The organism is Actinoplanes sp. NPDC051405, assembly GCF_055586185.1.
Genome location: NZ_JBVJIR010000003.1, coordinates 1 through 57,671 on the forward strand (window position 1 = coordinate 1; position 57,671 = coordinate 57,671).

Consider the following 57,671-nt stretch of genomic DNA (forward strand, 5'->3'; position numbering starts at 1 on the left):
CAGCTGACCGAGGAGACGCACCGTGCGCTGCCTTGGTTCCTGGCCTCCGCAGGCCGGCCCCGCCCCCCCCCCCCCCCCTCCCACCCCCCCCCCCACCCCCCCCCCCCCCACCCCCCCCCCCACCCCCCCCCCCCCCCCCCCCCCCCCCCGCGTTTCTACCCGGACCCTGCAGGACGGCGTCAAGCGCACTGTCCTGCCCTCTGGTCTGCGCATCATCACCGAGGCGATCCCCACCACCCGCAGCGCCGCTCTCGGCGTCTGGGTCGGGGTCGGCTCCCGTGACGAGACCCCGGCGATGTCGGGTGCCTCGCACTTCCTCGAGCACCTGCTGTTCAAGGGCACCGAGAAGCGCACCGCGCTGGAGATCTCGGCGGAGATCGAGGCGGTCGGCGGCGAGACCAACGCCTTCACCACGAAGGAGTACACCTGCTACTACGCGCGGGTGCTGGACGCCGATCTGCCGCTCGCCGTGGACGTGCTGTGTGACGCGGTCGCGGGCTCGATCCTCGACCCGGCGGACGTGGAGACCGAGCGCGGCGTGATCCTCGAGGAGATCGCCATGCACGACGACGAGCCCGGCGACGAGGTGCACGACGTCTTCACCGAGGCGATCTTCGGCGCCGACACGCCGCTGGGCCGGCTGATCTCGGGCACCGAGCAGACCATCTCGCCGATGACCCGCACCCAGATCAACCGCTTCTACCGGGCCCGTTACAAGGCGCCGCAGATCGTGATCACGGCGGCGGGCAACCTCGAGCACGCCAAGGTCGTCAAGCTGGTCCGGGCCGCCCTGGCCGGCAGCCCGCTCGACGGCGACATCGCCGAGCCCGCGCCCAAGCGTGGCTCGTCCGGGGCCGCCCGCGCGCGCAAGCCGGTCACCCTGGTCCGGCACCGCGACACCGAGCAGGCGCACATCGTGCTCGGCTGCGCCGGCATCAACCGGGCCGACGAGCGCCGGTTCGCGCTCGGCGTGCTCAACAACGTGCTCGGCGGTGGCATGTCCAGCCGGCTCTTCCAGGAGATCCGGGAGAAGCGGGGGCTGGCCTACTCGGTCTACTCGTACGGCAGCCAGTACGCCGACGCCGGCCTGTTCGCGGTCTACGCCGGCTGCGCCCCGGGCAAGGCCGAGGAGGTGCTCTCGCTGATCCGCGCGGAGCTCGCCACGGTCGCGGCCGACGGCATCAGCGCCGGCGAGCTGGCCCGTGGCAAGGGCATGGTCAAGGGCTCGTACGTGCTCGGCCTGGAGGACACCGGCTCGCGGATGAGCCGGCTGGCCAAGTCGGAGCTGCTGCACGGCGACCTGATGGCCGTCGACGAGATGCTGGCCCGGGTCGATGCCGTCACCCTCGACGAGGTCAACGAGCTGGCCGCCGAGCTGCTGGCGAAGCCCATGTCGCTGGCCGTCGTCGGGCCCTTCGACGAGAACGCGTTTTCGAACGCCCGCTAACCTGGGACGCCGTGACCATCCTCAGCCCTCCGCCCGTACAAGAAGAAGCGACGCCGGACCGGCGCAGACGCCGGATCATCGGCATGCTGATCTGGGCGGTCCTGTTCGCGGTCGGCACGTACTTCATCGGCGTGCCGACCAGCGACCCGCTGATCGCCTTCGGCTGGCTGTGGCTGGCCACCATCGCCTGGCGCAGCGACCTGCCGTGGCGGCAGCACCTGCTGTTCCTGCGGGACTGGCTGCCCATCGCGTTGCTGCTGGTCGTCTACAACATCTCCCGCGGGTACGCCGACGACCTCTTCCAGCCGCACGTCACCGAGCTGATCGACGCGGACGAGGCGATGTTCGGCCGGCTCACCGGCGGTCAGGTCCCGACCACCTGGCTGCAGCAGCACCTGTACCAGCCCGGCGTGGTGCAGTGGTGGGAGGTCGTGGTCACCCTGATCTACGTCTCGCACTTCCTGACCGTGCCGACGGTCGCGGTGATCCTCTGGGTGCGGTCCCGCGCGCAGTGGGCCCGCTTCGTCCGCCGCTGGTTCACCCTCTGCGTCTTCGGCCTGATCACCTACTTCGTCTATCCGGCGGCACCGCCCTGGTGGGCCTACGAGGAGGGCTACCTGCCTGAGCACGTCGAGCGGATCTCCACGAACGGGTGGGATGCCATCGGCCTGCACGGCGCCGGCAACACTCTGAACGCCTTGCAGGTGGAGGCGTCCAACCCGGTGGCCGCGATGCCATCGCTGCACACCGCCTGGGCCATGATGGCCGTCGCCTTCTTCCTGCCGGTGGTGCGCCGGCGCTGGTGGCCGCTGCTGCTCGCGTACCCGCTCGCGATGACGTTCACCCTGGTCTACACCGGGGAGCACTACGTGATCGACGTGCTGGTCGGCTGGGCCTACGTCGCCGGCGTCTTCCTGGTCGTGGGGCTGGCCGAGCGCTGGTGGCGCAACCGGCACCCGGCTCCCGACGAGGCGGCGACCGGCGTTAAATTGACCGGGTGACAGACGAGCAGCAACCGATCCGCGTCGGCGTACTCGGTGCCCGGGGCCGCATGGGCCTCGAAGTGTGCAAAGCGGTCGACGCGGCCGACGACCTCGAGCTGGTGGCGATGGTCGACCAGGGCGACTGGCTGTTCAACGCCTCGGACGCCGGCGCCCAGGTGCTCGTCGACTTCACCACCCCCGACGTGGTCATGGACAACCTGCACTGGGCCGTGGACCAGGGCATCAGCATGGTTGTCGGCACGACCGGCTTCACCGAGCAGCGCCTGGAGCGGGTGCGTTCCTGGCTGTCGCACAAGCCCGAGGTCGGCGTGCTGATCGCGCCCAACTTCGGCATCGGCGCGGTGCTGATGATGCAGTTCGCGGCCCGCGCGGCCCGCTACTTTGAGTCGGCCGAGATCATCGAGCAGCACCACCCGCGCAAGCTGGACGCCCCGAGCGGCACGGCCACCCACACGGCCAAGCTGATCGCGGCGGCCCGGGCCGAGGCCGGCCTGGGCGCGATGCCGGACGCGACCAAGGAGGAGGTGTCCGGCGCCCGCGGCGCGGACATCGACGGCGTGCGGGTGCACGCGGTGCGGGCGGCGGGCCTGGTCGCCCACCAGGAGGTCCTCTTCGGTACGCACGGCGAGACGCTGACCATCCGGCACGACAGCCTGGACCGGGCCTCCTTCATGCCGGGTGTGCTGCTGGGGATCCGCTCGATCGTGACCCGCCCGGGCCTGACGATCGGCCTCGACTCCCTCCTCGACTGAGGGCCCTCCTCGACCGGGGGTTCAGCCCAGCGTCAGTCCGGCGGGGAGGCCCCTGACACTCGCCTCGCCGTCGGCGTCGACCTGCACGTCCACCGTCGCACCGGCGATGCTGAGGCCACGCACCTCGACCGGGCCGAAGGGTGCGCCGGCGAGCGGCCGGAGGCGTACCCGGCCGCCGGGCACGTCCGGCTCAAGCCCGATCACGGCCTGGGTCATGAGCACTGCCGCGGCCGCCGACCACGCCTGGGGCCGGCAAGCCGCCGGGTACGGCATCGGCCGGCTCAGCGCCCCGCGGGCGTCCCCGGCGTGCAGCTCGGGCAGCCGGTAGCCGAACGCCTCCGCCGCGGTCAGCAACCCGTCGATCAGCACGGCCGCCTCGGCACCGAACCCGGCCCGGGCCAGCCCGGCCGCCACGATCGCGGTGTCGTGCGTCCACACCGAGCCGCAGTGGTACGACAGCGGCGCGTACCCGCCGTCGACGGCGGACATCGTGCGCAGCCCGTACGCGCCGGACATCGCCTCGCCGCCGAGCGCCGTCGCCACCGCCCGTTCCTCGGCCGCGTCGAGCAGGCCGGTGCCCAGCAGGTGGCCGATGTTGCTGGTCAGCGAGTCGACCAGGCGCCCGTCGCGGTCCAGCGCCAGCGCCGGGTAGCCGGCGTCGAGCCAGAACTCCGCCCGGAAGCGCTCGGCCAGCTTGGCTGCGTACTGCCGCCACCGGTCGCCGCCGGGCCGGCCGAACGCGTCCAGCAGCGCCGCGCCGTCCAGCGCCGCCCGGTGGGCGTAGCCCTGCACCTCGGCCAGGGCGATGGGCGGCTCGGCCTGCCGTCCGTCGTGGAAGCGCACGGCGTCCCCGGAGTCCTTCCAGCCCTGGTTGGCCAGGCCGTGCCCGGTGGTGTCGCGGTACGCCAGGAAGTCGTCGCCGTGCCCGGCCAGCCAGCCCAGCGCCGCCTCCAGGTGCGGCAGCAGCTCGCCGACCTGCGCCTCCGGCAGCCCCCAGCGCCAGGCGTCGTGCAGCAGGCTGATCCACAGCGGCGTGGCGTCGATGGTCCCGTAGTAGGCGGCGGGCAGCCGCAGGCCGTCCGCCAGCACGAATTCCTGCCGGCGCAGCTCGTGCAGGATCTTGCCGGGTGCCTCGGCCGCGGCCGGGTCGACCCGGGTGCCCTGCCGGCGGGCCAGCACGCGGAGCGTTCCGGCGGCGGGGCCGGTGCCCACCGGGAGCAGCATCCGGGCGGCCCAGATGCTGTCCCGGCCGAACAGCGTCAGGAACCACGGCACGCCGGCGGCGAGGTAGACATCGTCGCCGTCGGTCAGCCGCAGTCCGTGCAGGTCGTCGAGCGAGCGGGCCACCAGCCGGCCCAGGCGCTGGTCGCCGGAGTGGACCCGAGCCCGGTTCCAGTCGCGGGAGCGAGTGGGGGCGTGCACCGCCGCGGAGGGGTCGTCCACCCGTACGGTGAAGGCCAGGGTCGTGTCCGTGCCCGGCGCGAGCGTGACCGCCCAGCGCAGCCGCCCGCGGTCGTCGATCTCGGCCCGGTCCGCGCCGACCGTGACGGTGACGCCGTCCTGGGCCCAGGTCAGGCCGCCGTCGGCGGACCGGCCGGCGGCCACCGGGGTGGTCGGGCCGCCGGACCTGACGGCCTCGATCGGCGCTAGGTCGGCCGCCGGCTCGACCGTGACCACCGTGCTGACCGGCTCCGGCGCGGCCGAGCTCAGCCGGATCTGCTCGTCGACCCGCCCCGGAGTCACAGTGCGGGTCCGGTCGATGCGCAGCCGCGGATCGATCCGGCGGGCCAGCGCGACGAAGTGGACCGTGCCGGCCCCCGCTTCGGCGTGGCCGATCGGCTCGGGCTCGTGGTCGTCGAGCAGCAGCACGGCTGCGGAGAGCACGCGGACGTCCGCGTGGAACACGCCCTGCACCCCGGCCGCGCGGATCTGTCCGTCCGGCCCGGCCAGCGCCATGGTCGGCGCCGCCACGGTGGTGACGAGCTCGTGCAGAAGCGGCTGGAGTCGCGGCATGCCGGCCCGGTCAGGAAGCCTCGGGCGGCTGCGGGTCGACGGCGACGTGCAGCCGCAGCTGGGGGACCAGCATGTCGTCCACGTCCAGCGCGCGGCCGGCGCCGTCCGGCTCCCAGCCCGTGGAGACCAGGAACTTCTTCATCGCCTCGTCCGCGTCGTAGGCCCAGGCCACGGCCGCTTTGAACGCGTCCTCGCGCCACAGGTCGACGGTGGCCGCGAGCAACCGGCTGCCGTGCCCGCGGCGGCCCCAGCGGGGCTCGACCAGCAGGTCGGTGATCGCCGCCACGTCGTCGGGCAGCGGCGGCTCCTCGGGGACGAGCGCCTGCTCGTCGGCCGGCCCGGAGGCCGCGAAGCCCACCACGTGCGACGCCGCCTCGCCCTGCTCGACCGCGATCAGCACCCGGTGCCGCGGTGAGGGCGGGGCCTCGATCGCCTCGGCCCAGCCCCGGGCCAGGTAGGCCTCGTCCAGGTTGGCCAGGACGTGCGCCGGGAACATCCGCCGGTATGCGGTCCGCCAGGTCGTCAGCTGGATGCGGGCGATCTCGCCGGCGTCGGTGGGACGGGCGGGACGGACGAAGCCGAGTGCCATGCCCGGCAGCCTACAGACGGCTTTGTCGTACCCCTCGGCTAGCGTCCTGCTCTGTGGCCGTACCCGAATCTCTCTCCGTCGCCCAGGCCCGCCGCATCACGCTCGCCGCGCAGGGTTTCACCGACCCCCGGCCGGGCGGCGCCACCGACATGCGGCACCTGCGCCGGGTGCTGCGCCGCCTGCACCTGATCCAGATGGACTCGGTCAACGTCCTGCAGCGGGCCCACTTCATGCCGCTCTACAGCCGCCTCGGGCCCTACCCGCCGGCGCTGCTCGACCGGGCCGCCTACCGCAGACCCCGGCTGCTGTTCGAGTTCTGGGGCCACGAGGCGTCGCTGATCGACGTCGAGCTCCAGCCGCTGTTCCGCTGGCGCATGGCCCGCGCGCAGGACTACGCCTGGGGCAACATGCGGCGCATCGTGGCCGAGCAGCCCGAGCTGGTCGCCTGGGTGCTCGACGAGGTCCGGCAGCGCGGCCCGCTGACCGCCGCCGAGATCGAGCACGACGCCCCGCGCAGCAAGGACCACTGGGGCTGGAACTGGTCGGTCGTCAAGCAGGCCCTCGAGTGGCTGTTCTACAGCGGCGAGGTGACCGCCGCCGAGCGCACCACCTCGTTCGCCCGGCGTTACGACCTGCCCGAGCGGGTCCTGCCCCGGCACGTGCTGGAGGCGCCGACCCCGTCGCCGGAGGATTCGTTCCGGGCCCTGGTCGAGCTCTCCGCCCGGACCCTGGGCGTGGCCGCGGAGCCGGAGCTGCGCGACTATTTCCGGCTGCCGGTGGCCGGCTTCAAGCAGGCCCTGGCCGAGCTGATCGAGGACAAGGTGCTGCTCCCGGTCTCCGTGCACGGCTGGAAGGGCCCGGCCTACCTGCACCACGAGGCCCGGCTGCCGCGCCGGGTGCGGGCGGCGACGCTGGTCAGCCCGTTCGACCCGCTGATCTGGGAGCGCGGGCGCACCGAGCGGCTCTTCGACCTCAACTACCGCATCGAGATCTACGTCCCCGCCGCCCAGCGGCTGTACGGCTACTACGTGCTGCCGTTCCTGCTCGGCGAGGAGTTCGCCGCCCGCCTCGACCTCAAGGCCGACCGCAAGAGCGGTGTGCTGCAGATCCCGGCCGCCTGGATCGAGCCCGCCGCCGACCCGGAGGAGACCGCCGCCGCGCTGGTGCCCGAGCTGCACCGGCTGGCCGGCTGGCTGGGCCTGCACACGGTCGCGGCACCGCAGCGCGGAGACCTGGCCGGCCCGCTCACGGCCGCGCTGAAGCTTGCCTCCGCGGGTGTACCGTGACGCCCATGAGCAGTGCGACCGACCCCGTCGCAGTCCACCCGCAGGTCGACGGGCCGGTGCACGGCCCGTACCCGCCGCCGCCGTACTTCGAGCCCGCCCAGCCCGACCGGGTCACGCGGTTCGTGCAGCGCAAGTGGCGCGAGTCGCCGATCTGGGTCGCCCCGGCCGCGATGCTGGTCTGCATGGCCGGCGCGGTGGGCTACACCCTGGCCACCCACCCCACCGAGGCGAACGCCGGTGCGGCCCCGAGCTGCCTGCTCAAATACACGACCGGCTTCATCTGCCCGGGCTGCGGCGGCACCCGCGCGGCGTGGTATCTGCTGCACGGCGACATCCCGGCGGCGGCCCGGCACCACGCCCTGTTCGTCTTCGTCGTCCCGTTCCTGCTCTACATGTACGTCGCCTGGGCCGGCCGCCGCCTCTTCGGCTGGCGGCTCCCGCAGCTCAACCTCAGCCCGGGCGTGATCGGTGGCTTCATCGCCGTCTGGGGTGTCTGGAGCGTTCTGCGCAACCTGCCGTGGGCGCCGTTCACCGCCTTCTACGTCTAGGACAGGCCCCAGCCCGGGGCCCGGGCCCACCGGCGACGGGGAAACCCCTCCGGCCGTCCGATAAGTTGTCGGTATGACGCACGACCACCCGCGGCCCTTCGGCCGGCTGCTCTCGGCCATGGTGACCCCGTTCACGGCGGACGGCTCGCTCGATGTCGACGGCGCGGCCAGGCTGGCCACATGGCTGGTGGACGAGCAGGGACACGACGCCCTGGTGATCAGCGGCACCGGCGGTGAGTCACCGACGACCACCGACGCCGAGAAGGAGACCCTGCTGCGCGTCGTCGTCGAGGCGGTGGGCGACCGGGCCCGGATCGTGGCGGGCGTCGGCACCAACAACACGGCCCACACGGTCGAGCTGTCCCGGGCCGCGGAGAAGGCGGGCGCGCACGGCCTGCTGGTCGTCACGCCGTACTACAACAAGCCCCCGCAGGCCGGCCTGATCAGGCACTTCACCACCGTCGCGGACGCTGTCGGCCTGCCGGTGATGCTCTACGACATCCCGCACCGCTCCGGCGTGCCGATCGCCACCGAGACGCTGCTCCGCCTGGCCGAGCACTCCAACATCGTGGCGGTCAAGGACGCCAAGGGCGACCTGGCCGGCAGCGCCGACGTGCTGCGCCGCACGGACCTCGCCTACTACTCCGGCGAGGACGCGGCCATCCTGCCGCTGCTGTCGATCGGCGCGGTCGGCGTGGTCGGCACCTCCACGCACTTCATCGGCCCGCAGACCAAGGCCATGATCGAGGCGTACGAGCGCGGCGACACCGCCGGGGCGCTCGCGCTGCACCGGCAGCTGCTGCCGCTGTTCACCGGCATCTTCCGAACCCAGGGCACCATCCTCGTCAAGGCCGGCCTGCGCGCCCTCGGGCTGCCCGCCGGACCCGTGCGCTCACCGCTGGTCGACGCCACCGAGGCCGAAACGAACCAACTGCTCGAGGACGCCGCCGCGGCGGGACTGCACCTCGGCACCAATTAGAGAGGCCTCGCACTTGAGCCAGGCACACGTCGAGCTGGAACCACCACCCCCGCTGCCGGAGGGCGCCTTGCGCGTCATCCCGCTCGGAGGTCTCGGGGCCATCGGCCGCAACATGACGATTTTCGAGTTCGACGGCAAGCTGCTGGTCGTCGACTGCGGAGTGCTCTTCCCGGACGTGGAGCAACCCGGCGTCGACCTGATCCTGCCCGACTTCGACCCGATCCGGGAACGGCTGGAGGACGTCCAGGCGATCGTGCTGACCCACGGGCACGAGGACCACATCGGCGCGGTGCCGTACCTGCTCGCCCTCAAGCCGGACATCCCGCTGGTCGGCTCGGAGTTCACCCTGGCGCTGGTCGAGGCCAAGCTGGCCGAGCGGCGGCTGGACCCGTACACGCTGACCGTGCGCGAGGGGCAGACCGAGCGGCTGGGCCCGTTCGAGTGCGAGTTCTTCGCGGTCAACCACTCGATCCCGGACGCGCTGGCGGTGGCCGTACGCACGCCGGCCGGCCTGGTGCTGCACACCGGCGACTTCAAGATGGACCAGGTCCCGCTGGACGGGCGGATCACCGACCTGGCCGGGTTCGCCCGGCTCGGCGCCGAGGGTGTCGACCTGCTGCTGTCCGACTCGACCAACGCCGAGATCCCCGGCTTCGTCACCCCGGAACGCGACATCGGCCCGGTGCTCGGCGCCATCTTCGCCAAGGCCCGTGGCCGGATCATCGTGGCGAGCTTCGCCTCCCACGTGCACCGCGTCCAGCAGGTGATGGACGCCGCCTACGAGTACGAGCGCAAGGTCGCCCTGATCGGCCGCTCGATGGTCCGCAACATGGGCATCGCCCGGGACCTGGGCCTGCTGCGCATCCCGGACGGCCTGCTGGTCAGCCTGGACGAGGCGGCCCAGATGCCGCACGACGAGATCGTGTTCATGTCCACCGGTTCGCAGGGTGAGCCGATGAGCGCGCTGGGCCGGATGTCCACCGGCGACCACCGGCACATCACCATCGAGTCCGGCGACACCGTCGTGCTGGCCAGCTCGCTGGTGCCGGGCAACGAGACCTCGGTCTACCGGGTGATCAACCAGCTGGCCCGGGCCGGCGCCACGGTCGTGCACAAGGACACCGCCAAGGTGCACGTCTCGGGGCACGCCCCGGCCGGCGAGCTGCTCTACCTGCTCAACGTCGTACGCCCGAGCAACCTGATGCCTGTGCACGGCGAGTGGCGGCACCTGCGCGCCCACGCCCAGCTCGGCATCGAGTCCGGGGTCGCCCCGGACCGGGTCGTGCTCTGCGAGGACGGCGACGTGGTCGACCTGGTCGAGGGGCACGCCCGGCACGTGGGCCGGGTCAAGAACCGCTACGTGTACGTCGACGGCCTCGCCGTGGGCGACGTCAGCGAGTCGCTGCTGACCGAGCGGCGCATCCTCGGCGACGGCGGCTTCATCTCGGCCACCGTGGTGATCGACTCGGTGACCGGCAAGGTGGTCGGCGAGCCGAGCATCTCGGCCAAGGGCTTCTCCGAGGACCCGCAGGCCTTCAACCCGGTCATCCCGCTGCTGACCGCCGCCCTGCACCGCTCGGCCGAGGACGGCATCACCGACACCCACCAGCTCCAGCAGGTGGTCCGGCGCACCGTCGGACGCTGGGTGAACGACGCCTACCGGCGCCGGCCGATGATCGTGCCGACCGTTGTGGAAGTGTGATCGACAGCCATAGTTTTCTGTGAATACCGGATTTATTGATCCGGCCGCGACCCCCTTGCGTATCTGAGGGCACGGTGCCGCCCCCACGGCACTCGATGCGAGGGGAGTTTCGGATGCAGCGGAGAACGGTCGTCGCGCTTGCGGCGACGGTGACGGCAGCGGGAGCGGCGGTGGCGTTCACGCTGCCGTCCATGGCGGGCACGAACGCCGGCCGCGGCCCTGCGTCGCAGGTGAGCGGCGGAGTGGCCCCCCAGCTGCTCGCCGCGATGCAACGGGACCTCGGCGTCAGCGCCGACCAGGCCGGCGCCCGGGTGAAGCGGGCCGCGTGGGCCAGCGGCGTGGCAGCCCAGCTGCGCAGCGCGTCCGGTGACTCCTACGCGGGTTCCTGGCTCGGCCAGGACGGCACGACGCTGAACATCGGCATCACCGACGCCGGCCTGGCCGACGAGGTCCGCGCGGCCGGGGCCACGCCGAAGCTCGTCGAGCGCAGCGTGGCCCAGCTGGACCGGGCCAAGAAGGCGCTGGACGCCGAGGCCACCAAGGCCGACCGGGAGCTGCCCGGCTGGTACGTCGACGTCGCGGCCAACCAGGTCGTGATCCAGGCGCTGCCCGGCGACACCGACCGCGCCGAGGACCTGGCCTCCGACGCCGGGATCCCCGCCGAGGCGGTGAAGGTGGTCGTCACCAAGGCCGCCCCGAAGACCTTCGCGGACGTGGTCGGCGCCGAGCCGTACTTCGTCAACCTCGGCGGCGGCCAGGCCCGCTGCTCGATCGGCTTCGCGGTCGAGGGCGGCTTCCTGACCGCCGGCCACTGCGGCGCCGAGGGCACGGAGACCACCGACAAGGACAACCTGGACCAGGGTGTCGTCGTCGGCTCGATCTTCCCGGGTACCGCGGACATCGGTCTGGTGCAGACCAACGCGGGCGTGGGCCTGCAGCCGTTCGTCAACGACTTCGACGGCAACGCGCTGCCGGTCGGTGGCAGCACCGAGGCGCCCGTCGGCGCGGCGGTCTGCCGCTCCGGCTCCACCACCGGCACGTTCTGCGGTACCATCCTGGCCAAGAACCAGACGGTGAACTACCCCGAGGGCGCGGTCACCGGCCTGACCCGTACGGACGTCTGTGCCGAGGGCGGTGACTCCGGCGGTCCGTGGCTCGTCGGTGACCAGGCCCAGGGCGTGACCTCCGGCGGCTCCGGGGACTGCACCGTGGGCGGCGAGACGTTCTTCCAGCCGATCGCCGGGATCATCGAGGCCAACGACCTCACCCTGCTCACCACGGGCACCGGCACGCTGTCCGGCGACACCGAGCGGAACCTGCCGCGACGGATGCGTTCCGGCAACTGACGCACCACCTGTAGACGTGCTGCCCGCGCAGGCCATCCTCCGTCCTGCGCGGGCAGCGCTGCGTCGCCTACCGTTGCAGGGTGGTCTACCGGATCCTGATCGCCGCGGCCGTGGGCGCGCACTTCGCGTTCCTGGCCTTCGGCATCTTCGGCGGCTTCCTCGCCTGGCGCTGGCGCCGGCTCATCTGGCTGCAGATCGTCAGCGCCGCCTGGCTCCTGATCATCGTGGTCGCGCGGCTGTCGTGCCCGCTGACCTGGCTGGAGGACCGCGGCCGGGCCGGCGCGGGCCTGCCGCTGCGCGAGGGCGGCTTCCTGGACAACCACGTGGCGGGCGTCTTCTACCCGCACGGCTACGAGTGGGCGGCGCGGATCACGGTCGCCGCGCTCATCCTCACCTCGTGGATCGGCTTCGCGGTGCGCTCAAAGCTCCGCGACCGCGTCGGCTAGCTCGCAGCCCGTCGCGATCCCGCAGATCATCACCTGGTCGAGCTGCTCCGGGGTGACACCGCGCTCCCAGTCGCCGACGACCTCACCGACCACCCGCACCGCGCCGTCGTCGGCCGTGTGCACGTACGCCTTGGGCCAGAGCCGGTCGTGGTTCCAGGCGTTGCAGAAGGCGTACAGGCGGGGGACGTCGTCGGTGCTGAAGACCGTCCGGGTCAGCGTGCGGACCTGCAGGACCTCCTCGTCCTTGCCGAGCCGGAAGAAGTAGATCAGGCAGCCCTGCCAGTTGCCGCCGATGTCACCGTCGTCGTCGACGAAGTGGGCGAACGCGCGGGCGTTCAGCGCGTCGATGATCATGTCGTGGCTGAGCGGTTGCGGCGCGGACATGCTGTTGATCCTAAACGGGGGAAAAAGCGAAACCCGGTCACGGTGCGGCGCGCGTACTCGCGAGAGTGATCCCGTTACGGTAGTGCCATGGCGGGCCGTACTCCTCCGGCGAGCCGGGGCCGCGCCGCGTCCACCACGCGCGGTGCCGCGACGTCGCGCGCCCGGCAACCAGCGGCTCGCAAGACACCCGCGCGCAAGGCCCCGGCGAAAAAGGCAGTGCCGCGCGCCCGGGCGAGAAGCGCCACCCGGGCCCGGCCCGGAGTCGGATCTGTGCTCGCGACCGGGGTCGGCCGCGGCGTGGGCGCCCTCTGGATGGGCGTCGCGCACAGCGTCGGCTGGGTCGCCCGCGGCGTCGGCCGGCAGGCCGCGACCGCCAAGGAGATCGATCCCGAGCACCGTCGCGACGGCGCCGGCCTGCTCATGCTCGGCCTGGCCATCCTGGTCGGGGTGGCGGTCTGGGCGGGTTCCGCCGGCCCGGTCGGCGCCCGGCTCAACGACGCCATGCGGCTGTTCTTCGGCGGCCTGGCGGTGCTCCTGCCGCTGCTGCTGCTCTACGGCGCGGTCCGCTTCATGCGCAAGCCCGCCGATCCCGAGCACCGCGGCCGGTCCGTCGTCGGCTGGAGCGCGCTGGTCGTCTCCACCGCCAGCCTGCTGCACGTGTCCCAGCGCCCGGCCGACGACGTCGAGATGAACAGCTCCGGCGGGCTCATCGGCTACGGCGTCGGCTCCCTGCTGGAGAACGCGGTGACGGCCTGGGTGGCCGTACCCCTGCTCGTGCTGCTGTTGATCTTCGGTCTGCTGGTCATCACCGCGACCCCGATCAACAAGATCCCCGAACGGCTGATGCTGCTCGCCGACGTGTTGCTCGGCCGCTCGTCGGCCCGGGCCCCGCTGCCCGACCCGGACCTGCCGGACCTCGACGAGCCCGGCGACGAGGAGACCAAGCGGCGCGGCCCGGCCCGCCGCCGGCAGGGCTCGCTGGCCGACATCGGGCTCGCCCCGGACCCCGACGACCTCGACGTGGACGACGACCCGATCGTGCACGACACCGTGCTGGTGCCCCGCGGCAAGAAGGTGCCGGCCAGCCGCAAGGCGCCCGAGCCGCCGGAGCACTCGCCGTTGCCCACCCGCGCCGAGCAGCTCGACATCTCGGCGGTCGAGGGCGACTACCGGCTGCCCCCGCCGAGCCTGCTGGGCAAGGGCGCGGCGCCGAAGTCCCGCAGCAAGGCCAACGACGAGATCATGACCGCGCTGACCGGGGTCTTCGACCAGTTCAACCTGGACGCGCAGGTCACCGGCTTCACCCGGGGCCCGACGGTCACCCGCTACGAGGTCGAGGTCGGCCCCGGCGTCAAGGTCGAGCGGATCACCCAGCTCTCCCGCAACATCGCCTACGCGGTCAAGTCGCCCGACGTGCGCATCCTGAGCCCGATCCCGGGCAAGAGCGCGGTCGGCGTGGAGATCCCGAACACCGATCCGGAGAACGTCTCGCTCGGCGACGTACTGCGCTCGCACGCGGCCACCGCCGACCACCACCCGATGCTGGTGGCGCTGGGCAAGGACATCGAGGGCCGCTTCGTGGTGGCCAACCTGGCCAAGATGCCGCACATCCTGATCGCCGGCGCGACCGGGGCGGGCAAGAGCTCCTGCCTCAACTCGCTGCTGGTCTCGATCCTGACCCGGGCCACCCCGGACGAGGTGCGGCTGCTGCTGGTCGACCCCAAGCGGGTCGAGATGACCGCCTACGAGGGCATCCCGCACCTGGTCACGCCGATCGTCACCAACGCCAAGAAGGCCGCCGACGCCCTGGAATGGGTCGTCCGCGAGATGGACATGCGCTACGACGACCTCGCCGCCAACGGGGTACGCCACATCGACGACTTCAACCGCAAGGTCCGCAGCGGCGAGATCACGGCACCGCCCGGAGTCGACCGGGTGATGAAGCCGTACCCGTACCTGCTGGTGATCGTCGACGAGCTGGCCGACCTGATGATGGTCGCCCCGCGCGACGTCGAGGACTCGGTGGTCCGGATCACCCAGCTGGCCCGCGCCGCCGGCATCCACCTGGTGCTGGCCACCCAGCGCCCCTCGGTCGACGTGGTCACCGGCCTGATCAAAGCCAACGTCCCGTCCCGGCTGGCCTTCGCCACCAGCTCGCTGGCCGACTCCCGGGTCATCCTCGACCAGCCCGGTGCGGAGAAGCTGCTGGGCCGCGGTGACGGCCTGTTCCTGCCGATGGGCGCGTCCAAGCCGGCCCGCTTCCAGGGCGCCTGGGTCGACGAGAAGGAAATCGCCGACGTCGTCAAGTTCTGCAAGGACCAGCGCGAGCCGGAGTTCCGCCCGGACGTGACGGCGCCGCCGGAGAGCAAGAAGAAGCAGATCGACGAGGAGGTCGGCGACGACCTCGAGGTGCTGATCCAGGCGATCGAGCTGGTGGTCACCTCGCAGTTCGGCTCGACCTCGATGCTGCAGCGCAAGCTGCGGGTCGGCTTCGCCAAGGCGGGCCGGCTGATGGACCTGATGGAGACCCGCGGCATCGTGGGCCCGTCCGAGGGCTCCAAGGCCCGCGAAGTGTTGATCAAGCCCGATGAGCTCGAAGAGACCCTCGCCACGCTGAGGGTCGACTAGACAGCCGAAGGCAGGGCAACCGGCGACCGGTAGCCTTGTCGGAGTGTCGGTAACCCCTGCCCCCCGCCGTGTCGCCCTGCTCACCCTGGGCTGTGCCCGTAACGAGGTCGACTCCGAGGAGTTGGCCGCCCGTCTCGACGCCGGTGGCTGGCAGGTCAGCACGGACGCCGACGGCGCCGACGTGGTCCTCGTCAACACCTGCGGCTTTGTCGAGAAGGCCAAGCAGGACTCCATCGAGACCCTGCTCGCGGCGGCTGACACCGGCGCCAAGGTGGTCGCGGCCGGCTGCATGGCCGAGCGGTACGGCAAGGAGCTCGCCGAGAGCCTCCCCGAGGCGCAGGCCGTGCTCGGCTTCGACGACTACACCGACATCGCCGCCCGCCTCGACGGCGTGCTCGCCGGTGAGCGCTTCGACGCGCACACCCCGCGGGACCGCCGGGAGCTGCTGCCGCTGACCCCGGTCGCCCGGCAGGCGGCCAAGGTCGTCGTCCCCGGGCACGCCACCGTCGACGAGCACACCCCCGCCCACCTGCGCCAGGTGCTGCGCCGCCGCCTCGACAGCGGCCCGGTCGCGAGCCTCAAGCTGGCCAGCGGCTGCGACCGGCGGTGCTCGTTCTGCGCCATCCCGGCCTTCCGCGGCGCGTTCGTCTCCCGTGATCCGCAGGAGCTGCTGGCCGAGGCCGAGTGGCTGGCCGGCACCGGCGTCCGCGAGCTGGTCCTGGTGAGTGAGAACAGCACCTCGTACGGCAAGGACCTCGGCGACCCGCGCGCCCTGGAGAAGCTGCTGCCGCAGCTCGCCGCCGTGCCGGGGATCGTCCGGGTCCGGGCCAGCTACCTGCAGCCCGCCGAGACCCGTCCGGGCCTGGTCGAGACCATCGCCACCACGCCGGGCGTCGCGGCGTACTACGACCTGTCCTTCCAGCACTCCAGCGAGCCGGTGCTGCGCCGGATGCGCCGGTTCGGCTCCACCGACCGGTTCCTGGAGCTGCTCGCCTCGGCCCGCACGCTGGCCCCCGAGGCGGGCGCACGCAGCAACTTCATCGTCGGCTTCCCCGGCGAGACCCGGGAGGACCTGGACGAACTGGTCCGGTTCCTGACCGAGGCCCGGCTGGACGCCATCGGCGTCTTCGACTACAGCGACGAGGACGGCACCGAGGCCGTCGGCCTGTCCGGCAAGGTGGACGAGGACGAGATCAAGCTCCGGTACGCCGAGATCAGCGAACTGGCCGACGAACTGTGCGCCCAGCGGGCCGAGGACCGGCTCGGCTCGGTCGTCGAGGTGCTGGTCGACACGATCACCGACGGCGAGATCGAGGGCCGCGCCGAGCACCAGGCGCCCGAGGTCGACGGTTCCACCCTGCTGGTCGCCGGCGACCAGGGGGTTGACCTGGCCGCGCTGCGCCCCGGCGACTTCGTCCGGGCCCGGGTCACCGGCACCGAGGGCGTCGACCTGGTGGCCGTACCCGTCGAAATGATCTCCGCGGCGCCGGCAGCGGCGGCGTCGTGACCGACGAGCCGGTGCCGGTGGCCGCGCCGCGGCCGGTTTCGCTCTACAACCCGGCCAACGTGCTGACGGCCGCCCGCATCGTGCTCGTCCCCGTGTTCGTCGCGTTCGTCATCGTTTCCGAGATGACGGAGTCCGGCTGGCGGATCCTGGCCTGCCTGACCTTCTGTGTGGCGTCCGCCACGGATTTCGCGGACGGCTGGATCGCCCGGCGCTACGAGCTGGTGACGTCCTTCGGCAAGGTGGCGGATCCGATCGCGGACAAGGCGCTGACCGGCAGTGCGCTGGTGCTGCTGTCGGCGTACGACCGGTTGTCGTGGTGGGTGACGGGCCTGATCCTGGTCCGCGAGTGGGGGGTCACGGCGCTGCGTTTCTGGGTGATCCGGTACGGCGTCATCCCGGCCAGCCGCGGCGGCAAGCTCAAGACGGCGCTGCAGATCGCCGCGATCGCGTGGTTCCTGTGGCCCGTCCCGGAGCCCTTCGACCTGGTCGGCACGGTGCTGATGGTCGCCGCGCTGATCGTGACCGTGGTGACGGGTGTGGATTACGTGTTGCAGGCGTTGCGCCTGCGCCGGCGGGCCCAGCGGGTCTGAGGGTGCGCCCCACCCGTGCTTGGCAGAATCGGGGCATGAGCGAAGGCAAGATCGATGATCCCGGGGTGGCCGCCGCCGCGGTGGTGCACGCCCTGGCCGACCGGCGCCAGACCCTGTCGGTCGCGGAGTCGCTGACCGGTGGCCTGCTCGCCGCCACGATCGTCGAGATCGCCGGGGTGAGCGCGGTGTTCAAGGGCGGCGTGGTGGTCTACGCCACCGAGCTGAAGCACACCCTGGCCGGCGTGCCCCGGCAGCTGCTGGACGAGCGCGGGCCGGTCGATCCGGACGTCGCGCTGGCCCTCGCCGAGGGGGTGCGGGAGCGCTGCGGTTCCGACTGGGGCCTGGCCACGACCGGGGTCGCCGGGCCGGAGCCGCAGGACGGCAAGCCGGTCGGGATGGTTTTCGTCGCGGCGGCCGGGCCGGGCGGAGCCACCGTGCAGGAGCTGAGCCTGCCGGGTTCGCGACAGGACATCCGCACCGCGAGTGTGACGTCCGCCCTGTCGCTGCTCGTCGCCCAGCTGCGCGGCTCGACCGCGGGAATCGCGGGCTGAGCTGCCGCGTTGTCTCGATCGGGTGAGTGGGTGAAACCTGCCCGCCGCCCGTCTCAGCAGCCCCGCGGGCACCCGCGCGTTCCCGCCCGTCCCGCATTTCGGCGGGGCGGGATGTCGGTGTAGCCCGTAGCGGGTACGGTTGCGGGAAGCCTCCGGCGGTTGCCGGTGGCCCCGCCGCAGGAGGAGGTGCCATGGTCCTGCTACGCCGGGTTATCGGTGACGCACTTCGGGCGCGCAGGCAGGGTCAGCATCGCACGCTGCGTGAGGTGTCGACCGCCGCCAACGTCAGCCTGGGGTATCTCTCCGAGATCGAACGTGGCCAGAAGGAAGCGTCCAGCGAGCTGCTCGCCGCGATCTGCGAGGCACTGGGCGCGCGCCTGTCCGAGGTCCTGGGTGAAGTGAGCGGCACGCTCGCGCTCGCCGAGGGGATGGACGGTGTTCTCGCCCCGCTCGAGCCCACTCCCGTCGAGACCAGTGGTGCGGGCGCCAACCCCGTTCCGCTCACCGGCTCCCCGATCAAGGCGGCTCCGGTCAAGAAGGGCGAGGCCCCGGCCGTGCGCCAGGTGACCTCCGACGGGACGGTCTCCGTCTCCGTGCGCCAGGAGTCTCCGCTCAAGGCGACCCTGCACGCGACCCGCAAGCGCGGGCGCGACATCGTCTACGCAGCCTGATCCTCAGCACCGCCCCTACGCGTTCCGGCGTCGCCGGAACGCGTATCGGCGCGTAGCCTCGATGTCGGGGGAACCCTCGTCCGACCCTGAGATCCCCCGTAGGTCACGTGACGCCGGTGGCGTGGAGCTGACACGATGGACTTCGCGCCATCGTGAAGACCCCTCGGTCCCGCGTCGGTGGCGCGTCCGACTGAGCGACATTGAGGGGATACCGCGGATATGGCGAACCCGTTCGTCAAGGGCTGGCGCTACATGATGGCGCTCTTCGGCGCCAAGATCGATGAGTACGCCGACCCCAAGGTGCAGATCCAGCAGGCCATCGAGGATGCCCAGCGCCAGCACCAGGCGCTCGTCCAGCAGGCCGCCGCCGTGATCGGCAACCAGCGGCAGCTGGAGATGAAGCTGTCCCGGCAGATGTCCGAGGTCGAGAAGCTCCAGGGGATGGCCCGCCAGGCCCTGGTGCTGGCCGACCGGGCCCGGGCCGGCGGTGACGAGGCCGAGGCGCAGAAGTACGAGTCGACCGCGCAGACGCTCGCCACCCAACTGGTCTCCGGCGAGCAGTCGATGGAAGACCTGAAGACGCTGCACGACCAGGCGCTGTCGGCGGCCGGTCAGGCCCGCAAGGCGGTGGAGAACAACGCGATGGTGCTCCAGCAGCGCATCGCCGAGCGCTCGCGCCTGCTCAGCCAGCTCGAGCAGGCCAAGATGCAGGAGACGGTGGCCAAGTCGCTGGAGTCGATGTCGTCGCTCTCCGCGCCGGGCAACACCCCGTCCCTGGACGAGGTCCGCGACAAGATCGAGCAGCGCTACGCGAACGCGATGGGCCGCGCCGAACTGGCGTCGAACTCCGTCGAGGGCCGCATGCTCGAGGTGCAGAAGTCGAGCCTCGACATGGCCGGCACCTCGCGGCTGGAGCAGATCCGGGCCAGCATGGCCGGCGAGCAGCTCGGCGGCACCGCGGCCAAGCCGGCTGTGGAGGCGGGCAACGCCGCTCCGGCAGCCGACCCGGCCAGCGTGGCCCGCCTCGACGAGATCAGGGCAAGCATGAACGCCAAGCGTGGGGACACCTCGGCCACGGGCTGAGCACCCCACCCCGGGGAGGAGTGAACGGTGGACGAGCGGAGCAGGTACTTCCGGCAGCTCAGGAAGCTGCGGGGGTCCGCGCGGCGCTGGAGCGTCGTCGGCGGAGGGCTGACCGCTGCCGCTGCCGTGCTCACCCCGTACGCGGGCATCGGGCTCGCCGATGCGGCCTGGGCCGCGTCGGCGGGTGCGTCCGTGGCGCTGGCCTGGTGGCGCTGGAGTGACCACCGGGCGCTGGCCGCGATCCCGGCGCCGCCGCCCGCCCCGCCGGCCATCCCCGGCCAGCGGCTGGTGGCGGCCGTCGAGCGGTTCCCGGCGGGCCGGCAGGTGCTGCAGGAGGTGCGCCGGCACAAGGACCGTTACGCGCTGCGCGGTTCCGCCGTCGCCCAGGCCTGGGACAGGCTGGACCGGGCGGCCATGACGCTGACCGGGCTGGCCGGCCGGCTGACCGGGCCCGGCGAGGCCGCGATGCTGGAGGCCGCGGTGGCCGAGCAGTGGCTGCGTGACCTCGGCCAGCGGGTGGCCAGCGTCGAACGGGCCATCCCACTCAGCCCGCCGGATCAGCGGCCCGGGATCGAGCAGGCGCACGAGAGCCTGGCCAAGCAGTTCACCGAGGGCGTGGCCGCGTACGAACGGCTGGTCGCGGCCGCGGCGAGCTATGTCGCCGAGGAGGGCCACCCGGCCTCCACCCAGCACCCGGCGCTCGGTGGCCTGATCGAGGCGACCGACCGTCTGCGGGGCATCGCCGAGGGGTTGTCCGAGCTGCGGCGGCCCGCGACCCCCGCTGCCTAGGACGGCTGGCAGCGCGGGCACCAGTAGGTGATCCGCTCCTCCTGGTCCTCTTTCTGGATGGCCGAGCCGCAGCGCCGGCAGGGCTGGGCCCGCCGTCCGTAGACGTAGCTGGTCTGTCCCCGGCGCAGGGAGCCGGTGGTGGTCTGCGTCCAGCGTCCGCGGTTGGAGGCCACCAGCTTCTGCGCCAGCTTCACCGTGCCGGCCAGGTCCGCCACCGCGGAGACCGGCGTCCACGGCCACAGCCCGCGTAGGAAGAGCGTCTCGGCCTTGTAGAGGTTGCCGACCCCGGCGAGGTTGCGCTGGTCCAGCAGCGCCTCACCGATCGGGACGTCCGGCTTCGCCGCGATCCGGCGGACCGCCTCGTCGGGATTCCAGTCGGCGCCGAGCAGGTCCGGTCCCAGGTGGCCGAGCAGCTTCTCCTCCTCGGCCGTGGGCAGCAACGCCACCTCGTGCAGGTGGTAGCCGACCGCCACCGAGCGTTTCGTCCGCAGCACCACCCGGATCAGGTGTGCCGGGCGGCCGGTCCAGCGTTCACCCGGCGCGTACGCCCGCCAGGCGCCGTCCATCCGCAGGTGCGAGTGCAGGGTCATGGCCCGTTCGCCGCTGGTCAGCCGCAGCAGCAGGTGTTTGCCCCGGCTCGCCGACTCGGCCACCGTCCAGCCGGTCAGATCGGTCGTCGCGAGCTGCGGCACCCGGAAGTCCGAGCCGGTGAGCACGTCGCCCTGCAGCGCGCGTTCGAGGACGCGCGCGGTGTTCCATACGGTGTCACCTTCGGGCATGGCTCTGCTCCTGCCCAGCCGACAGCATCGCAATCATCGCGGCCGGTTCCAGCGTGGCACCGTCGGCGTCGGCGGCGGCCCGGGTCACCGGATCGAGGGCCTGGTCGAGGGCGTTGTTCAGGGCGGCGGAGGTCGTGGGGTCGGTGGCTTCGGGCCGTAGTCCGCGGCGGGCGCCCTGGTGGCGTACGGCGGCCAGCAGCGTCGCACCCAGCTCGGGCCGGCCGCTCAGCGTGAGGGCGTACGCGCCGGTGTGCAGGCAGGAGAGCACGTTGCCGACGTCGTCCTCCTCCCGGAACCGGCTCAGGGCGGCACCGAGCTCGCGCAGCGCCGCGGCCGGATCGGGGTCGGCCGGGACCAGCCAGGCCCGGGCCAGCAGCAGCTCACTCATCGCGGCGATCCAGTTCTGCCGCAGCTCGCCGGCGTGCGCGGCCGCGCCCTGGAGCACCCGGCGGCTCTCCAGCAGCTCGCCGAGCCCGGTCAGGGCCCCGCCGAGCGCCATCTCTCCGGCCGGCGTGGCCCACTGCTCGCCGATCCGCACACTCACCGCGATCGACTCCCGGGCCCGGACCACGGCGGTGTCGTAGTCGCCACGCGTCGAACACATCAGCGACTCGTAGTAGCGGAGCTGGCTGACCAGGCGCCACCCGTCCTGGCTGTCCGGCTCCGCGAGCAGGGCCTTCGCCTGCCACAGGCACTCGGCGGCCCCGTCAACGTCTCCGCCGATGAACCGCAGGGTCCCGCAGGTGGCCAGCGCGAGCGCCCGGTCGACCGCGGGCGCGTCCGGCGCCCCGGCCAGGGCTGTGGTCAGCAGCCGCAGCCCTTCAGCCACATGCCCGCCCCGGAACCAGAACCACTCCAGCAGGCCCGCCGTCCGCAGCGCCGCTCCCGGGTCCGCGACGAGGTCGTGGGCCAGCGCGGCGCGCAGGTTGGGCACCTCCCGGTTGAGCACCCGGATGGCGTGCGCCGAGCGTTCCCCGCGCAGCTCGGGCGCGGTCCGCTCGACCAGCGCGCGGACCCAGGCGGCCTGCGCTGCCCGGCTCGCCGCCGGCTCGGGGTCGTGCTCCTGGCAGTACGCCCGGATGATGCCCAGCAGCCGGTAGCGGGTCGGCGTCACGGTCGTGTCGGCGGTCACCACCGAGCGGGTGACCAGCGAGGACAGCGCTTCCAGATCGGAGCCGACCGCCGCGGCGGCCTCCACGGTGAAGCCGCCCGTGAACGGCCACAGCCGCAGCAGCAGCGCCCGGTCGGCGGCCGGCAGCAGGTCGACACTCCAGGCCACGGCCGCCTCCAGCGTGGCGTGCGGGGCCAGGGCGCCGCGCGGCACCCGGCCGAGCGCGGGGAACCTCTCACCGAGCAACGACACCAGCTCGCCGAGACCCAGCACCCGGGCCCGGGCGGCGGCCAGCTCCAGCGCCAGCGGGATCCCGTCCAGCACCTCCGCCAGCCGCGCCAACTGTGCCTCGTCGTCGGGGTCCGGACTCCAGCCCGGCCGTACCGCGCCGATCCGGTCGGCCAGCAGCGCCACGGCGTCGCCCGACGGCAGGGGAGCGACCGGCAGCAGCCGTTCGCCGTCGACACCGAGCGGTTCGCGGCTCGTCGCCAGGATCCGCAGCTGCGGGCAGCGGGCCAGCAGCTCGACGACCAGGTCGGCGACGGCGGCGACGAGATGCTCGCAGTTGTCGAGGATGAGCAGCGCTTCCCGGTCGCTCAGGGCGGAACTCAGGCCGGCCGGGCCGGGCTCGGCGGGCTGGTGCACGCCGGCGGCCGCGGCGATCGTGGAGACCAGCAGGTCCGGCTCTGCGACGTCGGCCAGCCGGGCCAGCCACGGGCCGTCGCCGTCCGGGCGGGTGGCGGCGTACTCCACCGCCAGCCGGGTCTTGCCCGCGCCACCCGGACCGACAAGGGAGAGCAGGCGTGTGGCCGGCATGGTGGCCTCGAGCGCGGCCAGCTCCGCCTCCCGGCCGACGAAGGCGGACAGCGGCCGGGTCACCGCGGGGGCCGTAGCGACCGGGCGTGGTGCCGCGTCGGGCCGGGCGGGCAACAGCAGGCCGGGATCCTGGGCCAGCAGGCGCCGTTCCAGGGACTGCAGGGCGGGACCGGGATCCACACCGAGGTCGTCGGCGAGCAGTGCGCGGACCCTGCGCAGGGCCGACAGCGCCTCGGCCTGGCGAGCACTGCGGTAGAGACCGAGGATGAGCAGTTCCCAGCGGCGTTCGCGATAGGGCTCTGCGCGTACCGCTGGGGTCAGCTCGGCCACCGCGCCGGGTGCGTCGCCCGCGGCCAGGCGTGCCGCCAGCCTCTCCTCGACCGCGACCAGGCGCAGCTCGCCCAGCCGGGCCCGGGCGGCCTCGACCTCCGCGGCCCCGTCCAGATCCGCGAACGCCTCGCCCCGCCACAGCCGCAGCGCCGCGTCGAAGGCGCGGACGGCCTCGGCCGGCCGCTGCTCGTCCAGCAGCTCCCGCCCGCGGGCGACGCCCGCCTCGAACGCCGCCACATCTGTATCCGCGCCGGTCAACCGGTATCCGTCGCCGACCCGCTGCAGCGCCTCGCGGTGCTCGGACCCCAGGGCTCGCCGCAACCGCGACACGTACGCCTGCAGCGACACCTCCGGGCTGGCCGGCGGATCATCACCCCACACCGCCGCCGTCAGCGCGTCCCCGCCGACCGGCCGGCCACCGGCCGCGATGAGCGCGGTGACGAGCCGGCGCGGCAACGGACCGCCCAGATCGAGGACGACGCGGCCCGCGCCGAGCTCGGTCGGCCCGAGAACGCGGCAGCTCAGCACGGGTGGAGCATACAAACGCAGGCCACTTGCAGGCAGTCTGCAAGCCGACCCGAGCACCCTGTACCCATGACGACCACAACCGCACGCGTCGACACCTGGGAAATGGTGCTCGTGCACCGCGTGTTCCGGCGCGAGTTCCGCATCCTGCCCGCCCTGATCCGCGCGGTGCCGCCCGGCGACACCGCCCGCGCCGAGACCATCGGCTCGCACCTGGCCAACGTGGCCGGGGCGCTGCACCACCACCACGAGGCCGAGGACGAACTGCTCTGGCCGGTCATGCTCGACCGCGTCGGGCTGCGCGCCGACCTCGTGCACCGGATGGAGGCGCAGCACGAACGCCTGGCCGGCCTGCTCACCCGCATCGACGACCTGACCGCCCGCTGGCGTGCGCACGCCGCCGCCGAGGTCCGCGACGAGCTCGCGGACGTGCTGGCCCAGGCGTCGGGCGCCCTCGACGAACACCTGGGCGACGAGGAACGCGAACTGCTGCCGCTGGTGTCCGAGCACGTGACCCCGGCCGAATGGAACGCGCTCAACGAACGGGGTCGCGAGGCGATCCCGAAGAACAAACTGGCCCTGGTCTTCGTCGGCGCGATCCTGGAGGAGGCAAGCCCTCAGGAGCGGAAGATGTTCCTGGCCCAGCTGCCCGGACCGGCCCGGCTGCTGTGGCGAATTGTCGGGCCGCGCACCTACGCAAAATCACGAGACAGCATCCGCCGCGGCTGACATGGTCGTCGGGTGCAGCTCGACATCACGTCCGCGGCAGAACGCCCGGACCGGCGCCCGCTCTGGTCCGGCCTCACCGGACTGTGGCCGCGGTTCATGACCCAGGACGAGAGCGGCGAGTTCTTCTACGGCTACGAGTTCGACCACTACCCGGAGTTCCAGCTGCTGGCCGTCGACCTCGACACCGGCGAGGCCGTCGCGAAGGCCCACTCGGTGCCGCTGAGCTTCACCGGCGCGATCGCCGACGGGCTGCCCGAGCACGGCTGGGACTGGGCGGTCCGGCAGGCCGCCCACGACCGGCTCCGCGGCACCGCGCTGGCGATCGTCTCGGCGCTGGAGATCATGGTGCGGCCGGACCTGCGTGGCCACGGGCTGTCGGCCCGCATGCTGGCGGCCCTGCGGGCCAACGCCGCGGCCCAGGGCTTCAAAGACCTGATCGCGCCGGTCCGGCCGACCGGCGCCCAGGGCAAAAGCATCGACACGTACGCGTACGAGCAGCGTCCGGACGGCCTCCCGGTCGACCCGTGGCTGCGCGTGCACGTCCGCGCGGGCGGGCGGATCGTGAACGTGGCGCACACCAGCATGGTGATGGTGGGCACGCTCGAGGACTGGCGCCGGTGGACGGACCTGCCGTTCGACTCCCCGGGGGCGGTGACGGTGCCGCATGCGCTCGGGCCGGTGTACTGCGACGTGGCCGGGAACCGGGCGGTCTACGTGGAGCCCAATGTCTGGGTGCACCACCGGCTCTGAGCTCTTGCCCCGGCTTGGCCGGCCCGGCCCCGGCTTGGCTCGGCCCGGCCCCGGCTTGGCTCGGCCCGGCCCCGGCTTGGCTCGGCTCGGCCCCGGCTTGGCCCGGCTCGGCCCCGGCTTGGCCCGGCCCGGCTCGGCCCCGGCTTGGCCCGGCCCGGCTCGGCACCGGCTTGGCCCGGCCCGGCTTGGCCCGGCCCGGCCCGGCCCGGCCCGGTTAGCGTTCGGCGACGCGGACTATGTCGCCGGGGCGGACCGAGAGCAGGACGACTGCGCGGCCGCCGTTCACCGCTATCGCCACGCGGCCGGCTGAGTCCTCGTACACGATCATCTCGCCCTGCTGGGCATCGGCGAAGGTCTGGGCGCGCCGGGCCTTGACCCCGCCGATCACCAGGTCCGGGCTCAGCCCGGACAGCGTCGCGCCGCCGGCGGCGAGCTGCACGTTCCCGAAGCGGTCGACGGTGAGCACCTCGGCCTCAAGCCAGCCGTCGCCGACCGCGACGACCGGATCGGGCAGCCGCACCAGGGTCTCCGGGGCAATGGCCGGCCCCGCGTCGCTCAGCTGGGCGCCGAGCGCCAGCCGCGCCGCGGCCGGCGAGAACACGTCCCGGCCGTGGAAAGTGCGCGAGACGTCGCCGAGCAGCCAATCTTTGGTGGTGAGCTCGAACACGCTGTTGATGCCGCCCAGCGCCTCGGCCGCCCAGATCAGCAGCCCGTTGTCGGGACCGACCAGGATGCCGCCGGGGGTGCCGATCGTGATGCCGCGCCGCTCCGAGCCGACCCCGGGGTCGACCACGGCGACGTGCACCGACGGCGGCAGGTGCGGCGCCGTCTGCGCCAGCACCGCGGCGCCGCGCGCCACGTCAGCGGGCGGCACGTGGTGGGTGATGTCGTTGACTCGCACATCGGGAGCGATGCGCGCGATCACCCCGCGGCACGCGGCGGCGAAACCGTCGAACGTGCCGTAGTCGGTGGTGAGGCTGATCCATCCATAGCCGCCCATGGTGGTTCACGTTACTGCCCCGGCACAGTCCGTGCGTGCGGCTGGCCGGGCGCGTCGCGGCACTTCTGGCACTGTTGATCTATGCGTCTTGTCATCTTCACCGAACCCCAGCAGGGTGCTTCGCACGACGACCTGCGGCGGGTGGCCCAGCTCGCGGAGCAGACCGGCTACGACGGCTTCTTCCGCTCCGACCACTATGTCGCGATGGGCGGGGACGGTCTGCCCGGCCCGACCGACGCCTGGCTGACCCTGGCCGCACTGGCGGTGCAGACCTCCCGGATCCGGCTCGGCACCCTGGTCACGTCGGCCACGTTCCGCCTGCCGGGCCCCCTGGCGATCGGCGTGGCCCAGGTCGACGCGATGAGCGGCGGCCGGGTGGAACTGGGCCTGGGCGGCGGCTGGTTCGAGCAGGAACACACCGCGTACGGCATCCCGTTCCCGCCGGTGGGTGAGCGTTTCGACCGCCTCGAGGAGCAACTCGAGATCGTCGAGGGCCTGTGGACGACCCCGGTGGGCGAGCAGTACACCTTCGAGGGGCGGCACTACCAGGTGACGAACTCGCCGGCCCTGCCGAAACCGGTCCAGTCACCCCGCCCGCCGATCATCGTGGGCGGTGCGGGCAAGAAGCGCACCCCGGCCCTGGCGGCCCGGTACGCCGACGAGTTCAACGCCCCGTTCGCGAAGGTGGCGGACCTGCCGGCGATGTTCGACCGGGTCCGGGCGGCAAGCGAACAGATCGGCCGCGCGCAGCCGCCGGCCCTGTCGGCGGCGGCGGTGCTGTGCGTGGGCCGCGACGAGGCTGAAGTGAAGCGCCGAGCGGCGGCGATCGGTCGCGACGTGGAAGAAATGCGCGGGAACGGCGGGGTGGTGGGCACGCCGGACCAGGCGGTGGAGATCCTCGGCCGGTACGCGGAGACGGGAGCGTCCCGGATGTACCTGCAGGTGCTGGACCTGAGCGACCTCGACCACATCGAACTGGTCGCCGCAGCGGTGGCGCCGCAGCTGCCCTGACGGCTGCCCGGGCCGGTGGTTCCTGGTGTCGGTACTTCCCGGCGCCGAGATCACCGGCCCGATCCCGTTCCAACGCTCCGCCTGGTGACCTGCGCGGTGGTCGGTGTGCCCGGCGTTCCGGCGCACCCTTGTCGTAGCCCATGGTGCGGTCCGTGAACGGCTCGCGGTGGGGGTAGGTGGGTGGCCGGGATGGGCGGCTGCGGGGTCGTTGCGGGGGTTTGGCCCAGGTGGGGACGGTCTTGGTGGTGGCGGGGATGAGGTGTCCGGGCTCGGGGCCTAAAGTCTGTTGCGTGGAGATTGTCACCGCGCGACTGGCTTTGCGTCGGCCCGGGCCTGCCGACCTCGAAACGATCTTCGCGATCCACCGCGACCCCGAGGCCTGCCGGCACAACCCTTCGGACCTGCTGGCAACGCGGGCCCAGGCCGAACACCTCTACAGCCGATGGGACGACCATTGGCGCCGGCACAGCTTCGGCTACTGGGTCGTCGAAGAACGCGAGTCACGCAAGATCCTCGGTTTCGCGGGCCTCAAGGTGGTCCGCTTCCGCGAGATCGAGGTCCTGAACCTCTTCTACCGCCTCGATCCGGCGGCCTGGGGTAACGGCGTGGCGACCGAAGCCGCGACAGCCGTGGTGCAGTGGGCCGGCCGCCATCTTCCGGAGTGGCCGATCCTCGCCCGGGTCCGGCCGGACAACGTGGCGTCGCAGAAGGTGGCCCAGCGGGCGGGCCTCACCCGCGCCGAACACCTGGACGATCTGGGCGAGGACGGACTGGACTGGCTCTTCATCACCCGCTGGCCGGCGGAGGAGCATCGCCGGCCCTGACTCTGCCGGTTCAGCCGCGCAGCCGCAGTCCGCGAGGCGTGGCCCGGAAACCCGCCCCCGTCAACGCGTCCCGCAACGGCGACGAATGCACCGACTCCCCGTCCGCCCGTTCCACCGACATCGGTCCCAGCGCCCCCGACCGCACCGATCCCGCCAGCGCCTGCCCCGCCGCCGTCAACGCCTCCGTATCGTCCAGGTAGGACAGCAGAGTCCGGCCGCCGCGTTCGACGTACAGGATCAGGTCGCCGCCGACCAGGACCACCAGGGCTCCTGCCTTGCGGCCCGCCCGGTGGCCCGTCGCCGGCGTCGTCTCGCCGTTGCCGCTGTCCACCACTCTTTCCGGCCACGGCAGCGCCGCCCCGTACGGGTTGGCCGGATCGGTCGCCGCCAGCACCACCGCGGTCGTGCCTGTGCGTTTGGCCAGCTCGGCGGGCTCGGCCAGGGCGCGCAGCCGGTCCACCGCGCCCGGCACCGCGAACTGTGCCGCGCCCAGGCCTTCCACGAAGTAGCCGCGGCGGGCCGCGCCTCGCTCCTCCAGCGCTGCCAGCACCGGATACACCGCCGCGAAGCCGCCCGTCACGCCCTCGGCCATCACTGCGCCGCGGGTCACCACGCCGTGTCGTTCGAGCAGGAGGTCGGCCAGGGCTGCCGCGCGGCGGGTCGGGTCGAGGTCCCGTTCCGGCAGGCGGGACCAGCGGCCCACCATCATCAGCGGTCCGGATCGGGCCGGCATTGTCGGGCGGCCGGGACGGCGGTAGCGGGTGCGGGCGGGGGTCGCCTTCGCGCGGTGGGCGCCGCTGCTGCCGAGCAAAGCGCGCAGGGGCGCCAGCGTGTCGTTGGTCAGGTGCCCGGCCCAGACCAGGTCCCAGACCGTCTCCGCCAGGGCGGTGTCGTCGGTGGCGCCGATCTTGTCGGACAGGTTGCGGAAGAACAGCGCCTGACCGTCCGCCAGTGCGTCCAGCACCGACTGGTGTTGCGGGGTCAACGCGAACTCGTCGTCCGGTGGTGGCAGCAGAAGCGGGGCACTGTCGGCGTACGCGAGGGTCACCCAGCCGTCGCCGCCCGGGATGGAGCCCGAGCCGGCCCACAGCACCTCGCCGCTGGCGCACAGCTCGTCGAGCTGGGGCGGGGCGTAGTCGGCGACCCGGGCCGGCAGGATCAGGCGTTCCCAGGCCGAGGCCGGTGCGGCCACGCCTTGCAACTGCTCGATGGTGGCCGCGAGAGCGTCGACGCCGCGGGAGTTGCCGCCGATCTGGTGCCAGCGGGGCAGGAACGCGGCCAGCACCCGTGGTGGCACCGGCTCGATCTCACGGCGCAGCGCGGCCAGGGAGCGGCGTCGCAGCAGCCGCAGCACCTCCGCGTCGCACCACTCGGTGCCGGCCCCGCCGGGGGAGAACTCGCCGGAGACGACCCGGCCGGTGGCGCTGAGCCGCTTGAGGGCCTGCTCGACGACGAAGACGCCGAGACCGAAGCGGGCCGCGCAGGTGGCCGCCGCGAACGGGCCGTGGGTGCGGGCGTACCGGGCGACGAGGTCGCCGAGCGGGTCGGCCACCGGCTCGAGGTAGGCCTCCGCGACGCCGACCGGCAGGGCCACGCCGAGCGCGTCGCGGTAACGGCCGGCGTCCTCGACGCCGATCCAGCGTTCCTCGCCCGCGATCCGGACCTGTATCGCGCGCCGGCTCGCCTGCAGGGTGGTCAGCCAGTCGAGCTCGACACCGCGGGCGGTGAGATCCGCCGCGGACAGGTCTCCGAGCAGGCGCAGCAGCTCGGCCGCGTCCTCGGCGTCCCGGGGGCTGCGGGCGGCGGTGAGCCACTGCAGCTGAGCCTCACTCTCGGTCACCACCGTCGGGTCGAGCAGCTCCCGCAGGTCGACGCGGCCGAGCAGCTCACCCAGCAGGGTCGAGTCCAGAGCCAGTGCGGCGGCGCGACGTTCGGCCAGCGGTGCGTCGCCCTCGTAGAGGAACGCGCCCACGTACCCGAAGAGCAGGGAGCGGGCGAACGGCGACGGCCGTGAGGTCTCGGCCTCGACCAGCCGGACCTTGCGTCCCGCGATCTCGCGCATCAGCCCGACCAGCCCGGGCACGTCGAAGACGTCCTGCAGGCACTCGCGGGCCGCTTCCAGGGTGACCGGGAAGTCGGCGAACTCGCGGGCCACGTCGAGCAGCTGGGCCGAGCGCTGGCGCTGCTGCCAGAGCGGCTGGCGGCGGCGCGGGTCGCGGCGGGGCAACAGCAGCGACCGGGCGGCGCACTCGCGGAACCGGGAGGCGAACAGCGCCGATGTGCCGACCGACTCCTCGACGAGCTGGGAGATCTCCTCCGGGTCGAAGGCGACCAGGTCGGCGCCGGGCGGCTCCTCGGCGGTGTCCGGCAGGCGGATGACGATGCCGTCGTCGGAGGGCATGACCTGGCCGTCGACGCCGTAACGCTCGGAGAGCCGGCGGGCGATGGCCAGCGCCCAGGGTGCGTTGACCCGGGCGCCGAGGACACAGTGCACGGTCATGCGCCAGTCGCCCAGCTCGTCGCGGAAGCGCTCGACCACGATCGTGCGGTCGTCGGGCAGGTTGCGGGTCGACTCACGCTGCTCGCGCAGGTAGGCCATCAGGTTGTCGGCCGCCCACTCGTCCAGCCCGGAGTCGCGCAGCGAGGCGGTCGCCTTGGTGTCCTCCGCGCGGGTCAGGGTGCGCAGCCGGGCGCCGATGGCCCGGCCCAGCTCGATCGGGCGGCCGAGCGCGTCGCCCTTCCAGAACGGCATCCGGGCCGGCGCACCCGGCGCGGGGGAGACCAGCACCCGGTCGGGGGTGATGTCCTCGATGCGCCAGGAGGTCGAGCCGAGCAGGAAGACGTCGCCCACCCGGGACTCGTAGACCATCTCCTCGTCGAGCTCGCCCACCCGGGACGCCTTCTCCGAGCCGGCCAGGAAGACGCCGAACATGCCGCGGTCGGGGATCGTGCCGCCGCTGGTGACGGCGAGCCGCTGGGCACCGGGACGCCCGGTGAGCTCGTCGGTGGTGCGGTCCCAGACCAGGCGGGGCCGCAGCTCGGCGAACGCGGTGGACGGATAGCGCCCGGAGAGCATGTCGAGCACGGCGTGCAGGGCGGAGTCGGGCAGCTCCGCGTACGGCGCGGCCCGTCGCACCAGCGCGGCCAGCTCGTCGACCTGCCACGCGTCCAGCGCGACCATCGCCACGATCTGCTGGGCGAGCACGTCCAGCGGGTTACGGGGATAGCGCAGCTCCTCGATCGCGCCCTCACCCATCCGCTCGGCGACAACCGCGCAGCTGAGCAGGTCACCGCGATGCTTGGGGAAGACGACACCGCGCGAGACGGCACCGACCTGGTGCCCGGCCCGGCCGATGCGCTGGAGCCCGGCGGCGACCGACGGCGGGGCTTCGATCTGCACCACCAGGTCGACCGCGCCCATGTCGATGCCCAGCTCCAGGCTGGAGGTGGCGACCACGGCCGGGAGCTGGCCGGACTTGAGCGCCTCCTCGATCTGTTTGCGTTCCTCGCGGGAGACGCTGCCGTGGTGGGCGCGGGCGACGACCGGCGACGCTCCCGCGGCGATCGGGGACTGGGCCATGAGCGCGGCGGGCGCGCGGTCCGCCTGGTCGACCACGGCCTCGGCGGCCAGCTCGTTGATCCGGGCGCACAGGCGCTCGGCGCCGCGCCGCGAATTGGTGAACACGATCGTGGAGCGGTGCTGCTGGATCAGCTCCAGCACGCGTTCCTCGACGGCGGGCCAGATGGACGGCGTGCGCCGGGCCGCTCCGGGGTCGTCCGCGTCGACCTCGGGCACCTCGTCGAGGCGGGTCATGTCCTCCACCGGGACCTGCACCGAGACCTCGATGGTCTTGCTGCTGCGCGGCTGGACGATCTCGACGGCACCGGCACCACCCAGGAACCGCGCCGTCTCGTCGATCGGGCGCACGGTCGCGGACAGCCCGACCCGCTGCGCCGGGCGGCCCAGCATCGCGTCGAGGCGTTCGAGCGAGAGGGCCAGGTGCGCGCCGCGCTTGGTGGCCGCGACCGCGTGCACCTCGTCGATGATCACCGTCTCGACGCCCTTGAGCGACTCGCGGGCGGCGGAGGTGAGGAGGAGGAACAGCGACTCCGGCGTGGTGATCAGGATGTCCGGCGGCGTACGCGCGAAGGCCCGCCGCTCGTCAGCCGGGGTGTCCCCGGTGCGCATGCCGACGGTGATGTCCGGCGGCGGCAGCCCGAGCCGCCCGGACGCCTGCCGGATGCCGGTCAGCGGTGCCCGCAGGTTGCGCTCGACGTCGACGGCCAGCGCCTTGAGCGGGCTGACGTAGAGCACCCGGCACCGGTGCTTGGGCTCGGCCGGGACAGGCTCGTGGGCCAGCCGGTCGAGCGACCAGAGGAAGGCGGCCAGCGTCTTGCCCGAGCCGGTCGGCGCGACCACCAGCGCGTTGCGGCCGGCGCCGATGGATCGCCACGCGCCGGCCTGGGCGGCCGTGGGCGCGGCGAAGGCGGCCCGGAACCACTCCCGGGTGGCGAGGCCGAACTGCTCGAGGACGTCTGACACACGTCCATGGTGCCCCCGGGGTCTGACAGAAATCGGCGACCGCGGAAAACATCCATCCGGGTGACGGCTACGAACAGGTAGCGGAGGCCCGTAACAAGATGGGCATCAATCAGACGTTGGAGCACAGGATGGGCACTCGACCGGCGGTTGTGCGCGACCGGAAGGACCATGGTGCGGACCGGTGACGTGCGGCACATTGATGAACGCAGAGCGTACGCATCGATGGCCGCCACCGACGATGCCGCAGAGGCTTCACGAACAGGAGGCACCGTGACCCATCGCGTTTCCGCCTTACGGCGCCTCGGTAGCGCGGCGGCCGCCGTTGCCGCGCTGGCGACCATCACCCTTTCCGCGACCCCGGCGCAGGCCGCGGGCGACGGCTACGTCCGTCTCGCGCACCTTTCACCCGATACTCCGGCCGTGGACGTCTATCTGAAGTCCGACTCGGGCACGGTCAAGGACCAGAAGTTCGACGGCGTCGCGTACGGCGCCATGTCCGACTACCTGCGCCTGCCCACCGGCACGTATTCGGTGGCGATGCGCAAGGCCGGTGCCGCCGCGAGCACCCCGCCGGTGCTGACCACGCAGGTCACGGTCGACGACGGCGCGGCGTACACGGTTGCCGGGGTGGGTCGTTACGCCGACCTCGGCCTGCGCGTGCTCAAGGACGACCTGAAGCTGCCGGGGGCGGGGGAGTCCAAGATCCGGATCATCCAGGCCTCGGTGCGCGCGCCGGTGCTCGACGTCGGCGGGGCCAACGGCAAGACCATCGCCGACGGTGTGCAGTTTGCCACCACGACCGCGTATCGCCAGGTCAACCCGGGCAAGTGGACGGTTCGGGTGAAGCCGACGGGCGGCGGCGCGACCAGCGACCTGCCCTGCACGCTCGGTGCCGGCAACGTGTACTCGCTGCTGGTGCTCGACGACAAGAAGGGCGGCCTGAAGCCGGAGCTGCACATCGACGCGGCGCGCCAGGGCGGCGTACCCCAGGGTGGGGTGGCCACGGGCGACGGCGGCACGCAGCCGCAGTCCCCGATGCCGATGGCTCTGCTGCTGGCCGGGGTCGCAGCGGTGGCGACGGGTGGTCTGCTAGTCGGGCTCAGGCGCCGCTCCCGCTCTGCTTGAAGGCGTACCGGATGAGAGTCGTGACGCCGGAGCACGAGGCCGGTCCCGCAGCCGGGGCCGGCCGGGCCGCGGCCCCGGATAAGCCGGAGGTACGCCGTAAAGCACGCATCCTGCTGCCAGTGGCGGTATCGGTGCTGGTGGCGTTCGTCGTGGCCACCGGTTACCTGATGCTTCGCGAGCCGACCGGCACCGACAAGCTCGGCCGCTGGGCCGGCACTCCGAGCGCCGCCTCGGTGCCCGTCCAGCCGTCCGAGGACATGGAGGGTGCGCCGAACCCGTTCCGTACCGTGCCCTCGGATCTCAGTGGCCCGCCGACCCGCCTGCGGGTCAAGGCCATCGGGGTGGACACGTCGCTGGAGACGCTGAAGCTGGGCGCGGACGGTGAGTTGCAGCCGCCGAAGACCAACGAGCACGCCGGCTGGTACGCGGACGGCACAGCCCCGGGCGACGTGGGCCCGGCCGTCCTGGCCGGCCACGTCGACTCGAAGCGGGGGCCGGCGGTCTTCTACCGGCTGCGCGAGATCACCACCGGCGACAAGATCGAAGTGACCAGAGGTGATCGTACGGTCACGTTCACGGTGACCGCCACGGCCTGGTATCCGAAGAAGGCGTTCCCGACCGAAGAGGTCTACGGGCCGACCCCGGACCGGCAGCTGCGACTGATCACCTGTGGTGGGGTCTTCGACCGGACTTTGCGGTCGTACACGGACAACCTGGTGATCTACGCGGTGGCCGGGTGATCAGGATTCCGCAGGTCAGCCGCCGGTGACTATCCTGGACGAAGAAGCTACGGATGGGGGCTGATGGCGGTCAGGCGCATGCTCATCGCCGGTCGGTACCGGCTCCTGGAGCCGGTCGGCTCCGGCGGCATGGGCCGGGTCTGGCTGGCCCGTGACGAGATGCTCGACCGGGACGTCGCCGTCAAGGAGTTCGTCCCGCCGGAGTGGATGACCGACGAGGAGCAGGCCCGGCTGCGCACCCGCACCCTGCGCGAGGCCCGCAGCGCCGCCCGGCTCAACCACCCGCACGTGGTGCGGATCTACGACGTCGTGCACGCCGACGATCTGCCCTGGATCGTGATGGAGTACGTCCCGTCCCGCTCGCTGCACCAGGTCATCGGCGAGGACGGCGCCTTCGCGCCGGCCGAGGCGGCCCGGATCGGCCTGGACGTGCTCGACGCCCTGACTGCCGCGCACCGGGCCGGCGTGCTGCACCGCGACGTCAAGCCGCACAACGTGCTGATCGGTCACGACGGACGGGTCGTGCTCACCGACTTCGGCCTGGCCACCTTCGTCGACGACGGCTCGGTCACCGGCCCCGGCATGGTGGTCGGCTCTCCGCAGTACGTCTCCCCGGAGCGGGCCCGTGACGGGGCGTCCACCGTGGAGTCCGACCTGTGGTCCTTCGGCGCGACCCTGTACGCCGCCGTCGAGGGACGCTCCCCGTTCGCCCGCGACAGCGCCATGGCGACGCTGATGGCGCTGGCCACGGACGAGGCCGACCCGCCGGTGCGGGCCGGGCCGCTGGCTCCCGTGCTCACCGGACTGCTGCGCCGCGAGCCGGTGGAACGGCTCACCGGTGCCGAGGTGGCCGAGCGGCTGCGCTTGATCGTGGCGGAGGCCGGTCTGCTCCCGGCACCGTCGAGGACGTCCGGGACGACGTTCGGCCGTGCGGTCGTACCCGGCCCCAGAAAGGCCCCCGACGATCAGCCCGGCCCGGACGCCCGCCCGCAGCCGCAGCCGGCGCCCGTCGAGGCGAAAGCCGAGCCGGCCGGTGGCGGCCTCGGCGCTGCCCTGGCCGAGGCCCTGCCCGGTGTTGTCTACCCGCCCGGACCGGCCGCCGAGCAGGTGGAGCACCTGAGTGAGCCGCTCATCCCGGCCCAGCGCCGTGCCCCGGCCGAGGTCGACCCGCCGAGGTCACGCCGCCGGCTCCTCGTCGCGGGTGTGGTCCTGGCCGTGCTCGCCGGTGGTGGCGTCGCCGCCGGGCTGACGCTGCGCGATGACGACGACCGGGCCCAGCCGGCGGCGATCGGGGCCACCCCAAGCGTCGTCACGTCCTCGGGCAGCGGCGGCAGCTCCGGTGGCTTCAGCCCGGTGAACTGCGCCAGCCCGGCACCGCCCGGACTGCCCCGCACGCCGGTCGCGGGGGCGGAGAAGCTGCGCGACGGCTGGGCGTTGTATCCGGGCTGGTCGTATTTCAGTGACGCCGGCTTCCACATCGCGGTCCCGGACGGCTGGACCTATCAGACCATCGGCACCACGATCTGCTTCCGCGACCCGAGCAACCTCAGGATCCTCAGCATCGACCCCGACCGCAGCCCGCAGGGTGACCCGGTGCAGGCGTGCCGCAAGGAAGTGAACCGGCTGCGGGCCGCCGGTGACCTGCGCAATTACACCGAGCTGCGGATCGACCGGGTGCCCGGCCTGGCCCGGGCGGCGGACTGGGAATACACGTACGACGGGCGCGACGGTGACCGGATGCACGCGATGACCCGGTGGCGCGCGGCGAACGACGGCCGGGCGTACGCGATCGGGCTGATGACCCTGGACCTGGACTGGCCCGGCAATTTCGAGAAATGGGGCATGATCCAGAGCACCTTCTTCACGGACAGCTGAGATATGGCTCATTCGATATGAGTGCATAGAACTGCGTCTCTGCGATGCTCGGCGTGGCCGCCGCCACACCCTGGGCGACGGCGCCCCCCGAGCCCCGCGGAGGACACCCCGTGAGAGCAGTTCCATTGATCGGCGCGTCGGCCTTGCTGGCCGCCCTCTTCGCCGCCCCCGTCCAGGCCGCTCCCGTCGCCGCGGCCGCCGTGGCACCGCCCGACATCCCGGTCGCGAACGTCAAGGCGCACCTCACCCAGCTCCAGTCGATCGCCACGGCGAACGGCGGCAACCGCGCGCACGGCCGCCCCGGCTACCTGGCCTCGGTGACCTACGTGAAGGGTCTGCTCGACGCGGCCGGCTTCACCACCCAGCAGCAGTCGTTCACCTACAACGGCGCGACCGGCTACAACCTCATCGCGGACTGGCCCGGCGGCGACACCTCCGACACCCTCATGGTCGGCGCGCACCTGGACAGCGTCACGGCCGGCCCCGGGATCAACGACAACGGCTCCGGCTCGGCCGCCAACCTCGAGGTCGCGCTGGCCGTCGCCCGGACCGGCTTCCAGCCCGCCCGGCACCTGCGCTTCGGCTGGTGGGGCGCCGAGGAGCTCGGCCTGCGCGGCTCCACCGCGTACGTGAACTCGCTGAGCTCGGCGCAGAAGGCGGCCATCGGCGGTTACCTGAACTTCGACATGGTCGGCTCGCCGAACCCCGGCTACTTCCTCTACGACGGCGACAACTCCGACGGCACGGGCTCGGGCCCCGGCCCCGCGGGCTCCGCCGAGATCGAGGACACGCTGGAGGCGTACTTCGCATCGATCGGCGTGCCGACCCGCGGCACCGACTTCGACGGGCGCAGCGACTACGGCCCGTTCATCGCGGCGGGCATCCCCGCCGGCGGCATCTTCACCGGGGCGGAGGGCCGCAAGACCGCGGCCCAGGTGACCCTCTGGGGCGGTACGACCGGCGCGTTCGACCCCTGCTACCACGCTGCCTGTGACACCAGCGCGAACATCAACGACACGGCGCTGAACCGTAACTCCGACGCGATCGCCGCCGCGGTCTGGGCGCTGGCCGACGGCGGCGGCACCGAGCCTCCGCCCGGCGAGACGGTCTACTCGGACACGTTCGAGACCGCGACCGGCTGGACCACCAACGCCGGGGCCACCGACACCGCGACCGCCGGCGCCTTCGAACGCGGTGACCCGGCCGCCACCACCTCGGGCGTGGCCACCCAGCTGGGCACCACGGTCAGCGGCACCAACGACCTGGTCACCGGCGCGGCCGCCGGGGCCAGTGCCGGCGCCAACGACGTGGACGGCGGCACCACGACGATCCGGTCGCCGGCGATCACGCTGCCCACCGGCACACTGAACCTGTCGTTCTCCTGGTACCTCGCGCACCTGAACAACGCGACCAGCGGCGACTACTTCCGGGTCCGGGTCATCTCCGGCAGCACCACGACCACGGTCTTCACCCAGGCCGGGGCGGCGAGCAACCGCGCCGCCGCGTGGCAGGCCGCGACGGTCAACCTCTCCGCGTACGCCGGGCAGTCCATCCGGCTGCAGGTGGAGGCGGCCGACACCGGCACGGCGAGCCTGGTGGAGGCGGCTGTGGACAACGTCACCATCACCCGCGCCTGACGGACGGGGGCGTGCGGGGGTGCGGCTGCGGCCGTACCCCCGCTCGGGTTTCTCACAGCGGACTTGCAGCCGCCGCTGCTATCTTTTTCGGATGATCGGCAGTATGCAGCCGGGCTCGGCCCGGCTTCTCGTCTTTCCGGCCCGGCCATGTTGATCCTGGTCGGATTTCTGCTAGTCATCCTGGTGACAGCCGTAACGGGGTATTTCGTCGCCCAGGAGTTCGGGTATGTCGCGGTCGACCGCAGCCGCCTGCGCCAGGATGCCGAGCAGGGCGACAAGGCCGCGGAGCGCGCCCTCAAGGTCACTGAACGGCTCTCGTTCGTGCTGTCCGGCGCGCAGCTCGGCATCACGGTCACAGCCCTGATCGTCGGCTATGTCGCCGAGCCGTTCCTCGGTGAGGGCTTCGCCGACCTGCTCGGCGTGGCCGGGGTGCCCACCGCGGTGAGCCTGCCCATCTCGATCGTGCTGGCCCTGCTCATCGCCACCGTCGTGCAGATGGTCCTGGGCGAGCTCGCTCCCAAGAACTTCGCGATCGCCCGGGCCGAGACCCTGGCCAAGGCGCTCAGCCGCTCGACGCTGATCTACCTGGCCGTCTTCGGGCCGATCATCAAGCTCTTCGACAAGGCCGCGGCCCGGCTGCTGCGCCGGATCGGCATCGAGCCGATCGATGAGCTGCCCGAGGGGGCCACGGAGGAGGACCTCGAGCACATCATCGCCGAGTCCCGCGCCGAGGGTCACCTCGATCCGGAGCTCTCGGCACTGCTCGACCGCGGCCTCGACTTCCGCCGCCGGGTCGCGTCCGAGGTGATGATCCCCCGGGTGGATGTGCACACGGTCCGCGCCGGCGACCCGGCGTCCCAGGTGGTGAAGCTGCTCGACACCGGCCGGTCCCGTTTCCCGGTCCGCGCCGGCACCGGCGTCGACGAGATCATCGGAGTGGTCGGCATCGCGGACGTCCTGACCGTGCCCGCGGCCGACCGTGCCACGGTCCCGGTCGAGTCGCTGGCCGTGCCCCCGCTCTTCGTGCCCGCCTCGTTGCGCCTGCCCGCGGTGCTGGACCGGCTGCGCGGCGACCACCGCCAGCTCGCCTGCGTGGTCGACGAGTACGGCGGCTTCGCCGGCATCATCACCCTCGAGGACATCGCCGAGGAACTGGTCGGCCCGATCCGCGACGAGGACGACCTGCCCGAGCCGGCCCCCGCCCGCCAGCAGGACGGCTCGTGGATCGTCCCGGCCCGCTGGCGCATCGACGAGGTCATCGACGCGACCGGCGTGGACCTGCCGGAGAGCGACGAGTACGACACGGTGTCCGGCCTGGTGATGTCCGAACTCGGCCGGGTGCCGCAGGTCGGCGACGCCGTGTCGCTCGCCTCCGGCACAGCGCTCGCGGTGCTCTCGGTGGACAGGCACGTGCCTGACGCCGTACGCGTGTCGGCCCCGCCCGGGCCCGCCGCCGTCTCCGCCACCGCTCTCGCCGCCGCTCTCGACGCCGAGGAGGAGTCCCGATGAGCACGACCTGGGCCGTGATCTGCTCCGTGCTGCTGCTCGCCGGGAACGCGTTCTTCGTCGCCGCCGAGTTCGCCCTGGTGGCCAGCAAGCGCTACCGCCTGGAACACGCCGCCGCGGAGGGCAGCCGGGCCGCCCGCGCCGCCCTGGACGGCAGCCGCGAGCTGTCCCTGATGCTCGCCGCCGCCCAGCTCGGCATCACACTGTGCTCGCTGGGCCTGGGCGCGCTGGCCGAGCCGGCCATCGAGCACCTGGTCCACCCGCTGCTGCACGGCATCGGCCTGCCGGACATGCCGAGCGGCATCATCGCGTTCCTGCTGGCGCTGGTCGTCGTCACGTTCCTGCACCTGGTGGTCGGCGAGATGATGCCGAAATCGTGGGCGATCACCGACCCGGAACGCTCGGCGACCCTGCTGGCGCTGCCGTTCCGCGGCTTCGTCCGGATGGTCCGCCCAGCCCTGCTGGCGCTGAACGCCCTGGCCAACGTGGCGCTGCGCCCGTTCGGGGTGCACCCGCAGGACCAGCTGGCCCAGGCGCACGGCCCGCAGGAGATGCACATTCTGCTGGAACGCTCCCGCGCGGAAGGCCTGATCGGCGCGGAGCAGACCGAGCTGCTGACGAGCATGCTGAAGCTGCAGGACACCAAGGTCGCCGACGTGATGACCCCGGACGCCCAGCTGGTGACGGTCCCGCCGGAGGCCTCGGCCCTGGACATCGAGGCGGCGTCGCTGCGCTGCGGCCGGTCCCGGCTGGTGGTGGTCTCCCCGACGGGCGAGGCGCTGGGCGTGGTGCACGTCCGCGACGCGATCCGGGTCACCACCCCGGGCGGGACGGCGACGGCGGCCGAGCTGATGGACCCGCCGTTCACGCTGGAAGCGGCGGTCACGGTCACGGATGCGGTGACCCGGATGCGGGCGGCCCGGGCCCAGTTCGCGCTGGTGACCCGCCGAGGCCAGGGCCGGGTCGGCTTCGTCGCCCTGGAGGACCTGCTGGAGCAGGTCATCGGCGAATTCGACGACGAGACGGACCCGGTGCCGGTGGGCCGGCGCATGCGCTGAGAGGATGGCCGGATGGTCTTCGCGAGAGTGCTGCGAGCGTTCGGGGTAGGCGGACCGAGCGTCGACACGGTCCTGACCGACCCGGCCACCCACCCCGGCGGCACCCTGCACGGCGAGGTCAGAGTGGCCGGCGGTGAATACGACGTGCTGATCGACAACATCGTGCTGGCCCTGGTGACCCGCGTGGAAGCGGAAGACGGCGAAGCCCTCCTGGAATTCCACCGCGCCTCGGTGGCGGGGAACTTCACGCTCGGGGCGGGGGTGCGCGAGGACATCCCGTTCACATTGACGGTGCCGTGGGAGACGCCGGTGACGCACCTGGCGGGTAAACCGCTGGCCGGGATGACGATGGGCGTGCGGACCGAACTGTCGGTGGCGAAATCGGTGGACCAGGGGGATCTGGACGGGGTGGAGATCCATCCGATGCCGGCCCAGGAGAAAATCTTGGCGGCCTTCGACCGCCTGGGCTTTCGGCTGCGCCACGCGGACGTGGAAAGAGGCGGGATCTACGGGGTACGGCAGGAGCTGCCGTTCTACCAGGAAATCGAGTACGCGGCGCCGGCGGAGTACGCGAAGTCCATGGACGAGGTGGAAGTGACCTTCGTGGCGGACTCGATGGGGATCGAAGTGATCCTGGAGTTCGACAAGCGTGGGGGGTTGTTGCGGGAGGGGCGGGATAGTTACGCCCGGTACCGGGTCTCGTATGACGAGGTCTCCGGGGTGGATTGGGTGTCGGTGGTGGAGGGGTGGGTGCACGAGGTGGCTGGCCGGGGGCCTCTGCCGGGCTGAGGCTGGCGTGCCGTTGCTCGCCGCCAGCTGACCGCTGTCGTCGCTTGCCGCCAGCTGACCGCTGTCGTTGCCGCCGCCTGCTGGCGGATGCCTGATGGCGTTGCCGTCGCATGTTGGCGGATGCCTGATGGCGTTGCCGTCGCATGTTGGCGGAGCCCGTTGCTCGCTGACCGCCGCCTGCTGACGATTGGCTTCTGGCCGTTGGCCGCCATCGGCCCACTGCCGTCTTCGCTGACCGTTCCCTCCTCGGCTGTTGCCGTTCGGTGGTCAGCCGGTGGTGGCGGTGGCGAGCTTGATCCCGAAGCCGACGAACACAGCGCCGACCCCGGTCGCCACGGCCGCGGACAGCCGCTGACGACGCCGGAACTGGCCGGCCAGGAACCGCCCGCCAAAGATCAGCCCGGTGAGATAGAGCGCGCTGAACACCTGCAGCACCGCCCCGAGGATCAGGAACGACAGCGCAGGATGGGCATACCCCGGCTCGACGAACTGGATGAAGAACGAAACCACGAACAGGATCGCCTTCGGATTGAGCAGGCTGACAACCAGCGCCCGCCGGAACGGCCGCTGCATCCCCGCACTGAGCCCGGTAGGCCGCACCTGATCTACGGCACCAGCTACGTTTCCGGCCGTCCCCGCATCGGCACTCTGCTGAGTGACCGCCGCCGAATCACTGCGACCACGCCACTTCTGCCAGGCCCCACGGATGATGCCGAAGCCCACCCAGGCGAGGTACGCCGCACCCGCGTACTTGATCACCATGAACGCTGGCGGAAACGTCTGCAGCAGCGAAGCAACGCCGGCAGCAGCCAGCACCATGAGCACCGTGTCCCCGACGAACACCCCAGCGGCGGCCCGGTATCCCGCTCGCACCCCGCGCTGCGCGCCAACCGTCAGCACAAAGATGGAGTTGGGCCCAGGCAGCAACACGATCGCGACCGTGCCCAGCACGTACGTCCAGAAGTCAGTGATCCCCAGCACGCCTCCATCCTCAGCGCCCCGACGAGGCGCCGGCAGTACCCGTAGAGCCAGATCCTTGTGGCCTTGCGCACGTCGTCGAGCGTCCCTGGACCGAGAGCTCTACACCGGGTCCACCCGCCGCCGCAGCAGGCAGAACTCATTGCCCTCGGGATCGGCGAGCACATGCCAGCTCTCGTCCCCCGTCTGGCCGACGTCGGCCGGCCGGGCACCGATCGCGAGAAGCCGCTCCAATTCCGCGTCCTGGTCGCGATCGGTCGCATTGACGTCGATGTGCAGGCGCAGCTGACCTGTCTTCGGCGTCGTGGTCCGGTTGAACACGATGGTCGGTTGCGGTCCGCCGAACCCACCATCGGCTGGCCCGATTTCGATGTCGCCGTTGGCGTCACGCTCCAGCTCGACGTAGCCGAGCACCTCGCACCAGAACCGGGCGAGCAGGTCAGGATCGAGCGCGTCCAGCACGAGCTCAGTTATGCGGCATGCCATCCCCACACCCTAATGAAGCTCAGCCGGTGAATCGCTGCTCTCCAGGCGAGCTCGGAGGCGCTCCGCGGCCGCGGGCCATTCCTCCACCGTCATCGCGAACAGCACCGTGTCCCGCCAGGTTCCGTCCGGGCGCAACCGGTGGCGCCGGATCATCCCGTCCCGCGTCGCGCCGAGCCGAGCGATCGCCTGTTGCGATCGCTCGTTGCGAATGTCGGTGTACCAGAACACCCGTTCCGCGCCGAGCACCTCGAAGGCCCGTTCCATCAGCAGCAGCTTGGCCTCCGTGTTCACCCCGGTGCGCCACCACCGGCGGCCCAGGACAGTGTGGCCGATGCCGACCGCCTGCCGTTCCGGGTCAATGTCGTGATAGCTCGTCATGCCCATCACCTCGCCGGTCCGCGGATCGACTTGCGCCCACGAAACCCTCTTGCCTTCCCACTGCTCGCGGGCGGCGACAGCGATGAGCTCGGCCATCTCGGCGCTGCTCCGCGGCCGCTCGCCGGGCAGGTGCTGCCACACCTCGTCATCGCCGATCGCCGCCAGCAGGCCGTCCGCGTGACCGGGGGCCAGCGGCTCCAACGCGACATGTCGGCCGCGCATCGGCGCCGCGATGTGCCACGGCGAGGTCGGTCCCGGCAGGTAGGCGGGCGGGGGACCGCTGACTCCGGCATCCGGCTCCGGCGGGCCGGCAACCCGCCGAAGCGGCAGCACGCCGGCCCAGTGCGGCAGCGACAGATCCTCCGGGTCGTCCACGACGCCGCCGGTGCGCGCTCGCACGGACACTTCGACGAGAGGCAGCGCCAGCACCGTGGTCGTCGCCAGCTCACGTGCCGTCGGCGGCCTGCTCGCCGCGCTGCGGCCGTGGCCGATCCGCTCCACCAGGGCGTCCATCGCCGCGCGCTTTTCCGACAGATCATTGACCGGCTTGGCGTTGCCGTGCACCACGACCGATCGGTAGTTGGCGCTGTGGTGGAACTGGGAGCGCGCATAGACGATGCCGTCGAGCAGGGTCACCGACACGGCCACCGGCACGCCGTCGCCTCGCGCCTGCAATCCCAGCCGGCCGCCCGTGGAAGCGTGCAGATACAACGTGTCCTCGACGCGGACGTGCAGCGTGGGCAGCACCCGTGGCTCACCGTCGACCACGAAGGCGACGGAACAGTCATACGCCTCGTCCAGGATGGCGTGTGCCTTATCGCGTTCGTAGTGCATCCGGTCGCGATTGCGGGTGGCCGTGGTCCGAGCGGTGGGCTGATAGAGGTCGGTCACGGAAACCCTCCTTGCCAACGGGCCTGTACTAGTACAGAATCTGTCTTGTGCCAGCACAGTATCAGGTCACCGGATCCAGCGCCGCCTCGATTTCCGCGAGCATCGAGGCGGGGGTTCGCCTCGGCGACTGGGGTTGGGGTGATCGCCTGCCGCCCATCCGGGTTCTCGCCGACAGCTTGCACGTCAGCCCGGCCACCGTGTCGAAGGCCTATCAGGAGCTGCGTCAGCGCGGCATCGTCGAGTCCGTGGGCCGCCAGGGCACCCGCATCCGGGCCCGGCCGGCCGTGGCCAGCCCGCGCTCGGCGCTGCGGCTGCCGGTGCCGGCGGGCGCGCTCGACCTGGCCGCCGGCGACCCCGACACCCGGCTGCTGCCGTCCCTGGGCCGGCACCTTCGGGCGGTGTCCGATGAGGTCGGTCCCCCCATGGGGTACGCGGCAGCCGGCGCGATGCCCGAGCTCATCGACGCAGCCCGGCCCCGCCTCGCCGCTGACGGAGTGCCCGTTGACGATGCCGCCATCACTGTCACCAACGGCACCCTCGACGCCATCGAGCGACTGCTGACGGCACATCTGCGCCCAGGCGACCCGGTGGCGGTCGAGGATCCCGGCTGGGCCAATCTGCTCGACCTCTTGGGCGCACTGGGCCTGACTGCCGTCCCGGTCGCAGTCGACGACGAGGGCCCGCTGCCTGACCGGCTCGCTGCCGCGTTGAGAGGAGGGGCGCGCGCCGCCGTGATCACGGCTCGCGCGCAGAATCCCACCGGCGCCTCGGTCACCGCCGGCCGCGCGACAGAGCTGCAGGCGGTCCTGAGCCGCAATCCCGAGGTGCTCCTGATCGAGGACGACCACGCCGCCGAGCTGGCGGGCGTGCCCTTGCACTGCCTCGGCGGCGCGACGCAGTCGTGGGCATTCGTCCGATCGGCCTCGAAGCCCTACGGCCCAGATCTGCGCATCGCCGTCATGGCCGGGGATGAGGCGACCATCGCGCGCGTGGTCGGCCGCATGCGTATCGGAGCCGGCTGGGTGTCCACAGTGCTGCAACGTCTGCTGCTGAGACTGTGGCACGACGAGGAAACCGAGGCCCAGATCGCCGCGGCAGGTGCGGACTACGACCGTCGCCGCCGTTCGCTGCGCGAGGCGCTGGCGGTGCGCGGAGTGCGGGCGCGAGGTGCTACCGGCATCAACGTCTGGGTCAACGTCGAGGACGAGACCCGCATGGTGGCGACCCTGCGCGATGCGGGCTATGCGGTCGCCCCGGGTTCCCTGTTCCGCATGGAGGCACCACCCGGCGTCAGGCTGACGGTCAGCCCCATCGACGACGACGCCATCGAAGCCCTGGCCGACAAGGTCGCCGCCGCAGCCCATCCCGCCGCCGTGCCCACCCCCTCACGATGACGGCCTACTTCAGGCTCAGTCGGCGGGAACGCCGGCACTGCCGTCCGCGATGCGGCGATCGGGTGAGCCTGCGCGCGTGGACCGGACGCGACGGGGTAGAACGTGTGCATGGCTACGACGCAAGCCCCGCCCGGTGCGCAGGAATTCATTCCCGCCGACGCGAAGGGCCTCGACGAGCTCAAAGCGGCGGCGCCCGGCTGCCGTGGGTGCGAGCTCTACGAGAACGCCACCCAGGTGGTTTTCGGCCGCGGTGCCGAACATGCCCGGTTGGTGCTGGTGGGGGAGCAGCCCGGCGACATCGAGGACCAGCAGGGCCTGCCCTTCGTGGGCCCGGCCGGCCGGCTGCTCCGCGACGCGGTGGGCGACGCGGGCATCGACCCGTCGATCATCTACCTGACCAACACTGTGAAGCATTTCCGCTTCGAGCTGCGGGGCAAGCGGCGCATCCACCAGACGCCGGGCCCGGCGCACATCACGGCCTGCCGGCCGTGGCTGGTCGCCGAGTTCTCGCAGCTGAAGCCGGATTTGGTGGTGGCGCTCGGAGCCACTGCGGCAAAGGCCCTGTTCGGACCGTCGTTCCGGGTCACCAGGTCACGCGGCGAACTGCTGCCCTGGCCGGCGTCGGCACAGCGCCCGCAGGACTTCCCGGTCGCCGAGTCGCGTGCCCTGGCCACGATCCACCCGTCCGCGGTGCTGCGGGCCGACGACCGGGACGCCGCCTACAGCGGCCTGGTCGACGATCTCAAAGTCGCGGCGACGGTCCTGGGCTGACCGGTACGCGCAACGACACGTTCACGTTCTCCCTGCGCCGTACGAAGCCGATCGCCGTGAACAGGTGGTTCGCGGCGGTGTTGGTTGCCATGGTGTGCAGAAACGGGCGGTCGCCGCGCTCGTAGATCTCGGCTGCGACGGCGAGCACCAGTCGTGCGGCGAGGCCGCGACCGCGGTAGCCGGGATCGGTGCAGACCGCGCTGATCTCACTCCAGCCCGGCGGCCGGATCCGTTCGCCGGCCATCGCCACCAGCGTGCCGCCGTGCCGGATGCCGCGGTAAGTGCCCAGCTCAATCGTGCGCGGCCGGAACGGGCCTGGTCCGGTCCGGCCCACGAGATCGATCATCTCGGGGACGTCGGTCGCGGTCAGCACGACTGCCTCCGGATCCGGTACGGCCCGTACGGTCGCGTCGACCAGTTGCAGCGTGGGGCTGGTGCCTCGGACCTCCCAGCGCAGGCCGCGGGGCGGGTTCGCCGTGATCGACAACTCGGTGCCGGGGCCGGCCAGCACTGCCAGGTCGTTCCAGCATCGAGGATCGGCGGCGTCCTCGAGAGCGAAGAACGGCGCCACGTCGGGGTGGTAGCGAGCGGCCCGACCGACGACACCGGCGAACCGCGCGTGCGGGCCGGTGAGGGCGGCCCAGCTCGGCCGGTCAAGAACGTCCACTGTCACCAGCACATAGTGATGTGTGTCTCAGCGTGCCGTCGAGCAGGGCCACCACGACGCCGCGGGTAGGCTTTTCCCGTGCGGTTGACAGACTTCTGGGGGCGCCTCGAACAGGCCTTCGGCCCCGCTTATGCGCGGAGTCTCGCCGCGGATCAGAGTTTTGCGGCGCTCGACGGGCGCACCATTAACGAATCCATAGCTCAGGGTGTGGAGACGGTTACTATCTGGCGTGCGGTGGTTTCCGCGTACCCCGATCGGGTGCCTGCCAGGCTGCGCTGACCCCTTTTTTCGTACGCTTGTTCTGGCGTGTCGCTCGTAGTCGTACACCTGTTCGGCTATTGTCCTCAGCGGTGTGGTCATCCACAGGGCATGGCCGGGTACCGGTTTTTGTCAGACCCTAGGTCTAGCGTGGCCCGCGTGATGAACAGAAGCTCTTCGGCGAAGGCGCCCGGAAAGTCGAATACAGGGGTGGCGGACATGGTGGCAGGACCTGATCGGGACAAGGCGCTAGACCTTGCTCTCGCGCAGATCGACAAGCAGTTCGGCAAGGGCTCGGTGATGCGCCTCGGGGAGCGGCCGGTCGTCCAGATGGCCGTCATCCCCACCGGCTCCATCGCGCTCGACATCGCGCTCGGCGTCGGCGGCCTGCCGCGCGGCCGCGTCATCGAGGTCTACGGACCGGAGTCCAGCGGTAAGACGACGGTGGCCCTGCACGCGGTGGCCAACGCCCAGCGCAATGGTGGCATCGCGGCGTTCATCGACGCGGAGCACGCGCTCGACCCGGAATACGCCCGCAACCTCGGCGTCGACACGGACGCACTGCTGGTGTCCCAGCCCGACACCGGTGAGCAGGCGCTCGAGATCGCGGACATGCTGATCCGCTCCGGCGCGCTCGACATCATCGTCATCGACTCGGTGGCCGCGCTCGTGCCGCGCGCCGAGATCGAGGGCGAGATGGGCGACAGCCACGTGGGTCTGCAGGCCCGCCTGATGAGCCAGGCGCTCCGCAAGATCACCGGTATCCTCAACAACTCCGGCACGACCGCGATCTTCATCAACCAGCTCCGCGAGAAGATCGGCGTCATGTTCGGCTCGCCCGAGACCACGACCGGTGGCCGGGCCCTGAAGTTCTACTCGTCGGTGCGTCTCGACGTGCGCCGCATCGAGAGCCTCAAGGACGGCACTGACGTGGTGGGCAACCGCACCCGCGTCAAGGTCGTGAAGAACAAGGTCGCCGCGCCGTTCAAGCAGGCCGAGTTCGACATCATGTACGGCAAGGGCATCTCCCGCGAGGGCTCGCTGATCGATGTCGGCGTCGAGCAGAGCATCGTGCGCAAGTCCGGCGCCTGGTACACGTACGACGGTGACCAGTTGGGCCAAGGCAAGGAAAAGGCGCGCGAGTTCCTGAAGGAGAACCCGGACGTCGCGGCCGAGATCGAGAAGAAGATCCTGGAGAAGCTCGGCGTCGGCCAGACCACCGGCGACGCCGCCGGCGGCCCGGAACTGCCCCCGGTCGACTTCTGACCGATGCGAACGCCGCCGCCACGGTTCGCCGAACCCGGCCCGCAAGGGCCGGGTTCACCCCTCAAGCCGAACGGCGATAGGTCGAATGCCGGCGCGGCCGGTGGGCCCGATACGGACGTGGCCGGTGGGCCGAACGCCGGCGTGGCCGGCAGACCGGATGTGGGCGGTCGACTTGACGCTGGCGGACCCGGCGCAGGCATGGCCGGTCGGCAGGCCGTCAAGGCTGAGGTGGGCGCAGGTCAGGCCGGTGATGCCCAGCTTTTCCTGTTGGTCGACCTGGCGCCGGCTCGATCCGTCGGCTTGGTGCGAGCCGACGTGGCGGGGGTGCGGGCCGTCGGCTCGATGCAGGCCGACCTGGCGGGGGCTCGATCCGTCGGCTTGGTGCGAGGCGACGTGGCGGGGGTGCGGGCCGTCGGCTCGATGCAGGCCGACCTGGCGGGGGCTCGATCCGTCGGCTTGGTGCGAGCCGACCCAGCGGGGGTGCAGGTCGTCGGCTCGACGCAGGCCGATGTGGCGGGGGTGCAGGCCGTCGGCTCGGCGCAGGTCGACGTGGCGGGGTGCGGACCGTCGACTTGATGCCGGCCAAGCTGATGCCGGACCGGGCCAACGATGGCGAGCTGATCATGGGCAGTAAATCTTGAGCGGGCCGAAGAGCGGCGGCCGACCGGGCGGACAGCCCGGATCATCGGCGATGATGACTTCGCCGCAGGTGGATGCCGACGTGGCTTCCAGCGTTCCCGCTGGTGCGTCGGCCAATGCCCGGCGAGCGGCAGGTCGACGTCCATGACGATGTCCTCACTGCTGCCGTGTCCGATGTCAGAGCGAGTTGCTGGCCGCGTGTGGTCGTCTGCGCGCGAGCCGGATACCAAGGTTGTGGCGGAGCGGAGCTGAGGCATGGCCGGTCGACGTGGTGCGAGGTCCGGGCGAGGTTGGGACGCGATCCCACCGCGGCCCGCGCAGGACGATTCGCCCGGCGGCGAGCCCGGGTCGGAAGACCCGGAACGCGGCACAGCCGGGAATCGGCGCCGCCGCGGCTCGTCCGGTGGCTCTTCGTCCGGCGCTTTCGGCTCATCCGGGAGCCGTTCGTTCGGCAGCGGTAATCGCTCTGGCGCCGGCGGCGGGCGTTTCGGAAGTGGTGACGGTGGTCGTGCCGGGAAGGACGCTTCCGAGCGTCCTCCGGAGCCGCCGGGGAGCGAGTCCGAGGTGGCCCGCGACATCTGCCTCCGGCAGCTCGCAGTGCGGCCGCGCACGCGGGCGGAGCTCGCGAAGACGCTGGCCCGTAAGGAGATCTCCGAACAGGTGATCGCCGAGGTCCTCGACCGTTACGACGAGGTCGGGATCATCGACGACGCCGCGTTCGCGCGGATGTGGGTGTCGACCCGGCACCAGGGCCGCGGACTGGCCCGCCGGGCGCTGGCCAACGAACTGCGCCAGCACGGCGTCGAGTCCGAAGTAGCCACCGAAGCCCTCGAAACGCTGGACGACGAGGCCGAGGCGACCACGGCGCGCGCCCTGGTCGACCGCAAGCTGCGTTCGGCGAGGGGTACGCCTGATCAGGTGTTCCGTCGGCTCGTGGGCATGTTGGCCCGCAAAGGCTATCCGGCCGGCGTAGCTATCCAGGCGGTCAAGGAAGCACTTGCCGCGCGTGACGAGGAAGCCGCTGAATTCGCCGACCAGATCGACGCGGACGCGCTCGCTGACGAAGCCACCGACACTCTGTCCTGAGTACGAGCGACTCCTTACCGCAGGCCCGCTCAATTGTTATCGCGATGAGACCGCCCGTGACTTCTCGACCGCGGGCGAAGCGTTGCGCTTAACGCAGGCAATAGTGGTTGAGCCGGCGCGCTTGCCACGAAAGTAATCGGCGCATCACCCTGTGCTGTTGACGCAGGGCTTCGTCGGAGTCCCCAAATTGCGGCGTCTATCAGGCTTCGACCGCGATGGGGGCCAGGCGCTGGAGGAGTCAAGCGCGCCCGGATTTCGGCTCGTCAGGCACGTGATCAGCATCGACGTGCCAATTCGCCGTACCGGTCAAGCGGGCACCCGTATGGCGACCGATTGCATTGGTGATGCCTGCTCGATGCGCACGGTGGCCGGCGGATTGGGCAGCCCTCCCGGTGCTCAGGGGAATGCCCGATCGGCGAGGTGTCCGACTTCTGCCATATTGTCAACGGTGGATAGAAGTCAGGCCATGATCGCCGGTAAGTTACAGCCCGGACTACGGGGATCACTGTCCATTGCGGATGGCGGTCCTCCACAGTACGGGGAGGAAAATGAAGACGAATCGACTCGCACGCCATCGCGGCGTGCGTGCTGCGGCTCGACTGGGCGTCATCATCGGCGCCGTTGGGGTGGCTGCCCTCGCGGGCGCCAACGCTGCCAATGCCTCGACCATCACGGACTCCATGCGGGGTGTCGTCGTGCTCACCGAGCCGGCCGCCGCGGGGGACGATGACAAGGCCACCAAAGCGGAAGAGGACCCGCCGGGCGGCGGCGGTGGCGGCGAGGAGCCGGGCGGCGAGCCCGGTGGCGAGGACCCGGGTGGCGAACCCGGCGGTGAGGATCCGGGTGGTGAAGATCCGGGTGGCGAGGACCCGGGTGGCGAGGACCCGGGTGGCGAGGACCCGGGTGGTGAAGATCCGGGTGGTGAAGATCCGGGTGGCGAGGACCCGGGTGGCGAGGACCCGGGTGGCGAGGACCCGGGTGGCGAGGACCCGGGCGGTGAAGACCCGGGTGGCGAGCAGCCGGGTGGTGGTGGCTCCGGTCCTACCGACCCGACCACTCCGCCCGACTCCGGCACTGGTGGCGGCTCGGGCTCCGACGACGGCGATGACTCCGACGGCGGCTCCGGCAACGGCGGCTCCGGCAACGGTGGCAACAACGGCGACTCCAACACCGCGGGTGGTGGAGGCGGCTCCAACTCTGGCGGCGGTGGCCTCCCGGTGACCGGTATCAACGTCATCGGCATCGCGGGCCTCGGCGCCGCAATCGCCGCCGGCGGTGTCGGCCTCGTCCTCGTGACGCGGCGCCGGCGCCCCGAAGGCGCGGACGCCTGATCCCAGCCGGCATCCGAGTGCCCGGTCCTCACCGGCCGGGCACTCGCGGCACCTTCGTCAACGAGTCCTGCTGATCGAAGAGGCTGCGCCGGGCCGGCGATTGAGGGCCCTGCACTGGCCGGACCCTCGTCACCGTGTCCTGCTGATCAAAAGGCTTGGGCCGCGCAGGCGATTGAGGGAGCCCGGCATTCGTCGGGCGCTGAAGGTGTCGCGCTGATCGCGGGACCGCCTCGGTCCAGCCAGATGTACGACGATGGACCCGCAGCCCCGCCAGGCTGCGGGTCCATCGTCGTAGATGGATCTTCCGGGGCGTCGGTGATGGCCGCGGACTGGTAATCTGCTGCGTCGTGACAGACGACTCCCACCCTGCTCGGCGCGGTGGCGGCCCGCTTCGCGAGGACGCTGACGCGACGGCTCAGGTCGTCCAGCACTCAGGCCCCGCCGACTCCGCGAAGCCCTTCGTTCCAGGGTCGCCCGCCGGCGCCGAAATCCCTGCTCAGCCCGCCGGTCCGGTGCACCAGCCCGGTCTGGCGCAGGCTCACCAGTCCCCTACGCCGCCGACTTATCCGCAGAGCGCCCACCCCGGCGGAGGCCAGACTCCGATCACTCACCCGGTCGCTTCGAGCGCCACCGGCGGAGCCGCGATGCCCGCGCCTGCAAATGGGGTCACAAGCGGCGCATCGCCCATTCAGAGCGACGGAGCGGGGGGCTATGGCCCGTTTCACGGCGGCACCGAGCCGGTGAGCGGTGCCTACGGCCAGCAGAGTTTCGGAGCGGATCCCGTCTACGGAGACCCGAGGGCCAATCCGGCCGCCGTCAGTGACCCGGCCTTCGGGGCGGGGGCGCCCCCCTTCGCCGCGCCGCCGAGCGCCTTAGGCCAAGACCAGCCCTACGGCGCCGCGCCCACCTCAGGCGCTGCCCCGGGCCGGATCTACAGCGCGATGCCGACCTCAGATGCCGGCCCGACCCCGGGTCAAGACCAGCCCTACGGAACCTCAGGCGCTGTTCCAAGCCAGACCTACGGCGCAATACCAACCGCCGGAACCACGCCAACCTCGGCCGCCGACCTCGCCTATGGCGCCGCGCCGATCTCCGGAGCCGGCCCGGCCTCGGCCGCCAACCCGGCCTATGGCGCCGCGCCGATCTCCGGAGCCGGCCCGGCCTCGGCCGCCAACCCGGCCTATGGCGCCGCGCCGATCTCCGGAGCCGGCCCAAACCACACCTACGGCCCCACCCCAACATCAGGCGCAGGACCAACCCCGCCCTACGGTCCAACCCCAACCTCCGGAGGCCCAGGCCCAACCTCCAGCCCCCCAAGCTGGTCCGCCACCGACCCCACCTCGGGCCCCACCCCGGACCCGTACGGTTTCTCGGTATCCCCCTCCTACAACCCCGGCCCCCGCATCGAACCAACCCCCAAGCAACCCAAAAGCCGCCTCCTCCTCCCAGCCCTGGCCGGCCTCCTGACCGGCCTGCTGATCTTCGGCACCGGCGGCTGGTTCCTCGGCCGATCCACCGCCGACCCGGCCACCCCGGCCCCGACTCAATCCACGCCGGCGCAGGCCGGACCCGCAGTAGCCCTGCCCCCGTACGAGCAGAACCAGGTGACGATCAACCAGCCGAAGTTCGCCGGCCCGCTCGCCCCCGTCGCTCAGGGGTGGCTTCCTCACCTCTCCGGCTGCCAGCGCAACGGGGAGAAGGACGGCCCCGTTCTCAACAAGGGGGAGAAGGCCCGGGTCCGCTGCGAGATGGACGCCATGAGTGTGATCTTCGTGGAGTACGCCACCGTCGCCGACCGGGACAAGGCTCGGGTCAAGACCCTTGGGCAGAATGTCGACGCGCGGACCCTCACGCCCGGGGCCGCCGGCGCTGCTGTTGAGCGGGCCACTCCGTCCGGCCGGAGCAACGGCAACTACGTGGAGTACGCGTACCAGGCCTCCGGCAAGACCGTCGCCGGGATCTGGTGGGACGACTCGCCTACTCCGGTGGCCGCCTACCTGCTTGCTTACTGGAAGGAAGGGACCGGCGAGAAGTGGGAGCCGATGCGCGACGTCTGGGCCCGCTACGCCTGAATTGCCCCCCAACGTACTTGAGCAGGGCGTGAGCGGGTCTGTGCCGTACGTCCCATCCGCTGCCGAATCATGAGTCCTTGACCGAAGCGGCACTCGCGACCTAGCCTCGCGTTACACAAGGTTTGCTCGACCATCGCAGGCTAAGCGCACAACATAGATCGCATTACATTACGGCATCACTTGAGGCGCAGGGCGCCGTCGATGCCTCCGCCGCCCGCAGACCGCGCGGGCGGGGGCCAGTCATACCCGCGGTCGGTCCTCGACGCCAACGCGTGGCGCCGTCGGCTGGCCACGCCTGCGGTCAGTCGCCTTGGTCGGGCATTCCCTCAGGCAGCCGACGCAGTGATGCGGCGCGGCGAAGGGAGACTCGGCGAGATGACCGCCCTGGAGTGGGTACTCGTAGTGGCGATCGTCGTTCTCGCCGCCTTCGTGGTGGTCGGCCTGGTCCTGGGCGCCCGGGCGCTGCGTCAGCTGCAGGAGAGCAAGACCGCCGACCGGGAGAGCCGCGAGCAGACCCTCGACGCCGCCAAAGCCAAGGTCGACGACGCGAACGCCAAGGCTGCCTCCGTACGAGCGGAAGCCGCCGCCGCCAAAGCCGAAGCCACCTCCGCGCGGGCCGAGGCCCGCCGGGTTCTCGAGGCCGCCCACGAGGAAGCGGACACGATCCTCGAGCACGCGCACCGCCAGGCCGAGTCCGACGCGGAGCAGGTCCGCACGGCGGCCCGGCGCAGCGGCGAACGGGAGGTCGCCCTGCTCAACGCGACCGCCAAGGAGCACGCCGCCGAGGTCGAGCGCCGCGCGGCCCGGATCGACGAGCGCGAGCGGCTGCACGCCGACGAGGTGGAACGCCTGGTCGAACGGGAGCGCCGGCTCGCCGCGATGGACGCCGACCTGTCGGCTCGCGAGGCTGCGCTGTCCGCCCGCGAGGCCGAGCTGACCATCGCCGAGGAGAGCCGCCGCAAGGAGCTCGAGCGGGTCGCGGGCCTGACCGCCGACGCCGCCCGCGCCGAACTGATCGACACCCTCGAGAGCCAGGCCAAACGCGAGGCCGCGATCCTGATCCGGGACATCGAGAGTGAGGCGAAGCACACCGCCGACACCCGGGCCCGGCACATCGTGGTCGACGCCATCCAGCGGATCGCCAGCGAGCAGACCGCGGAGAGCGTGGTCAGCGTCCTGCACCTGCCCAGCGACGAGATGAAGGGCCGGATCATTGGCCGCGAGGGCCGCAACATCCGGGCCTTCGAGTCCACGACGGGCGTCAACCTGATCATCGACGACACCCCGGAGGCGGTGCTGCTCTCCTGCTTCGACCCGGTGCGCCGCGAGGTGGGCCGGCTCACGCTGGAGAAGCTGGTCCTCGACGGGCGGATCCACCCGCACCGCATCGAGGAGGTTTTCGACAGCGCCAAGAACGAGGTCGACCGGCTCTGCGAGCGCGCGGCCGAGGAAGCCCTGGTCGACGTCGGCATCACCGACCTGCACCCCGAGCTCGCGACGCTGCTGGGCCGGCTGCGCTACCGCACCAGCTACGGCCAGAACGTGCTCAAGCACCTGGTCGAGACCGCGCACATCGCCGGCATCATGGCCGCTGAGCTGGGCCTGGACGTCCCGACGATCAAGCGGTCGGCGTTCCTGCACGACATCGGCAAGGCGTTGACCCACGAGGTCGAGGGCAGCCACGCGCTGATCGGCGCGGACCTGGCCCGCAAGTACGGCGAGTCCGAGGACGTCGTGCACGCCATCGAGGCGCACCACAACGAGGTCCAGCCGCAGACCATCGAGGCCGTGCTGACCCAGGCCGCGGACGCCTGCTCCGGCGGCCGGCCGGGCGCGCGCCGGGAGAGCCTCGAGGCCTACGTGAAGCGCCTGGAGCGGATCGAGGAGATCGCGGCCGGCAAGGTCGGCGTCGACAAGGTCTTCGCGATGCAGGCGGGCCGCGAGATCCGCGTCATGGTCCGGCCCGAGGACGTGGACGACATCGGCGCGGCGGTCCTGGCCCGCGACGTCGCCAAGCAGATCGAGGAAGAGCTCACCTACCCCGGCCAGATCCGGGTGACGGTCGTCCGCGAGTCGCGCGTGACCGAGTTGGCCAGGTAAAAGGCAAGATCAAGGTCAGGGGCATGTCGTGCCTGGCTGCATGGCACTGACCGTCGCTCCCGCCGAGACCGGGCGAGGGCGGCCAATCGCCTGGCGGCTCATGAGCGGCCACCCTCACCCTGCCAGCTGATTGCATGGTTCAAAACCGACGGGCTCAAGGTCTGCGTGCCGATGACCGCCAGCAGCTGCAACTGGTCCACGGCCGGACTGCCCGGTGGTGCCGTGAAGAACTGGAGCCGCTGCCGCCCGTCCTCGCTGAACAGGTTCTGGCAGTTGATGTCCAGCACACCGAGCTCCGCGTGGTTGATGCGTTTGCGCTCGCCACGCCGTACCGCGACATCGCCTGTCTCCCAGAGCGCGACGAACTCACGCCCGGTCCGGTGCAGCCGGGTGACCAGGTCCCGGGCCTCGGGGTCGGCGCCGCGCCGGGCGACCGCCGCGCGCAGGTCGCTGACCAGCACCTTCGAGTGGTGCGGGCGGTCGGCCTCCGGATAGATCGACCTGCTGGCCGGCTCCGCGAACCAGCGGTAGAGGTAGTCGCGCACCGGTGAGCCCAGGAGTGCCTCGGCCGGCCTGTTCTGCACCACCGTCTCGTGCAGGTCGGTCATGATCCGGGCGGGCGTGCTGCCGAGCTGGTCCAGCAGGGTCAGCATCGCCGGCGGCACGTGCGCGGCCGTGCCGTGGGCCGCCGGGACCGCGCGCCCAGCGAGCAGGAACAGGTGGTCGCGTTCGTCGGCGTCCAGGCGCAGCGCCCGGGCCAGGGCCGCCAGCATCTGCGCCGACGGCTGGGCGCCGCGGCCGCGTTCCAGCTCGGTGTAGTACTCCACCGAGGCGCCGGCCAGCTGGGCGACCTCGTCGCGGCGCAGGCCCGGCACCCGGCGGCGTGGCCCGGACGGCAGGCCCGCCTCCGCGGGGGTGCTCCGGGCCCGCCGGGATCGCAGAAAGACGCCCAGCTCAGAGAGATTCACCCGGCCAGTGTCGCCGGTGCGGGCCGGCGCATCCAGGGGTTGACGTCCCCTGGATGACCGCCCGGCCGGGCGCCACGCTGGTGCCGGGTCAGCGGACGCCGGCCCGATCACCACCACGATGCGGAGACGACATGCCGTTCGCGAATCTGAAGGTGCCGGCCGGGCTGCTCTCGAACGAGCAGAAGGAAGTCCTCGTGCACCGGGTCACCGACCTGTACGCCGAGACGTTCGGCGACGCCGTACGGGACAACACCATGGTGCTCGTCGACGAGGTCGCCGACGGCGGCTGGGGTTTCCGGGGTGAGGTCCTCACCCTGGCCAAGCTGCAGCAGGGCGGCTGAACGGTTGCCGGCGCCCGGGATCGCCCGGGCGCCGGATCACCGCAGTCAGGCTCCGCCCGCGTCGCCGGCCTGCACCGCCGCGGCCGGCACCGGCCCGATGGTCACCTTCGGGGCCTTGCCCTGGCGCCGGGTCCGGCGTTCCAGCCAGCCCGCGAGGGCGGTCAGGGACGCGTTCACCGCGATGTAGATGATCGCCGCGACGATGGCCGCCGCGACGATGTTGCCGAAGTTGGCCGCCAGCGTGTTCACGCCGTCCTGCAGCAGCTCCGAGTAGCCGATGATGTAGCCCAGCGCCGTGTCCTTGACCAGGACGACCAGCTGGCTGACGATCACCGGGAGCATCGCCCGGGCCGCCTGCGGCACCAGGATCTCGCGCATCACCTGGCTCTTGCGCATGCCGATCGCGTAGCCGGCCTCGCTCTGCCCGCGCGGCACCGACTTGATGCCCGCGCGGAACGCCTCCGCCAGCACCGAGCCGTTGTAGAGCGTCAGGCCGATGACCACGGCCCAGAACGGGTCCATCGGCGCCTCGGTGATGAAGGGGACGCCGTAGAAGATGAAGAACATCAGCAGCAGCAGCGG

Annotated in this window: 50 protein-coding genes (1 of these 50 running past the window's edge); 37 read left to right on the top strand and 13 right to left on the bottom strand. The window is 72.0% G+C overall.

Annotated elements, in window-relative coordinates; all coding sequences use genetic code 11:
* The first annotated feature begins 166 nt into the window (after positions 1-166).
* From ACZ6S4_RS07760 to dapB, 3 genes are all read left to right on the top strand, one after another.
* Complete coding sequence (locus tag ACZ6S4_RS07760; protein ID WP_465474638.1) at positions 167-1,447, top strand: M16 family metallopeptidase; 1,281 nt, start codon at positions 167-169, stop codon at positions 1,445-1,447.
* 83 nt (positions 1,448-1,530) lie between these two features.
* The gene (locus ACZ6S4_RS07765; protein ID WP_465474639.1) at positions 1,531-2,448 is read left to right on the top strand and encodes a phosphatase PAP2 family protein; all 918 of its coding nucleotides are present in this window, start codon (positions 1,531-1,533) and stop codon (positions 2,446-2,448) included.
* Positions 2,445-3,203: a 4-hydroxy-tetrahydrodipicolinate reductase gene (gene dapB, locus ACZ6S4_RS07770; RefSeq protein WP_465474156.1), complete on the top strand. Its 759-nt coding sequence runs from the start codon at positions 2,445-2,447 to the stop codon at positions 3,201-3,203. Before ACZ6S4_RS07765 ends, dapB begins: the two co-directional genes overlap by 4 nt.
* 21 nt (positions 3,204-3,224) lie before the next feature.
* Here the strand turns inward: dapB and ACZ6S4_RS07775 are convergent, their stop codons facing one another.
* Both ACZ6S4_RS07775 and ACZ6S4_RS07780 read right to left on the bottom strand, forming a co-directional pair.
* On the bottom strand, positions 3,225-5,216 hold the full coding sequence (locus ACZ6S4_RS07775; RefSeq protein WP_465474157.1) for an amylo-alpha-1,6-glucosidase: 1,992 nt from the start codon (positions 5,214-5,216) through the stop codon (positions 3,225-3,227).
* Between the two features lie 10 nt (positions 5,217-5,226).
* Positions 5,227-5,805, bottom strand: a complete 579-nt coding sequence (locus ACZ6S4_RS07780; protein WP_360549781.1) for a GNAT family N-acetyltransferase — start codon at positions 5,803-5,805, stop codon at positions 5,227-5,229.
* Between the two features lie 53 nt (positions 5,806-5,858).
* Between ACZ6S4_RS07780 and ACZ6S4_RS07785 the strand changes: the two genes are divergently transcribed.
* The 6 genes from ACZ6S4_RS07785 to ACZ6S4_RS07810 all read left to right on the top strand — a co-directional run bounded on the left by ACZ6S4_RS07785 (position 5,859) and on the right by ACZ6S4_RS07810 (position 12,112).
* Positions 5,859-7,091 carry a winged helix-turn-helix domain-containing protein gene (locus ACZ6S4_RS07785; protein ID WP_465474158.1) on the top strand — a complete coding sequence of 411 codons (1,233 nt, stop codon included), beginning with the start codon at positions 5,859-5,861 and terminating at the stop codon, positions 7,089-7,091.
* 5 nt (positions 7,092-7,096) lie between these two features.
* Positions 7,097-7,639: a DUF2752 domain-containing protein gene (locus tag ACZ6S4_RS07790; protein ID WP_465474159.1), complete on the top strand. Its 543-nt coding sequence runs from the start codon at positions 7,097-7,099 to the stop codon at positions 7,637-7,639.
* A 73-nt stretch (positions 7,640-7,712) separates the two neighbouring features.
* On the top strand, positions 7,713-8,618 hold the full coding sequence (dapA, locus tag ACZ6S4_RS07795) for a 4-hydroxy-tetrahydrodipicolinate synthase (protein ID WP_465474160.1): 906 nt from the start codon (positions 7,713-7,715) through the stop codon (positions 8,616-8,618).
* A 13-nt stretch (positions 8,619-8,631) separates the two neighbouring features.
* Positions 8,632-10,320: a ribonuclease J gene (locus ACZ6S4_RS07800; RefSeq protein ID WP_212991689.1), complete on the top strand. Its 1,689-nt coding sequence runs from the start codon at positions 8,632-8,634 to the stop codon at positions 10,318-10,320.
* Positions 10,321-10,433: 113 nt separating this feature from the next.
* Entirely contained in the window at positions 10,434-11,666 is a 1,233-nt protein-coding gene (locus tag ACZ6S4_RS07805) for a S1 family peptidase (RefSeq protein WP_465474161.1), read from the top strand.
* 80 nt (positions 11,667-11,746) lie between these two features.
* A complete protein-coding gene (locus ACZ6S4_RS07810; protein ID WP_465474162.1) occupies positions 11,747-12,112 on the top strand; it encodes a DUF2784 domain-containing protein in 366 nt (121 codons plus the stop codon).
* Here ACZ6S4_RS07810 and ACZ6S4_RS07815 read toward each other — a convergent pair.
* Positions 12,086-12,496, bottom strand: coding sequence for a type III secretion system chaperone family protein (locus tag ACZ6S4_RS07815; RefSeq protein ID WP_360824099.1), 411 nt, complete (start codon positions 12,494-12,496; stop codon positions 12,086-12,088). The two genes, ACZ6S4_RS07810 and ACZ6S4_RS07815, sit on opposite strands and share 27 nt — an antisense overlap.
* A gap of 87 nt (positions 12,497-12,583) precedes the next feature.
* Here ACZ6S4_RS07815 and ACZ6S4_RS07820 point away from each other — a divergent pair, with 87 nt between their 5' ends.
* The 7 genes from ACZ6S4_RS07820 (at position 12,584) to pspM (ending at position 20,315) form a co-directional block, all read left to right on the top strand.
* Positions 12,584-15,124, top strand: a complete 2,541-nt coding sequence (locus ACZ6S4_RS07820; RefSeq protein ID WP_465474163.1) for an FtsK/SpoIIIE family DNA translocase — start codon at positions 12,584-12,586, stop codon at positions 15,122-15,124.
* A 43-nt stretch (positions 15,125-15,167) separates the two neighbouring features.
* Complete coding sequence (gene rimO / locus ACZ6S4_RS07825; RefSeq protein ID WP_465474164.1) at positions 15,168-16,631, top strand: 30S ribosomal protein S12 methylthiotransferase RimO; 1,464 nt, start codon at positions 15,168-15,170, stop codon at positions 16,629-16,631.
* Positions 16,628-17,221 (top strand): CDP-diacylglycerol--glycerol-3-phosphate 3-phosphatidyltransferase, encoded by a 594-nt coding sequence (gene pgsA / locus ACZ6S4_RS07830; RefSeq protein ID WP_465474165.1) that lies wholly within the window; start codon positions 16,628-16,630, stop codon positions 17,219-17,221. The genes rimO and pgsA overlap by 4 nt, the downstream gene beginning before the upstream one ends.
* Positions 17,222-17,256: 35 nt before the next feature.
* Positions 17,257-17,772, top strand: coding sequence for a CinA family protein (locus tag ACZ6S4_RS07835; RefSeq protein WP_465474166.1), 516 nt, complete (start codon positions 17,257-17,259; stop codon positions 17,770-17,772).
* Between the two features lie 191 nt (positions 17,773-17,963).
* Positions 17,964-18,443 (top strand): helix-turn-helix domain-containing protein, encoded by a 480-nt coding sequence (locus ACZ6S4_RS07840; protein ID WP_451912633.1) that lies wholly within the window; start codon positions 17,964-17,966, stop codon positions 18,441-18,443.
* 219 nt (positions 18,444-18,662) lie between these two features.
* Positions 18,663-19,526, top strand: coding sequence for a PspA/IM30 family protein (locus ACZ6S4_RS07845; protein ID WP_465474167.1), 864 nt, complete (start codon positions 18,663-18,665; stop codon positions 19,524-19,526).
* Positions 19,527-19,553: 27 nt separating this feature from the next.
* Positions 19,554-20,315, top strand: a complete 762-nt coding sequence (gene pspM / locus ACZ6S4_RS07850; protein WP_465474168.1) for a phage shock envelope stress response protein PspM — start codon at positions 19,554-19,556, stop codon at positions 20,313-20,315.
* Here the strand turns inward: pspM and ACZ6S4_RS07855 are convergent.
* Together ACZ6S4_RS07855 and ACZ6S4_RS07860 are read right to left on the bottom strand one after the other, a co-directional pair.
* On the bottom strand, positions 20,312-21,094 hold the full coding sequence (locus tag ACZ6S4_RS07855; protein ID WP_465474169.1) for a DNA-formamidopyrimidine glycosylase family protein: 783 nt from the start codon (positions 21,092-21,094) through the stop codon (positions 20,312-20,314). The two genes, pspM and ACZ6S4_RS07855, sit on opposite strands and share 4 nt — an antisense overlap.
* Complete coding sequence (locus ACZ6S4_RS07860; RefSeq protein ID WP_465474170.1) at positions 21,081-23,879, bottom strand: BTAD domain-containing putative transcriptional regulator; 2,799 nt, start codon at positions 23,877-23,879, stop codon at positions 21,081-21,083. Before ACZ6S4_RS07860 ends, ACZ6S4_RS07855 begins: the two co-directional genes overlap by 14 nt.
* Positions 23,880-23,945: 66 nt before the next feature.
* Between ACZ6S4_RS07860 and ACZ6S4_RS07865 the strand changes: the two genes are divergently transcribed.
* The gene (locus tag ACZ6S4_RS07865) at positions 23,946-24,605 is read left to right on the top strand and encodes a hemerythrin domain-containing protein (protein WP_465474171.1); all 660 of its coding nucleotides are present in this window, start codon (positions 23,946-23,948) and stop codon (positions 24,603-24,605) included.
* Between the two features lie 12 nt (positions 24,606-24,617).
* Positions 24,618-25,355 (top strand): N-acetyltransferase, encoded by a 738-nt coding sequence (locus tag ACZ6S4_RS07870; RefSeq protein WP_465474172.1) that lies wholly within the window; start codon positions 24,618-24,620, stop codon positions 25,353-25,355.
* A 214-nt stretch (positions 25,356-25,569) separates the two neighbouring features.
* Here ACZ6S4_RS07870 and ACZ6S4_RS07875 read toward each other — a convergent pair whose 3' ends face one another.
* Positions 25,570-26,355 (bottom strand): SAM hydrolase/SAM-dependent halogenase family protein, encoded by a 786-nt coding sequence (locus tag ACZ6S4_RS07875; protein WP_465474173.1) that lies wholly within the window; start codon positions 26,353-26,355, stop codon positions 25,570-25,572.
* Between the two features lie 81 nt (positions 26,356-26,436).
* Here ACZ6S4_RS07875 and ACZ6S4_RS07880 point away from each other — a divergent pair, with 81 nt between their 5' ends.
* The gene (locus ACZ6S4_RS07880; RefSeq protein WP_465474174.1) at positions 26,437-27,366 is read left to right on the top strand and encodes an LLM class F420-dependent oxidoreductase; all 930 of its coding nucleotides are present in this window, start codon (positions 26,437-26,439) and stop codon (positions 27,364-27,366) included.
* 290 nt (positions 27,367-27,656) lie between these two features.
* Complete coding sequence (locus ACZ6S4_RS07885) at positions 27,657-28,190, top strand: GNAT family N-acetyltransferase (RefSeq protein WP_465474175.1); 534 nt, start codon at positions 27,657-27,659, stop codon at positions 28,188-28,190.
* A 10-nt stretch (positions 28,191-28,200) separates the two neighbouring features.
* Here ACZ6S4_RS07885 and ACZ6S4_RS07890 read toward each other — a convergent pair whose 3' ends face one another.
* Positions 28,201-32,733: an ATP-dependent helicase gene (locus ACZ6S4_RS07890; protein WP_465474176.1), complete on the bottom strand. Its 4,533-nt coding sequence runs from the start codon at positions 32,731-32,733 to the stop codon at positions 28,201-28,203.
* A gap of 270 nt (positions 32,734-33,003) precedes the next feature.
* Here ACZ6S4_RS07890 and ACZ6S4_RS07895 point away from each other — a divergent pair, with 270 nt between their 5' ends.
* From ACZ6S4_RS07895 to ACZ6S4_RS07925, 7 genes are all read left to right on the top strand, one after another.
* Positions 33,004-33,858 carry a DUF4397 domain-containing protein gene (locus ACZ6S4_RS07895; RefSeq protein ID WP_465474177.1) on the top strand — a complete coding sequence of 285 codons (855 nt, stop codon included), beginning with the start codon at positions 33,004-33,006 and terminating at the stop codon, positions 33,856-33,858.
* An 11-nt stretch (positions 33,859-33,869) separates the two neighbouring features.
* Positions 33,870-34,598: a class F sortase gene (locus tag ACZ6S4_RS07900; protein WP_465474178.1), complete on the top strand. Its 729-nt coding sequence runs from the start codon at positions 33,870-33,872 to the stop codon at positions 34,596-34,598.
* A gap of 63 nt (positions 34,599-34,661) precedes the next feature.
* Complete coding sequence (locus tag ACZ6S4_RS07905; protein ID WP_465474179.1) at positions 34,662-36,473, top strand: serine/threonine-protein kinase; 1,812 nt, start codon at positions 34,662-34,664, stop codon at positions 36,471-36,473.
* A gap of 44 nt (positions 36,474-36,517) precedes the next feature.
* A complete protein-coding gene (locus tag ACZ6S4_RS07910; RefSeq protein WP_465474180.1) occupies positions 36,518-38,110 on the top strand; it encodes a M28 family peptidase in 1,593 nt (530 codons plus the stop codon).
* Between the two features lie 147 nt (positions 38,111-38,257).
* A complete protein-coding gene (locus ACZ6S4_RS07915) occupies positions 38,258-39,619 on the top strand; it encodes a hemolysin family protein (protein ID WP_465474181.1) in 1,362 nt (453 codons plus the stop codon).
* Positions 39,616-40,674, top strand: a complete 1,059-nt coding sequence (locus ACZ6S4_RS07920) for a hemolysin family protein (protein WP_465474182.1) — start codon at positions 39,616-39,618, stop codon at positions 40,672-40,674. The genes ACZ6S4_RS07915 and ACZ6S4_RS07920 overlap by 4 nt, the downstream gene beginning before the upstream one ends.
* Before the next feature lie 12 nt (positions 40,675-40,686).
* Positions 40,687-41,463: a sporulation protein gene (locus tag ACZ6S4_RS07925; RefSeq protein ID WP_465474183.1), complete on the top strand. Its 777-nt coding sequence runs from the start codon at positions 40,687-40,689 to the stop codon at positions 41,461-41,463.
* A gap of 267 nt (positions 41,464-41,730) precedes the next feature.
* On the opposite strand, the gene leuE is transcribed toward ACZ6S4_RS07925, so the two are convergent.
* The 3 genes from leuE to ACZ6S4_RS07940 form a co-directional block, all read right to left on the bottom strand.
* Positions 41,731-42,444, bottom strand: coding sequence for a leucine efflux protein LeuE (gene leuE / locus ACZ6S4_RS07930; protein ID WP_465474184.1), 714 nt, complete (start codon positions 42,442-42,444; stop codon positions 41,731-41,733).
* Positions 42,445-42,543: 99 nt separating this feature from the next.
* On the bottom strand, positions 42,544-42,927 hold the full coding sequence (locus tag ACZ6S4_RS07935) for a VOC family protein (protein WP_465474640.1): 384 nt from the start codon (positions 42,925-42,927) through the stop codon (positions 42,544-42,546).
* Between the two features lie 9 nt (positions 42,928-42,936).
* Complete coding sequence (locus tag ACZ6S4_RS07940; protein ID WP_465474185.1) at positions 42,937-44,196, bottom strand: bifunctional pyridoxamine 5'-phosphate oxidase family protein/GNAT family N-acetyltransferase; 1,260 nt, start codon at positions 44,194-44,196, stop codon at positions 42,937-42,939.
* Positions 44,197-44,243: 47 nt separating this feature from the next.
* Here ACZ6S4_RS07940 and ACZ6S4_RS07945 point away from each other — a divergent pair, with 47 nt between their 5' ends.
* Both ACZ6S4_RS07945 and ACZ6S4_RS07950 read left to right on the top strand, forming a co-directional pair.
* Complete coding sequence (locus tag ACZ6S4_RS07945; protein WP_465474186.1) at positions 44,244-45,590, top strand: aminotransferase class I/II-fold pyridoxal phosphate-dependent enzyme; 1,347 nt, start codon at positions 44,244-44,246, stop codon at positions 45,588-45,590.
* A 108-nt stretch (positions 45,591-45,698) separates the two neighbouring features.
* Positions 45,699-46,361: a UdgX family uracil-DNA binding protein gene (locus ACZ6S4_RS07950; protein WP_465474187.1), complete on the top strand. Its 663-nt coding sequence runs from the start codon at positions 45,699-45,701 to the stop codon at positions 46,359-46,361.
* Here ACZ6S4_RS07950 and ACZ6S4_RS07955 read toward each other — a convergent pair.
* On the bottom strand, positions 46,333-47,034 hold the full coding sequence (locus ACZ6S4_RS07955; RefSeq protein WP_465474188.1) for a GNAT family N-acetyltransferase: 702 nt from the start codon (positions 47,032-47,034) through the stop codon (positions 46,333-46,335). The genes ACZ6S4_RS07950 and ACZ6S4_RS07955 overlap by 29 nt on opposite strands.
* A gap of 72 nt (positions 47,035-47,106) precedes the next feature.
* Between ACZ6S4_RS07955 and ACZ6S4_RS07960 the strand changes: the two genes are divergently transcribed.
* From ACZ6S4_RS07960 to rny, 7 genes are all read left to right on the top strand, one after another.
* Complete coding sequence (locus tag ACZ6S4_RS07960; RefSeq protein WP_360549713.1) at positions 47,107-47,307, top strand: DUF3046 domain-containing protein; 201 nt, start codon at positions 47,107-47,109, stop codon at positions 47,305-47,307.
* A 198-nt stretch (positions 47,308-47,505) separates the two neighbouring features.
* Positions 47,506-48,552, top strand: coding sequence for a recombinase RecA (recA, locus tag ACZ6S4_RS07965; RefSeq protein WP_465474189.1), 1,047 nt, complete (start codon positions 47,506-47,508; stop codon positions 48,550-48,552).
* Positions 48,553-48,750: 198 nt separating this feature from the next.
* Positions 48,751-49,128 carry a hypothetical protein gene (locus ACZ6S4_RS07970; RefSeq protein WP_465474190.1) on the top strand — a complete coding sequence of 126 codons (378 nt, stop codon included), beginning with the start codon at positions 48,751-48,753 and terminating at the stop codon, positions 49,126-49,128.
* 318 nt (positions 49,129-49,446) lie between these two features.
* On the top strand, positions 49,447-50,277 hold the full coding sequence (locus ACZ6S4_RS07975; protein WP_465474191.1) for a regulatory protein RecX: 831 nt from the start codon (positions 49,447-49,449) through the stop codon (positions 50,275-50,277).
* Between the two features lie 680 nt (positions 50,278-50,957).
* Positions 50,958-51,608, top strand: a complete 651-nt coding sequence (locus ACZ6S4_RS07980) for a hypothetical protein (protein WP_465474192.1) — start codon at positions 50,958-50,960, stop codon at positions 51,606-51,608.
* 1,604 nt (positions 51,609-53,212) lie between these two features.
* Complete coding sequence (locus ACZ6S4_RS07985) at positions 53,213-53,680, top strand: hypothetical protein (RefSeq protein WP_465474193.1); 468 nt, start codon at positions 53,213-53,215, stop codon at positions 53,678-53,680.
* A gap of 375 nt (positions 53,681-54,055) precedes the next feature.
* On the top strand, positions 54,056-55,780 hold the full coding sequence (gene rny, locus ACZ6S4_RS07990; RefSeq protein WP_360814237.1) for a ribonuclease Y: 1,725 nt from the start codon (positions 54,056-54,058) through the stop codon (positions 55,778-55,780).
* A gap of 98 nt (positions 55,781-55,878) precedes the next feature.
* On the opposite strand, the gene ACZ6S4_RS07995 is transcribed toward rny, so the two are convergent.
* The gene (locus tag ACZ6S4_RS07995) at positions 55,879-56,748 is read right to left on the bottom strand and encodes an MmyB family transcriptional regulator (protein WP_465474194.1); all 870 of its coding nucleotides are present in this window, start codon (positions 56,746-56,748) and stop codon (positions 55,879-55,881) included.
* Between the two features lie 131 nt (positions 56,749-56,879).
* Here ACZ6S4_RS07995 and ACZ6S4_RS08000 point away from each other — a divergent pair, with 131 nt between their 5' ends.
* A complete protein-coding gene (locus ACZ6S4_RS08000) occupies positions 56,880-57,089 on the top strand; it encodes a tautomerase family protein (RefSeq protein WP_465474195.1) in 210 nt (69 codons plus the stop codon).
* 45 nt (positions 57,090-57,134) lie between these two features.
* On the opposite strand, the gene ACZ6S4_RS08005 is transcribed toward ACZ6S4_RS08000, so the two are convergent.
* On the bottom strand, positions 57,135-57,671 hold the 3' portion of the coding sequence (locus ACZ6S4_RS08005; protein WP_465474196.1) for an amino acid ABC transporter permease. The gene runs 345 nt beyond the window's last position; 537 of the gene's 882 nt are visible here — the last part of the coding sequence; its start codon lies beyond the right edge, outside the window — the gene reads right to left on this strand; it ends in the stop codon at positions 57,135-57,137.

Coding starts and splice junctions, on each gene's coding strand:
- rny (WP_360814237.1), top strand. CDS start 54,056: ATGACCGCCCTGGAGTGGGTACTCGTAGTGGCGATCGTCGTTCTCGCC.
- ACZ6S4_RS07925 (WP_465474183.1), top strand. CDS start 40,687: ATGGTCTTCGCGAGAGTGCTGCGAGCGTTCGGGGTAGGCGGACCGAGC.
- ACZ6S4_RS07815 (WP_360824099.1), bottom strand. CDS start 12,496: ATGTCCGCGCCGCAACCGCTCAGCCACGACATGATCATCGACGCGCTG.
- ACZ6S4_RS07845 (WP_465474167.1), top strand. CDS start 18,663: ATGGCGAACCCGTTCGTCAAGGGCTGGCGCTACATGATGGCGCTCTTC.
- recA (WP_465474189.1), top strand. CDS start 47,506: ATGGTGGCAGGACCTGATCGGGACAAGGCGCTAGACCTTGCTCTCGCG.
- ACZ6S4_RS07910 (WP_465474180.1), top strand. CDS start 36,518: ATGCTCGGCGTGGCCGCCGCCACACCCTGGGCGACGGCGCCCCCCGAG.
- ACZ6S4_RS07780 (WP_360549781.1), bottom strand. CDS start 5,805: ATGGCACTCGGCTTCGTCCGTCCCGCCCGTCCCACCGACGCCGGCGAG.
- ACZ6S4_RS07865 (WP_465474171.1), top strand. CDS start 23,946: ATGACGACCACAACCGCACGCGTCGACACCTGGGAAATGGTGCTCGTG.
- ACZ6S4_RS07950 (WP_465474187.1), top strand. CDS start 45,699: ATGGCTACGACGCAAGCCCCGCCCGGTGCGCAGGAATTCATTCCCGCC.
- ACZ6S4_RS07820 (WP_465474163.1), top strand. CDS start 12,584: ATGGCGGGCCGTACTCCTCCGGCGAGCCGGGGCCGCGCCGCGTCCACC.
- ACZ6S4_RS07840 (WP_451912633.1), top strand. CDS start 17,964: ATGGTCCTGCTACGCCGGGTTATCGGTGACGCACTTCGGGCGCGCAGG.
- ACZ6S4_RS08000 (WP_465474195.1), top strand. CDS start 56,880: ATGCCGTTCGCGAATCTGAAGGTGCCGGCCGGGCTGCTCTCGAACGAG.
- ACZ6S4_RS07920 (WP_465474182.1), top strand. CDS start 39,616: ATGAGCACGACCTGGGCCGTGATCTGCTCCGTGCTGCTGCTCGCCGGG.
- ACZ6S4_RS07875 (WP_465474173.1), bottom strand. CDS start 26,355: ATGGGCGGCTATGGATGGATCAGCCTCACCACCGACTACGGCACGTTC.
- ACZ6S4_RS07805 (WP_465474161.1), top strand. CDS start 10,434: ATGCAGCGGAGAACGGTCGTCGCGCTTGCGGCGACGGTGACGGCAGCG.
- ACZ6S4_RS07915 (WP_465474181.1), top strand. CDS start 38,258: ATGTTGATCCTGGTCGGATTTCTGCTAGTCATCCTGGTGACAGCCGTA.
- ACZ6S4_RS07935 (WP_465474640.1), bottom strand. CDS start 42,927: ATGGCATGCCGCATAACTGAGCTCGTGCTGGACGCGCTCGATCCTGAC.
- ACZ6S4_RS07855 (WP_465474169.1), bottom strand. CDS start 21,094: ATGCCCGAAGGTGACACCGTATGGAACACCGCGCGCGTCCTCGAACGC.
- ACZ6S4_RS07975 (WP_465474191.1), top strand. CDS start 49,447: ATGGCCGGTCGACGTGGTGCGAGGTCCGGGCGAGGTTGGGACGCGATC.
- ACZ6S4_RS07880 (WP_465474174.1), top strand. CDS start 26,437: ATGCGTCTTGTCATCTTCACCGAACCCCAGCAGGGTGCTTCGCACGAC.
- ACZ6S4_RS07790 (WP_465474159.1), top strand. CDS start 7,097: ATGAGCAGTGCGACCGACCCCGTCGCAGTCCACCCGCAGGTCGACGGG.
- ACZ6S4_RS07905 (WP_465474179.1), top strand. CDS start 34,662: ATGGCGGTCAGGCGCATGCTCATCGCCGGTCGGTACCGGCTCCTGGAG.
- ACZ6S4_RS07835 (WP_465474166.1), top strand. CDS start 17,257: ATGAGCGAAGGCAAGATCGATGATCCCGGGGTGGCCGCCGCCGCGGTG.
- ACZ6S4_RS07765 (WP_465474639.1), top strand. CDS start 1,531: ATGCTGATCTGGGCGGTCCTGTTCGCGGTCGGCACGTACTTCATCGGC.
- ACZ6S4_RS07970 (WP_465474190.1), top strand. CDS start 48,751: ATGGCCGGTCGGCAGGCCGTCAAGGCTGAGGTGGGCGCAGGTCAGGCC.
- ACZ6S4_RS07900 (WP_465474178.1), top strand. CDS start 33,870: ATGAGAGTCGTGACGCCGGAGCACGAGGCCGGTCCCGCAGCCGGGGCC.
- dapA (WP_465474160.1), top strand. CDS start 7,713: ATGACGCACGACCACCCGCGGCCCTTCGGCCGGCTGCTCTCGGCCATG.
- ACZ6S4_RS07980 (WP_465474192.1), top strand. CDS start 50,958: ATGCGGGGTGTCGTCGTGCTCACCGAGCCGGCCGCCGCGGGGGACGAT.
- ACZ6S4_RS07775 (WP_465474157.1), bottom strand. CDS start 5,216: ATGCCGCGACTCCAGCCGCTTCTGCACGAGCTCGTCACCACCGTGGCG.